Source organism: Pseudoalteromonas sp. SG45-5 (assembly GCF_014164085.1).
GTDB lineage: Bacteria > Pseudomonadota > Gammaproteobacteria > Enterobacterales > Alteromonadaceae > Pseudoalteromonas > Pseudoalteromonas aliena.
In genome coordinates this window covers 1-57,671 of the sequence record NZ_JACJEM010000025.1, presented here as the reverse complement: position 1 = coordinate 57,671, position 57,671 = coordinate 1, and the positions used below count along the sequence as shown (strand labels likewise).

Here is a 57,671-nt window from a genome sequence, read left to right as displayed (position 1 = left end):
ATTATGTTCATTTAGAGCCACTTGCCACTTATGTAGAAGAAGGGCTAACTCTTATTTTAAAAGCTGAAACTGCCGACAAAGCAGGTATTACTTACGAAGGTAAATATAATTTAATTACCCTTAATGTACATTCAAGCTTAGAGGCCGTTGGGCTAACTGCTGCAGTATCTGCAAAGCTCACTGAGCATAATATAAGTGCTAATGTGGTCGCTGCGTTTTATCACGACCATATTTTTGTACAAACAGACAAAGCACAAGCCGCGATGAAAGCGCTTGGAGAGATTGGTTAGGGTTTTTGTAAACTATAGATACTATTTAAAAATATACGGAAAAATATATGGATGTTTCAAATCACGCTAGCAAGTTTAATCAATGGAAAGACACGTATAATTGGGATACATGTAAAACGAATAGAAAAGAATATGGTCAGTTCATAGCCCAGTTTTTAACTTCAGAAAGCCGGGTGCTCAATCTGAATGGTATTTATGGCTCTGGTAAAACAGAATTTATTAGACGCTTGTATGTAGAGCTTGCTCAACGTAACCATCCTGTTGTATACATTGATGTTTGGGAAAGTGACTTTTCAAATAACCCCCTTGCTGTTATTTGCAGCGAGTTATTACAGCAAATTGAGTATGTTTTTAAAGAAAAGGCTCCCAACGGAAAAGTTAAAGACAAGAAAAACGCTAAAGAAAAGTTTAATCATTTAAAGAGCCGTTTAGGAGTTTGTTTAAAATATGCAGAGTCTGCGGTTTTGTTCTCTGGCGATCCTATTACAATTGCAGCGACCAAAGCTGCATCCAAAGCAATTGAAGTGACTCCTAATTTTAATGCCTCAACACAATCACAGATGTACACTGAAACGATTCAAAAAAACCATATAGAATCTATCCAGGCAGTTAAAGATATAAAAGAATATTTAACCTATTTATCTGAACTAATTGAAATCATTTATGCGTTGAATATACCAATAGTTATTTTGATCGATGAACTAGATAGGTGCCGTCCAAATTATGCTATTGAAATTTTGGAGGTTATTAAGCACTTTTTCGAAACTGATGGGTTTACCTTTTTAGTTGCTACCAATACAGAAGTCCTAGAACATTCAGTGAAGTCAATATATGGGATTGACTTTGACGCACAACTTTATTTACGTCGTTTTTTTGACCGAAAAATCACTTTACCTCAATTGTCTATGATGAATTACTTAACTTCGAAAAATTTAGATTTTGATAAATATAAGAATAAGAAAGTACTTCTTTATCCATTTATTGTGATCAAACTATCAATCTAAGTGTGTTTGCGAGCTTATTTGAAAGTAACAAAATTGAGCTAAGGGGTATTGAACAAATATTAAATAGATTTTTTGTAAGCTTAGATTATGCGGTAAATCAACGAAAATCATCGGAAACTTTAATAAACACAGTTGTACTTATGCTTGGGTTAATAGAGCAGCATTTAGACAAAGTAGAACAAGTTGAAAGAACGAATGCAGAAAAAGCTTATTTTTCAGTTACAATTGAGCGCCCTATTAAAGATTTGATTCAGAGTATGTTTAACTGTATAACGATTACTCAAGCTCTTCGATGCCATTCTAAAGGCGGAAGAATTACAGAGTTTGGACACCCGCACACTATGCTTATTGTTTAATCAAGTAACTTTTCAAAAGTGAAGTCAACAAATCATCAGAGCTTAGAATCTACAATTGCAAGAATGATAAGTTATTTTAATGATGATAATTTTAATTACTGGATGTGGGAAGACTATCAAAAAATAATTCTATTATCTGGTCATATAGAATAAAAAAAGTCGTCAGGTTAAACCGATTAGGTGCGGACTGATATAACAACAATCTGAGTAATATTAACATTAGCCCGTCGGGTGGCGCTTCGCTTAACCGACCTACGTATAAAATAAAAGCGTGGTGTAGAGAGGGTTATATAAAAACACCGAGTTTGTTCACTCGGTGTTTTTATTGGTGCCAAATAGCGGGTGCTTGTTCAGCTTGTAAAACTTAAACTACATACCCACTAAAACCTAGGGCTTTAAAATACAGCTTCGGAATGCCAAATTTGCACTCATTTAGCAGTTCGCTAAAGCGCATTCTATCAAGCGGGTAAAACTCATTTTCTAAGTCGTGCCCTGTTTGTGTTTTACCTGTTTCGGTTAAACCCAATTGCGCGCACGTTGTAAGCTGGGCTTCGCGCTCAAATGAAGTTTCGGGGCGCATTAGATCTGCAATATAAAGGTTGGCGTCTTTTTTAAGGCTTCCTTTAATCGCTTTTAGTAACTCTTTTTTATCGCCGTTATCTTGTACAAAATGCATTACCAATAAACATAAAACGGCATCGGCTTTAACCGATAATTTATTAACAGGTCCGTTATGAATATTAACGCGGCTTGTTATGCCTTGTTCATCAAATTGCTGCTGTGCGATAGCAAGCATATCGGCTGATGTATCTTGCGCAGTAAATTGCCATGTAGGGTTTAGTGCAGCCAGTGCAAGTACTTCTTTGCCTGTGCCTGCCCCTACTACCAAAATATGTGCATTATCGCTTAGCGTTGCTTGTAGTTGCGCATTAGTGAGCTGATGTAATAATTCATAACCAGGAACTAAACGGGTTATGCGGCTATCGTATTGTGTTGCTTGCTCGCCTGTAAACGTTGGCATTGTATCTCCTTGTTTTCAGTAATGTTGCTTATAAAACTTCAACTGTGGAATATCCACCTGGCTTTTTGGCTACATGCACTTGAGTGGCTACACGCTCGCTCATTTGTGTTACGTGCGATATAACGCCTACTTTTCTGCCTTGTGCTTGCAAAGAATCCAAAGCGTCCATTGCAATGCTTAGGGTTTCGCTGTCTAACGTACCAAACCCTTCGTCAATAAACAAAGAATTGATTTGTACTTTGTTTGATGAAAGCGATGCTAAACCAAGCGCAAGCGCTAGCGATACTAAAAACGATTCACCGCCTGAGAGTGTATTAACAGAGCGTTGCTCGTCGGCCATGTCGCGGTCGATAATAGCAATGTCGAGCGTTTGCGCTATGGCGGTTAATTCGTAGCGCTTGTTTAGTGTTTTTAAGTGGCTGTTGGCATAGTGCAGTAATATTTTTAACGTTTGTGTTTGTGCTAAGTTACGCATGGTTTTACCCGTTGCATCGCCCAATACTTTATTAAGCAAGTGCCACTGCTCTACCTGTGTTTTAAGCGTAGTTAACTCCGCTTGTTTGCCTTCAAGCGCTTTCGCATTTTGGTTGTGTTGCTCAATAGCGGTATTAGTTGCTAGTAATGAATTTTGCAGCTGCGTTTGTTGCTCATTTAAGCTGCTTAATTGCGTACTTAAAGCCTCTGCACTTTGTGTTGGTTTATCGCTACTGTTGTGTTTTTCAAGTGTAAGTTGCTGCTGTTTTAATGCGGCATTTTCATCTGTTAGCGCTTGAGTTAACTGCTCGTGTTGATTTAAATGCGCTTTAATAGTCTCGCTACTTAGCGTTAGTAAAATTTTGATCTGCTCATGCGTTGCATTGCTAAATTGCGCTTTAAAGTCGCTAAACCACTCGTTATAACGTGTTTCAAGCGTTGCTAGCTCTTGGCTGTTTTCAAGTAAGCGTTGCTCTGCATTTTTAAGCGTTATAGCGTGCTCGTCTCGCTGCTTAATAGCATCATCATGTGCTTTTTGACTGGCTTGAACCAGCGATTGCTTTTGCTCTTGCTCACTGACAAGTTTTGCTTGGTAGTCGTCTGCGCTTATTCGCTCGTTATTAAATAATGCTAAGCGCTCACTTTGCACAGTGCTTAGTATATTTTTAGCTTTTATAAGCTCCTCGTTAAGTGCTTTTAACGATTGCTCGCTTTTACTTACAAGCGGGGTAAGCTGCTTTATTTGCTCACTAGCTGTGTGTTGGCGTTTTTGGCTCTGCTCAAGTTGCGTTTGAGTTTGCTGGTACTGCGTAACCAGCTCATGCAACTGGGTAAGCTCAAGCGTATTGGCTTGTAGTTGTTGCCAAAAATCACTGTTTTCAAATTGACTATTAAGCGTTGTATCCAGCTCACTAATTTGCGCACTTAGTTCGCTATGCTTACTCGTTATTTGGTTTTGCTGATGTGTAAGCTCAAGCTGTTTATTACTCAATTGCTGCTGTACTTGCTGCTCTGCTTTGAGTGCTGCTTGTAGCTCATTTACTTTGGTTTGCAGTGTACGCTGGCGTTTTTGTTGCTCAAAGTATTGCGCTTTTTGCTCCGTTAACTGCTTATAAGTGACTTCAAGCTGGTCGGCCGTTAAGTCGTTAAGCTCGGTACGTGCGCCTTGCATGGTATTTTTAATATCAAGCTGTTTAGCTTTTGCTGTTTCTATTACTTGCTCAAGTTGTCCATGTTCAGCAGTTAATACAGCATGTTGAGTTTGATGCTTATGCAGCTCACTTTGTGCATGCTCAAATTGCTTTTTAGCAGTAGTAAAAGCATTTTCAAAATCAGTAATTAAGTTATTTAATTGCTGATTTTGGTTTACCGCGTACGGGTGCTCAGTGGCGCCACATACTAAGCAAGGTTCATTAGGGCGAAGTTCAGTACGTAAATGCTCTACGTTTTCGCTGGCTCTTAAGCGCGCTTGATTAAGTGCGTATTCGCTACCTTTAAGCGCTTGCTCACTGGTTATTAAATTTTGATTAAGTAAAGCATGAGCTTGCTGGCTTTCATTTAACTGCTGATTAAGTACTTGTTGGCGTTGCGTGCTTTGTTTTAGTTCTGTATTAAATTGCCCATAACGCTCGCGTTGCTCTTTTAAGTAATCAATACTCTTTAGCTGCGCGTCGCAGTACTCTGCATTAAATTCATTAAGCTGAGTATTTAATGCCTGTAAAGTTGATTGCTCACCACTAAGTGCCCCCTCGCACTGCTGTACTTTATTATTTTGCGTATTTAAACGCTCGTTCTGATTTGCAAGCTCGCTATTAAGAGTTTGGCTTTGCGTAGCGTTTGCGGTTAATTGCTGCTGTGCATTTAAGTAGGTATTAAAGCTTTGCTGATAGTAGCTCCAGTCTTTTGCTAAAACATGCAGCTGTGCATGCTCATTAAGCCATTGCTGGCTTTTAGTTGAGTCGGTATTAGCGAGTTCAAGCTCGTTATTGCTTTGTTTAAGCTGTTGTTCGAGCTCATCAAACTGAGATTGCTCTTTGGTTATTTGCGACTCAGTACCTTTTACAGCTTGATCTTGCAAGGCAATGTTACTGTCGAGCTCTCGCGCTTTAGCGATAACGGGCGCTGCATTTTGTTTTTGCTCATTGGCGTTATTAAGCAGCTCGGTATGCTTAGTAAGCGCGGTATTACGCTCGTTAATGACCGCTAAATGATCAACATTTTTAAGCGATGAAATTTGAAGATCCAACGCCGTATTTTGATCGGTTAACAAAGTAAAACGGCTGCGGTTATCTTTTATTTCAAGCGCCTGCTTAGCTTGTTTTGCCTGCTCGCTTTGTGAGGTAATACTTTCAAGCGCTGAGCTTGCTTGTTGCTGGGTTTGCTGTGCTTGCAGTAAGTTTTGCTCAAGCACTGTAGCTTGCTGATACCAGTTAAGTGCTTTTTCGGTTTTGGATAGCTCTTTTTTAGTGTGTTCTGTTTGCACTTTTAAATCGGTTAACTTGCTTTGTCGTAACTCAAGTTCTTCTGGTGTTAGCAAAGTATAGCTTTCAAGGCCTGCTTTAAGCGCTTCAAGCTTTGCTACTTGCTCCTTATGGCGCTCAAAAATACGCACGCCAATACGGCTAAATTTATCAGTGCCTGTTAAGCACTCTAAAAGTTGCGCTCGCTCATCGCCAGTGGCTTTTAAAAATGCAGCAAACTCATGTTGTGCTAAAAGTACGGCACGGGAGAACTGCTCAAAGTTAAGCCCTATTTTGCTCTCTACTTCTTTTATTGTGTGACTTTTGTCAGCTATAAGGGTTTCGTCTGGCAAAGTTACTAAGGTGTGCTCTGCTACTTTAAGTTTGCCTGTTACTTTCTTATGAGTGCGTGAAATTGTATAGCGCGCGCGATACAGCTGTTTATCTTGTCCTAAAAAGTCAACCTCGGCGTAGCCTTCCCAGGTACCTTTGCGTAGTAAATTACGCGCGTCATTGAGCTTTATGCTGTCGCCGTTAAACTCAATTAAATTACCTTTATCGCCACGTAAACGTGCTGTTTTAGTATAAAGCGCTAAACAAATGGCATCTAAGAAGGTACTTTTACCAGCACCTGTATCGCCTGTTATCGCAAATAAGCCTGCATCTTTTAATGGGGCTTGAGTAAAGTCTATTTGAGCATCAACTATTGAAGCTAAATTATGAATACGAACTGCGGTTATTTTCATAGTTGTTCTTGCTCCATAAGCTCGTTGATCACGTCACTTAAAAGTGCTTTTAGTTCATCGGGAACACTTTGCCCTGCCATGTCTTTATCGTTTGCAAATGCTTGTTCTAATAAATTAAGGGGATTGAGCATTTCAACTTCGCTTAAATCTTCAAATACGGTGTCATCTTGATTATTAGCGGATTGCTCACGTACGCGTTCAATACCACAAAATTTAATATGCTTGCCTTCAAGAGCTTGTTCTATTTGTTCTCTGAAGGTGGTGTCGGTATCGCTTGATTTAAGTTTTACCCGTAAATAAGGTGCTATTGTATTTTGTGTCGTGTCGAGCACTTTAATTTGCTCGCATAGTTCGCTTAATGGTACACACTCCCCTTTTGGCAAAATAATTACATCGGCAGAGCGCGGAATGTAAAGGGGGTTTACAGTCGTACTAATATGTTGTTTTTCATCAGTTATAAACTCAATAATATTTACTTGGTGCGTGTAATTACGCTCTGAAAACGACATCGGTATTGGTGTGCCGCTGTAACGAATAACATCACTTTTAGCGACTTGTTGCGCTTTGTGTAAATGGCCAAGGGCGACGTAGTTGGCCTGTTTACCAAATACATTGGCTGAAATAGACTCTTCACCACCTATTACTAAGTTACGCTCAGAATCACTGGAAATATCCCCGCCTTTTGCATGTAAGTGCCCCATAACTATTAATGGTGAGTGTTGCTCATTTATATGAGCGGCATGCTCTAGGGCAAGTTCGTAAGCTTTTGCAACGCCTTGTGCATAGCTAGAACCGTTTTGAGTTTGGCTGATTGAACTTACATCGCTTGCGCGCAAAAAAGGCATAGCGACGATTACAGCACGTTTACCATTGGTATTTATGGTAATAACTGCTTTATTAGGTGTTGCGACATCAAAGTGCCCTACTACGTGAGTATCAAACTGAGCAAGCAATGGTTGCGCGGCCAAAATACGATTTGCAGAGTCATGGTTGCCGGCAATAATAATTACGTGTAATGCTGGGCACTGTTTTTTTGCGTCTTTAATAAATTGGTATAATTGGTTCTCGGCGTTAGCACTGGGTGTTGCTGTATGATAAATGTCGCCAGCAACTAAAAGTAAGTCTATTTGTTGTTCAACAAGAGTGGCTAATAACCATGTAAAAAAAGCTTGATGTTCAACACGGCGGTCGTGTTCATAAAATTGTTGGCCAAGGTGCCAATCTGAGGTGTGGAGGACTTTCATGCTGCGCTCTTAAAAAACCAATAAGAGCGCCAATATACCCAAGGCATTTAAAGATGCAAGCCTAGGGTAGCCTTTAACTTAGGTTAAACTGTACCAAGCGGCAAAAATAACCGGTAATGTTAAAAATGCTACCAGTAATGGAATTTTCAATGTTCTGGTTTGTTTTGTTTGCAATGCTTTTAACGCATTAGTTTCGTTACAAGCCGCTACTTTATCAATGTAGAAATAACCAGAATCAAGATACTCTTTGCAATTGTTCTCATTTGCTGGAATTGCAATTAGTTCTTGTTGTTTTTTTAGGATATAAAAATCCATGAGTCCACCGCATTTATTGCTACTAATCTATATTTATTTGAGGGTAAATGTGACGAATTTATTTGCCTCAAATAAAAGGGTGGGCGATTTTAAATACAAACAGCATTAAAGATCAATAAAAATATTAACTATTTTTAATTTATCGTGTAAATAGCCAATATTATTGAGATTGCAGCAATATTTGCGCCAATAATAATACGTTTCTTATTACTTTTTTGCATGGATGGGAACCTTTTTAGCGCATCTTGTTTATTGCATGCAGATATTACATTTACAAATTTGTAGTTGTTAGCTTGGTAACTTTCAAGGATTAACCTTTGTGCAGGAATTGCTTCGAGTTGCTGCTCTTTTTTTATAATATAAAACTTCATAGCAATCTCCGCTATCTAAAAAGACACACTCACTGTAACGAATAGGGATGAATTAGGCCTGAACTTTTAAGTTGAGGTATTTCTCTTTTTTTGGTTCCACTGAATGTGTTTTGTAAACCCCCTTTACAATTTTTTCTGTGTATTTTAGGTATATTGATAACGATAAAAAAATGATGTGAAAAAATAGTGAATATCAACGTATAAAAGCAGCACTTTATCGCTAATCTATTGAAGCTAAGCTGTTATTTTGTCAAAGTACCATTACTAAAATCTATTAGGACTAACAATGAAAAAAACAGTTCTTACGCTAAGCGCTTTTGTGTTGCCATTGGCAATGTCGAGTGCTGTTATGGCGTCTTCAATTGAACAAACAAAAGGTTCTTACGTTGATAAATTTCGTCAATTAGATGAAGCCCTTCCAACACCCAATGTTTATCGTAGTGCCGCAGGCGAACCTGGGGAAAAATACTGGCAACAGCGCGTTAATTACGATATTGATGTAAAGCTAGATGAAAAAAAGCGCCGTATTACTGGTAGCCAAAGCATTGAATATAAAAATAACTCTCCGCATACACTCAAATATTTATGGTTACAGCTAGATCAAAATATTTTCAAAAGCGATTCTATTGCCGAGACAACTAAAACGTTTAAAAGTACGTTAAAAAGCTTGCCAGCCCAAAAGCCAGCGAAGTTAAGTTTAGGTGACTTACGCCGTCAGCAATTTATGAGCGACAACGAGCTTGGTTATACAATTAATGGTGTTAAAGATGAAGACGGTAAAGAACTACGTGTAACTGTAGTTGATACTTTAATGCGCATTGATTTAAATGAGCCATTAAAACCGGGTAAAGAAGTCGAATTTAGCATGAACTTTGCCTTCAATATTGTAGAAGAAGATGCTGTAGGTGCGCGTTCTGGTTATGAGCACTTTGAAGAAGATGGTAACGACATATTCTTAATTGCGCAGTGGTTTCCTCGTTTAGCGGCCTACACTGATTACGAAGCATGGACAAACAAACCATTTTTAGGATCTGGTGAGTTTACACTTGAGTTTGGTGATTACGACGTTGAGATCACTGTTCCTGCGGATCATATTGTATCGGCAACAGGTAAGCTTGATAACGCGAGCAAAGTACTAACAAGTACTCAGCGTAAACGTTTAAAAGAAGCTGAAACATCAAAACGCCCTGTGTTTATTGTTAACGCAGAAGAAGCGTTAGAAAACGAAAAAGAAGGCACTGACAAAACTAAAACGTGGCACTTTAAAGCGCAAAACGTACGTGACTTTGCTTGGGCGTCGTCTCGTAAATTTATGTGGGATGCAAAAGGCTATCAACAAGGTGGTGATGTTCAACCATTAGTAATGGCTATGTCGTTTTTTCCTAAAGAAGGTGGCGATTTATGGGAAAAATACTCAACTGAATCTGTAGTGCACACTATGGAAGTGTACTCTAAGTACTCTTTTGATTATCCGTATCCAACAGCACAGTCGGTAAACGGTCCTGTTGGTGGTATGGAATACCCAATGATCACGTTTAATGGTCCGCGTACTAAGTTACAAGATGATGGCACGCGAACTTACTCTCAATCAGAAAAACGCTTTTTAATTGGCGTAGTAATTCATGAAGTGGGTCATATTTACTTTCCAATGATTGTAAACTCAGATGAGCGCCAATGGACGTGGATGGATGAAGGTTTAAACAGCTTTTTAGATGGCGTTGCTGGTCGTGAATGGGATCCTACTATTCCTTGGGGCGTAGAGCCTCGCGATATAGTGAGCTACATGAAGTCTGAAAACCAAGTGCCTGTTATGACTCAGTCAGACAGTGTATTACGTTTAGGTCCTAATGCTTATACAAAACCAGCAGCCGCACTTAATATTTTACGTGAAGTTATTTTAGGCCGTGACTTATTCGACTTTGCTTTTAAAGAGTATGCTCAGCGTTGGAAGTACAAGCGCCCTACTCCTGCTGACTTTTTCCGTACAATGGAAGAAGCCTCAGGTGTTGATTTAGATTGGTTTTGGCGTGGCTGGTTTTACACCACAGACCATGTCGATATTTCTTTAGATAAAGTGTATCAGCTGCGTTTAGATACTAAAAACCCTGATATTGATTACAGTCGCTTACGCGATATTGAAGCTGATAAGCCTACATCGTTATTTGTTGAGCGTAACCGCGCAGAAGGTAAAAAAACATGGGTTGAGAAAAACCCTGATGTTACCGACTTTTATGACGAAAACGACCGCTTTACTGTTACCAATAAAGAACGTAACTCGTACAACAAGTTTTTAAAAGGCTTAGAGCCGTGGGAGCGTAAAACGCTTGAACGTGCATTAGAAGAAGATAAAAACTATTACGTTATGGAATTTTCAAACCTTGGTGGTTTGGTAATGCCTATTCTACTTGAGCTAACATATGAAGATGGTACAACCGAAGAGCGTTATATTCCTGCTGAAATTTGGCGTCGTAATTATAAAAATGTTCAAAAGCTAATTGTTACCGATAAAAACAAACCGCTTGTATCAGTTACTGTTGATCCAGGCTGGGAAACAGCTGACGTAGATGTAGAGAATAATAACTACCCTCGTCGTATTATTCCTTCACGTATTGAAGTGTTTAAAAAGGAAAAGAGTAAAGCTAAGGTGAGTCGCGATATCATGCAAGATATCAAAACTGAACTTAAAACTGACGATAAAAAAGACGAAAAGGATGACGGTGAGGAGCAGCAATAATGCGCTTTTTGCTTATTATTGTTTGCTTTTTAGTTGCTGCGCCAAGTATGGCGCATCAACTAAAGTCGTCAGTTACAACCGTGCTTTTTAATAAACGAACGCATAATGTTGAGTTAATGCATCGCTTTTATTTACACGATACCGAACATGCCGTAGGAACATTATTTGAAGGCAAAATCGATATTATTAGTAATAAAGCCGACCAACAGCGTTTTGCTAAGTATGTTGAATCGCATGTTGCTCTACAAACATTAAGTGGTGAGCCTTTAGCGCTTAGCTTTGTAGGGGCACAAGTTGATGGTAAGTTTTTTTGGGTTTACCAAGAAGCACCAATTCCTGCAGAAATTGAAGGAATTAAAATGAGTAATGGCGCACTTCGTGATTTATGGCCATCTCAGGTAAATATGGTAAACGTTGAGGGCAAAGGGAAAATTAAAACCTTAAACTTTGCACAAGATGATACTTGGCTCGAAGCCCGCTTTGAGCAAAATTAATAGTTAAAACTTCCCCAACCGACGCGCACAGCAGTTTATGTGCGCGTATTTCCCTCTATTATTTTAGATACCCTCATAATTGATCTTTACTGTGTAAAGTTACGTAAAATTTGTGAAGTTATATTGTATATTTACTTTATTTTGCGCAATCTATTAGCAGATTTATTATCCAGAGTTCAGGTTACTTAGCATCATTTATCCAAAATATTGAGTATAAGCAGTAGATCATTTATGTTTAAAGTACGTTTAACTAATTATTACCACATCCAAGGAATGATATGATGACTCAGGTAGAGGCTATTAACGGTGTTATTTTTGATTTAGACGGTACGTTAGTATCATCCGAGTTAGATTTTTCACTTATAAAAGCACAAATAGGCTGCCCTTGTGAGCAAGACCTGCTCGACTTTATAGCGCAACTCCCTTCGGCATATATGCGCGAGGAAGCCATGAACATTGTGCATCAGCACGAGTTACTCGATGCCCAGCATGCAACTATATTACCCGGCGTCAGTGAAGCTATTGCACAATTAGATGCAAAAAAAATTCCGATGGCCATAGTAACGCGTAATTTTGACAAGGCTGCTGCAATTAAATTACAAAATAACCCACTGCCAATTAGCACGGTTTTAACCAGAAGTGATGCACCAGCAAAGCCCGATCCAAGTGCATTGAATGCCATTGCAACACTTTGGGATATTTGCCCTGCAAATATACTTTATGTAGGCGATTACTTGTATGACATACAAGCCGCGCATAACGCTAATATGCGTGCATGTTTATATGCTCCAGATATAACACCTGCTTATGCCGACCAAGCCGATTACATATTGCATAATTTTTATGAGTTGGTAGGGCTAGTAGAAAGTTATTCCAAAAAAGTAGCGTTATGTTAAATGGCATGCCATTTAATTTATTCTGAAATAAGTATGTAGTTATAAAAGTTTTTATTAATCAAGTTTTGCCTATTGCGGAGCTAGCCCAATACGTTTTGAATTGGTAAAATACCGCAAAACGTAACGTATTCATTAGGGGCACAAAATGGGCAGAGCATTTGTAGTTCGTCAAAGTTCTATGATCAAAACAGCTAATGCGAAAACGAAAATAAACTCAAAGTATGGTAAAGAGATTTATGTTGCAGCAAAAAATGGCGAACCCGATCCGGAAGTAAATCAAACCTTGCGCCGCCTAATCGAAAAAGCTAAAAAAGACCAAGTTCCAGCGCACGTTATTGAAAAAGCAATTGAGAAAGCAGCCGGTGGGGCAGGGGAAGACTATTCTGTTGCGAGATATGAAGGCTATGGTCCTGGCAATTGCATGGTTATTGTTGATTGCTTGACTGACAACCCAAATCGTACAATTAAAGATGTACGCTTACCATTTACAAAAACTGACTCAAAAATTGGTACACCCGGTTGTGTCGCGCATATGTTTGATCATTATGCGGTACTTGGCTTTGCAGGGGATGACGACGAAGTAGTACTCGACGCGTTAATGATGGCTGATGTTGATGTAAGCGATGTTGAAGCCGAGGACGGTAAAATATCGGTATTTGCGCCGCCAACAGAATACTTTAAAGCTAAAACAGCCCTTGAAAGCGCCTTTGAAGATATTAACTTTGAAGTAGACGAAATTACGTTTATTCCTCAAGTTAATATTGAGATTGAAGACGAAGACGTTATTGCTAATTTTGATAAATTTATAAATATGCTTGAAGATTGTGACGATGTGCAAAATATTTATCACAATGCCATTGTAAAAAATTAAACGTAAACGGCTATAAGCTTTAAAAGCGTGTTTTGTGTATACAAAACACGCTTTTTTACGTTTGAATAAATGTTAGATATTCATGCTCGTTATGTTTATTTGAATATATATTTTTAAAATGTCATAAAAGTGCTGTTATTTTAATTTCAGGCGATAAAAAACCAGCTTAAAAGCTGGTTTAGTACTTAATTTGAACTTTGGTTAAACAGTTAAAGCGTGTTCGTTTTTTGGGCTTTGTATTTTATACGGTAGCTATGCAGTAGTGGCTCTGTGTATCCGCTTGGTTGTGTTACACCTTCTAAAACGAGGGCAACTGCCGCCTGATACGCGATGCTGTTTGTAAGGGCTTCTTCGTTTGTTGCCATTAGCGTGTATGCGCTGTCATGCTCATTTTGACTATCAACCACTTTAGCCATTTTAGCCATGGTTGACTTTATTTGCGACTCTGAACATACACCATGAAGTAACCAATTAGCCATATGTTGGCTTGAAATACGCAGGGTTGCTCTGTCTTCCATTAATCCAATATGGTTAATGTCGGGCACTTTTGAGCAGCCTACACCTTGGTTAATCCAGCGCACAACGTAACCTAAAATACCTTGTGCATTGTTTTCAAGCTCACTTTGAATATCTTCTTTTGAAAGCGTACTCGCATCGACCATCAATGGCGGTGTAAGTAGGTCGCTAAGGCTTGCAATAGCACGTTTAGCAATACTTTGCTGCTCAGTAAAAACGTTTACATCATGATAATGCATTGCATGCAGAGTAGCTGCAGTAGGGGAGGGCACCCATGCCGTATTAGCGCCTGATTTAGGATGCGCTGATTTTTGCTCCATCATTAATGCCATTTTATCTGGCATTGGCCACATGCCTTTACCTATTTGTGCTTTATGACTTAAACCACAGGCAAGGCCAATATCGACATTGCGATCCTCATAAGCTTGTATCCACGGTTGCTGCTTAATCTGTGCTTTTGGAAGTACAACGCCTGCTTGCATTGAGGTATGAATTTCGTCACCTGTTCTGTCTAAAAATCCAGTATTTATAAATACAACACGCTCTTTAGCTGCATGTATACAGGCTTTTAAGTTGACAGATGTGCGGCGCTCTTCATCCATAATTCCCACTTTAAGCGTGTTTTTAGGTAAGCTTAAGGCTTCTTCTACATGGCTAAATAAAGTGTTTGTGAACGCGACTTCTTCGGGGCCATGCATTTTTGGTTTTACTATATTAATACTTTGTGCGCTGGTGTTTTTAATACCGGTTTTTTTATTTATGTCATGCAGAGCAGCAGTTGCTGTAAACATGGCATCCATAATACCTTCAAATACGGGTTGGCCGTGTAAATCAGTAATCGCAGGATTTGTCATAAGGTGGCCAACATTTCGTACAAACATCATGCTGCGACCTTTTAACGTAACAATGCCACCATCGAGTGCAGTATATGTTCTATCATTTTGCAGTGTTCGCTCTATGGTTTTATCACCTTTTTTGAAAGATTCAACTAAATTACCTTGCATCAAACCAAGCCAGTTTTTATAAACTTGTATTTTATCCTCTGCATCTACGGCGGCGACCGAATCTTCACAATCCATAATGGTGGTAAGGGCGGCTTCTAACACAACATCTTTTAAGCCCGCTTTATCTGCTTGGCCAATAATATGATGATGATCTATGTGTAGTTCTATATGTAAGTCATTGTTTTTTAATAAAACCACGGTTGGGTTTTGCGCTTCACCTTGATAGCCAATAAGCTGAGATGGGTTGGCTAGCGTAGTTTGAGAGCTATCGCGTAAAGTGATTGAAAGCGCACCATTGATGACTGAATAGTTAGTACTTTCTATATGCGAGCCATTAGTCAATGGCAATGCCTTATCTAAAAACTGGCGAGCGTAGGCCATTACTTTAAAGCCACGCACAGGATTGTAAGTATTGCCTTTCTCTGCACCATCGTCTTCACTTAGCACATCTGTGCCGTATAAAGCGTCGTATAGCGAGCCCCAACGTGCGTTAGCGGCATTAAGTGCAAAACGTGCGTTGCTAACAGGAACAACCAACTGCGGGCCTGCTGTAAGCGCTATCTCGGGTTCTACATTTTGAGTTTCTATTTCAAAGTTTGCGGGCTCTTTTACTAAGTAGCCAATATCTTGTAAAAAGGCATGATATTTAGCGCTATCCCACGTTTTATTAGCTAGATGATAGCTGTCTATTTTCTGTTGAAGTAGCTCTCGTTTTTCAAGCAGCGTATTATTTATAGGGGTAAGTGTTTGAACTATATCTGCAAAGTTCTGCCAAAATTGCTGTTCATTTAGATGAGTACCAGGTAATAGTTGGTTTTTTACAAAATCAGCGAGTTGAGTATCTACGCTGAGGCCTGAGTGTGTGAGAGTGTGGGTCATAATAGCCTTCCTTAAACGGTCGCAGTGTGCGTTAAGACAACAATAACTCAAAAAAGCTACGTTGAGTGCTTTTTGCTCATTCATTAAATTTATAGCCGCAATAACAACTATAAATTTACTAAATCTAAAAAATGAGCCTAATGTTGATTTAAGCGCTACGGAGCATGAGCTTGGTAGCCACTCTCATAACACTAAATATTACATACCCGTTCGAAGGACTTTATTATGACAACATATCAACGCGAAACAGATACACTTTCTACTCTTTGCCAATCTCAAGGCAGTGCATGGCATGCAATTAACCCTGAATATGCAAGTCGTATGCGTTTGCAAAACCGTTTTCGTACAGGAATTGAAATTGCACAATACACAGCAGACGTAATGCGTGAAGATATGGCAGCATACGATGCAGATACAAGCCAGTACACACAATCTTTAGGGTGTTGGCACGGTTTTACTGCACAGCAAATGATGATGGCAATTAAGCGCCACCAAAAAACGACAAAACGCAGCTATGTCTACTTAAGCGGCTGGATGGTTGCCGCACTTCGCTCTGCATTTGGCCCGCTACCAGATCAAAGCATGCACGAAAAAACATCGGTACCTGCGCTAATTGAAGAAATTTACACATTTTTAAAACAAGCCGATGCACGTGAACTAGACCACTTATTTAACGATTTAGATGACGCCAAAGCAAACGGCGGTGATGTGCAAGCTGTTATTGATAAAATAGACAACTTTGAAACCCATGTTGTGCCAATTATTGCTGATATTGATGCAGGTTTTGGTAACGAGGAAGCCACTTATTTACTGGCTAAAAAAATGATTGAAGCCGGTGCGTGTGCCATTCAAATAGAAAACCAAGTATCTGACGCCAAACAATGTGGTCACCAAGCGGGTAAAGTGACTGTACCGCATGAGGATTTCTTAGCAAAAATTAATGCGGTACGATACGCCTTTTTAGAACTCGGTATTGATAACGGTATTATTGTGGCACGTACCGATTCATTGGGTGCGAGCCTTACGCAAAAGGTACCTGTATCGAAAAAGCCTGGTGATTTAGCAAGCCAATACAATGCATTTTTAGAAACCACACCAATTAACGGTGTTGATGACTTAAATGAAGGCGACACTGCAATGAAAATTAATGGCCAGTTATGTAAACCAACTCGTTTAGATAACGGCTTATTCCAATTCCGCGAAGGCACTGAAAAAGACCGTGTTGTACTAGATTGTATTACTAGCTTGCAGTCTGGTGCTGATTTACTGTGGATTGAAACAGAAAAACCGCATGTTAAACAAATTGCAGAGTTGGTAAATCGTGTTAAAGAGCAGGTGCCAAATGCAAAACTGGTATACAACAATTCACCTTCGTTTAACTGGACGCTTAAGTTTCGTGAGCAAGTTTATCAAGAGTGGGCTGATGAAGGTCGTGACCTTAGTGCTTACCCAAGCCTTGGCGATAATAAAGCTCTTATGGCACCAGAAATGGATGCAACAGAACTTGCACAAGCAGCTGATTTACTAGTACAAAACTTCCAGCGTGATGGCGCACGTGAAGCCGGTATTTTCCATCACTTAATTACTCTGCCTACCTACCATACAGCGGCGCTAAGCACTGATATTTTATCAGAAGGTTACTTTGGCGATATGGGTATGCTAGCTTATGTACGTGATGTTCAGCGTCAAGAAATTCGCCGTGAGCAAGCATCTGTTAAGCACCAAGATTTAGCGGGCTCTAATATGGGCGATACGCACAAAGAATACTTCTCTGGTGATAACGCACTAAAAGCCGGTGGTGAAGATAACACCATGAACCAGTTTTAATTCCTAACTAGATAGTGTTACTCAAGGGCCTTAAGGCCCTTTTTTATTGCTTTAAATAAAGTTAGAACATTGAAGCATAATTACAGATCAGAGTTTAACTAACCAAATTATTTTGGATCACTATTTAACTACCTGAGTGAATGTACGGATCAGAGTTTAACTAACCTCTCATAAAACGGCATTTTTTAAGTGATTTTGCTGTAAATAGCTTTTACAGCGACCTAAAAATGTGGATAAGTGACTGATTTTTGCTTTAATCGGCAAACTTAGCGAATTCACAAACCGATTTTTTACTAACTTCTCGTTGCTATAAAACAAAATTTTACTAACTGAGAGGTTATAAACAGTGACCCAAACCGATTTTTTACCAACTCAAGTAATAAAAAATGCTATAAACCGAAATTTTACTAACTGAAGTTTTAGCTAAGTCCGATATTTAATTGTCATAGAAGTGTAAAGGGGGTTTACAGTTTGAATACTACCGCAGTAAATACAAAAGCCACTTGTTTGAAGTGACTTTTATTTAAGCTATAAATTTATTATCCAGAGTTTATTTAGTGTGTTTATCAAACCACCATTGAATATAAGCAACCTTAGTCATTAAATTAGATGGACGAGCTGTAATACCATGTGAAGCATTAGGAATGCGCACCATTGCGGTATCAACGCCTTGTAGTTTTAGTGCTTGATAAAACTGTTCAGTTTCTGAAATTGGTGTACGGTAGTCAGATTCACCAGTGAGCAGCATAGTAGGAGTTTTAACGTTTCCAACATAGCTAATCGGTGAGCGTTTCATGTAGCGCTCAATGTGATCCCACGGTTTACCCGGAAACCAGTAATCAGCAAAAAACGGGTAAAAATCGGCAGTTAGTACAAAGCTGATCCAATTAATAACAGGCTTAGCAACTACAGCTGCAGCAAAGCGATCGGTATGACCTACAATCCATGCAGTTAATACACCGCCGCCAGAGCCACCGGTTACAAACAATTTAGACTCGTCAATAAAGCCTTTCGCTATTACTGCATCAACGCCAGTCATTAAGTCATCAAAATCGTTACTTGGGTAATTATGATGAATGGTTTGTGCAAATTCTTTTCCGTATGAATTACTACCACGTGGGTTCATATATAAAACGACATTTCCTTTTGCTGCAAAAAGTTGAATCTCGGTGCTAAAGTGTGGACCGTAATTAGCAACTGGGCCGCCGTGAATTTCTAGTATTAGCGGGTATTTTTTGCTGCTATCAAACTCTGGCGGGTAGGCAATCCAACCTTGAATTGGCAGCTCATCGTGACTTGATTTAATCCAAATTTCTTCCACTTTAGCCAAAGCTTTGTTGCTCAATGCATCTTTATTAAGGGTTGTTAAGCGCTGCGCTTTACCACGTTTAATTGTTGCTATATCTGAAGGGCGCTGGGTATCGGCAAGGGTAAAGGCGACTTCACCGTCTTCGCTCACATCAAAGTCGCCGCCAGAATAAGGGCGGCCAAAGGCAACGCTGCCAATTTGCTCTGTAATTATTTTACGTTTACCGTTGCGTGGTTGATAGGCAAGCGCCGTTTGACCCTTATCGTTGTAACTAAAGTAAAGACCTTTTGAATTTGCACTCCATTTTATTTGACCTACGCTGCGATCAAAATCAGGCGTTAAGCTTGTTGTGTTAGCTGTTTTTAAATCGCGAATATAAAGCTGAGTGTTTTCGTAGTTAGTGCGTTTATCATCGTAACCTGTGTACGCTAAGTAACGACCATCGGGCGATACTTTAGGCTGTTCGTCAGGGCCATTGCGGTCGGTAATTGAGGTTATATTTTGTGAGGCTAAATCAAGTTGATAAATTTCACTGTTCGTGGGTTTTAGCTGGTAGTTTTCATGTCTATTTGCAGAAAAATAAAGCGACTTGCCGTCTTTACTAAAACTTACATCACTGGCGTTATTAAATTCATCATGGGTGAGTTGTTTAGCGTTACCGCCGTTAGCGTCTATGGTAAATAGCTGATTAAAACCCTTTTGTGTATAACCGCCACCGTCTGAACGATAATAAACATCATCAATAAACTTGGCGGGCTCTGCCCACGTTGCTCCTTTTGGTTTGCTTGGTAAGCTTACTGGCGCAGAAGTAGCGCTTGGAACAAACATGCTAAATATTAATTGGTTAGAATTAGGGCTCCAAGTTATTGCACGCGGGCTGCTGGTTAAGTTGCTAATTTTTGCCATAGCACCTGTTTTAAGCCATTTAATATATATTTGGCTGCTACCATCGCGGGTTGATATAAACGCAAGCCTTTCACCATCAGGTGACAGTACTGGCGAATAATCCATATGAATGCCAGAAGTTAATGGCTGCATTTGTTTTGTTTTATAATCAACGGACCAAATATTACCTACTTTACGATCTGTTTTTATGTCCATGCGATTACGTACAAAGTAAACAGTTTTACCATCTTCGGTTATGTCTATTTGATTGGCGTACTCTAAATTGAATACATCTTGTAATTGTAGTGTGTTTGTTTCAGCGTAGGCTAAGTTGCTACAGCCTAAAACGAGGCTAAGTGTTAAAAGTTTTTTCATTTTTATCCCTGTTGTGATTTTACTTTTGTTAATACAGTTATATGTTAGGTAAACAAGGATTAATAGAAGGATGCGATGAAACTCTAAATTTTATCTGTGAGTTAAAGCTGTAAAGGGGGTTTACAGCTTATAATTTAAGGTTGTGTGAAAAGCCTAATTGGCTGAGTTACAAAGCGCTTTAATCTCTTTTATAAGTGCGATGCCATCGGCATTATCGCCATGCACACATAAGCTATGTGCATTAAGCATTAATTTTTTTCCTGTTCGTGTTGTCACGCTACCATCGGATAAAAGTTGAGTAACTTGTTTTAGTAATGCAGCTTTGTTGTGAACGCTGCCCTCAAGCTTTCGTGAAACTAGCTGCCCGTCATCGTTATATTGCCTGTCGGCAAATGCTTCGAGTATTAGCTCAACGTCTACGTCTTTAGCTATTTGAGTATGCTTATTGGCATTTTCAGTGGCTAAAATCATTAATTTTAAATTGCTAGGGTAATTAGCAATAGCACTTATAACGGTTTGTAATATTTCCTCGTTATTCATCATATCGTTATAAAGCGCGCCATGTGGTTTTACGTAGCTAAGAGTTAAACCTTGTATTTTTGCCATGCCTTCAAGGGCAGCAATTTGGTAGTGTAGGCAATTTGTAAGCTCTTTTTCGCTAAGCACCATTGAACGTCTACCAAAGCCCTGCAAATCTGGGTAGCTTGGGTGAGCGCCAATTTGTACATTATGCTGTTTGGAAAGCGCCAACGTATTTGCCATTACATCGGCATCGCCGGCATGAAAACCACAGGCAATGTTAGCCATATCAATATGTGGCATTACGTCATCATCAAGGCCCATTTTCCATGCACCAAAACTTTCTCCTAAATCACAGTTAAGTTTCATATTAGTGCGCTTCTTGCGGTTTTATCGTGACAGGTAATAAGCCGTTAGCAGGCGATTTCCCTAATAGTACTTTCGCAAGCGCTGTAAAAGCAGGGCCCGCTACCATATCGTCTTTATCTACATCAATATTGTATGCATATGATACGAGCACAGCATTGGCATAATCGCCAAATTCGGCAATATCGTAAGGCGCTCTGAGGCTTATAAATACAGTGTTTTTATGTTTAGTTTTAGCAAAGTTGAGTAATGATTTAAGGGCTTTTGGTTGCTCTGCATTATTAAGTGCAAAATTAGGATCGTCTTTTAAATCGTCCATACCGCCAATTTCTACCGCACTTTGATTGGGCGTGGCATTACCAGCAATGATCACGTCGGCAGTAGTAATATCTGCATGTGCTTGTTGTGGATTAAATCCTTGGAGACTACTACAGGTATAGTTGAGCTTTTTATCACTTATAGCTTCAATCGCTTGCTGCATTGCCATGCATTTACGTGTGTCAGGCATAATAATATGCACATGCTGACCCGATTTAAGATTAAGCGGTAATGTGTTTTGTTTATTTTTAACTTGCGTTATTGCCTCTACAGCAAGCTGCGCTTCTATGTCACGATGTGCTGCACTGCCAATTGTTTGCTTTGCATTTATGAGTGCGTTGATAGGGTCAAAATGAGTACTTAACTCAAATTTGTTTTTAAGTGAAACGATACGCTGAGCCGATTGTGATATTTCCTGCTCATTTAGTTGTTTTGCTTTGACTGCGTCAACAAGCCTTTTAATCAATTCATCTAATTTTATAAAATCGTCTGGTGTTCTAATTTCAATAGGCATCAGAGCTATATCAACACCTGCTAAAAATGTATTGATCACCGCTTGAGTGGGTGTGAAAAAGTGGCTAATACCTGCCATATCAAGTGCATCCGTTACTACAACACCTTGATAATTAAGCTCGCCTCGTAAAATATCAGTAATGATTTTACGTGACATAGTCGCGGGCTTTATCATCGTTTTACCATCAACACTTACAAACGTGGTGCTATCAAGGGCTGGGTATTGAATATGCGCCGTCATTATCATACCTGGGTTTTGTTTGGCGATAATGTGTTTAAACGGTGCTAAATCTTGCTCATAAATAATCTCTTTAGAATGGTTTACTTTGGGTAAACCTGTATGGCTATCTACGTTTGTATCGCCGTGCCCAGGGAAGTGTTTTAACGAGGTGATAACACCGTTGTTTTCAAAGCCTGCAACCTGCGCAGCGCCAAGTTCAGCTACTATTGCAGGGTTCCCTCCGAATGAACGTACGTTTATAACGGGGTTGTCAGGGTTCATGTTTACATCAACAGTCGGGGCGTAATTTACGTTTATACCTAAAGTACTCAGCTCTTTAGCAATGACAGTGGCTGTTTTAGTCGCAAAGCTTACTCCGTGTTTTTTATATGTAGCACCAATCGACATATTACCTGTAAATGAGGTGGCGACATCACGTGGTAGTCTAGCGACACGTCCGCCTTCTTGATCTATTGATATGAATAACGGCAGTTTACTACTGGATTGGCTTGCTGCAGCTTGCAATTGGTTATTAAGGGTAATTATTTGTTCAACTGATTGGGCATTTTCAGAAAATAAAATAACACCACCAATATTATGCTTTGTAATTGCCTGTGCAAGCTCGTTTGGTAATTGAGTTAAAGGTGTTCTGCATTGTTTACTGCTGCCTTGCTCACAAAAATAGCGAAGATCAACCATAAGTTTTTGGCCAAGTTGTTGCTCAAGAGAAAGTACAGGTTTAGCAAACGAAGATTGTAATGGCATTAAGCACCCAGATAAAAAAACGATAGACGATACAACATACTTATTTAGCAAAACTTACTCCAAGGCTAAATAAAATAGATAAGTATATGCAGCTTATCTACTTTTTGATGCAACTGCAAAGCCATACAGAAGGCGTTTTTATAAACCTTGTTTTTAACAACTAATTTGTATATGTGGAAGCATATTTGGCACGCTGTTATTGAGCTGAGCGTTAATATTATAAACGTGCTTCAGTCGCTCTGCGGTTAACACTTCCTCAGGAGGGCCCGTTGCTTCAATTACACCGTTATTAATCATGTAAATTCTATCGGCAAAACTTGCCGCTAATGATAGGTCATGGATCACTGCCACAACACCGGCACCTTGTTGTGCAATATTTTTGGCTTGAGCCATTACATCGTACTGATGAAAAATATCTAAGCTTGATGTTGGCTCGTCGATGAGTAAGTAGGCCGGTTTATTTGTTTTTAAAGTAGGTTGAATTTGGCACAGCACGCGGGCTAGCTGAACTCGTTGCTTTTCTCCGCCTGAGAGTTGCGTAAAAGTATGATCTTTTAAATGCGTAATGCCAAGCGCCTCTGTGGCTTGGTTTGAAAATTCCTTCAAAGTTTGTCGGCTATATTGCATTTGATGAGCAAAGTGAGACATATCAACAACTTCACTTACGGTGAATGGAAAATCGAGTTCATAATTTTGAGTTAATACGGCGCGGCGCGTAGCTAAATCTTCAACTGTGTATGTATGCAATGGTTGCTCGTTAAGCAAAATACTGCCTTGTGTCAGTTTAATGTCGCCACAAAGCGCTTTTAATAACGACGATTTACCAGCGCCATTAGGACCAATAATGACGATGACTTCTTTTGGTTTTACGTAAAAATCAACATTATTCAGTAAGCATTTTGAGCCGATTTGTGCAGAAATATTGTTAGCACACAGCATTAGTGACTCCGTTTTTTGTATGTTTTTAATAGCATTAGTAAAAAGAATGGACCACCGATTGCGCTAGTTATTAAACCAATTGGAAGCTCAGCGGGTAGCATCACAGTACGTGCAAATAAATCGGCAAAGCTTAGTAATAATGCCCCACCTAATATACTTGCGGGCATTAAGTAACGGTGATCGGGTCCTAATATTAATCTCACAATATGAGGCACTATAAAGCCTACAAAGCCAATTATGCCAGTAATTGATACCGCAGCACCTGTGCAAAGGGCAGTGCAAATAAAGACCTGTTTTTTGAGACGTGTAACATTTATGCCTAAATGTTTAGCTTGTGCTTCGCCAAGTAAATATAAGTTGAGTGGTTTAGCTAAGCGCATTAACAGCGAAATACTAATGACAATAATACAAAGGGATGGCAGCATCATTGCAAAATGGTTGCCAGCAAGCGAGCCCATACTCCAAAACGTAAGGTCCCGAAGTTGCTGCTCGTTACTAATTAAAGTGAGCCCGCCAATAAATGAACCAACTATTGCATTTACGGCTATTCCTGCAAGCAATAAGCTAATAATAGTAAACTGGCCACTGTGCGCACTTAATCTATAAATAAACGCACATACAGCAATACAGCCTAAAAAAGCGCCTATAGGCACAGCGTAAACGCCAAAAGTGTTACTAAAATTAGTAAATAGACTGGTGCCCAATACTATGGTTGCTACCGCGCCAAGTGCAGCACCACTGGATACGCCAATTAAACCAGGATCGGCTAATGGATTTCTAAAAATAGCTTGCATAGCAGCGCCACACGCAGCCAAGCCTGCACCTACCACCATTGCTAATACAATACGTGGTAAACGAATTTGCCAAATAATTGCATTTTTTAAACTATCACTTTCAAGATTGTTAATAATGGCGATTATTTCACTAAAACTTAAGTTAACCCCACCTTGACTAAGCGCCGTAAAAAACATTAAAACACAGGCTATGAGTAAACACGGGATCGCCATTTTGCGCTGTTTATGCCCTGTGAGCATGGTACTGCCTAATGCAAGCATGTTGATTACTCGCTTAATTCAGTTGTTGTCTGAGAGGTTTTAGCAAAGCGAAACTTATAACCAGTAGGCAGTTGAGTACTGGGGTGTAATACGCTGGCAAGTTCAACTACGGCCTGTGGAGTACGTGGACCCATACCCAATAAGTAACTGCCATCAAAACTATATACTTGTTTATTTTTTGCTGCGTTAGAGAACTTAAAATGAGCTAATTTGGCTATGTCGGTAAGAGGGTCATCACCATGACGGCCCATCGTTATAATTGCATCGGGGTTAAATGCTAATGCAGCTTCGCTAGAAAGTGGTTTCCAGTTATCTAAGTGCTTTTCAGCTATATTAATGCCGCCAGCAGCATTAATTAACTCATTTGCAGAGGTATGCGCCCCAGCAACAATAGGCTGCCCACTGCGAACGCTTAAAACAAAGAGCACGCGAGGTTTATAGTCAGATTGTGATAAAACATAGCGTAGTGCATCTCTATCGGCTTTTAGGCTGTTTGCTAAAGTGCGGCCTTTAGCAGGTACATTAAGCAATTTTGCAATATGATTAATTTTATTCTCTATGGTTAAAAAGTTATCTTCCTCTGAGAGAATAACCATATTTACGCCCGTACTTTGTAGTTGCGAGACGACTTTTTTTGGCCCAGTGTCGGCTTCCCCTAAAACAAGATCGGGCATTAAAGAGAGTATGCCTTCAGTGCTTATCTTTCGTACGTAACCTATCTGCGGTTTTAGTGTTGCAGCAATAGGAAACACGCTAGTGCTGTCGACTCCTACAATGCGATCTTGTTCTTCAAGTGCATAAATTATTTCGGTTATTGAACCACCAGATACTACGACTCTTTGCGGGGTAGGTTCTAATGCTTGAGATATGTGCGTAGTGATTAAAAAGCTAGCGATGACTAAATATGTAAATAGGGGTTTCATAACAAATCCGATATTGATACCATTGGTTAATGCAAATAATAACAGTTATCATTTATATTTAAAAGATATGAGATTTACTATTTTTATCATTCTATCTGGGTTTTTCCACTTTATTGGTTTGTTTATTCAACCCGAGACGCACACCCCGATTACGTTTTTACAGGGGCAAAGAGCCGATAAAGTCTCAATTAATCTGATTAATTCACAAGTCGCGATAAGCAAAAGCCTCTTGGTAAAAGCAAGCGAGCAGCCCCAAGCTGTAATTGAGCCTACAGCGAGTACAATGTTTTCAGGTCAAAGGCGGCACGTTAGTAAAACAACAAAGCCAGATAGCAAAATTATAAGCAAATCGGTTATAAATAAGCCGCCTCGTAAAATAAAACCACAACCAAAGAAAACAGTTAATCAGCAAACAGTCGCCAAAAAGAAACCTGTGCAGCGGAAACCTTCAAAAACAGCAGCAAGCGTTAAGGCTGACTCTTTAAAAACGCCGACACAGATGGCTTCTGCAGCTGAGTTAAGTAAACAAAATTCAGCGACCAGTGAACTAGTGAACATTGCAAAGCTACCTTTATTTAAAGCCCCAAAACCTACTTTATCTTATCCATTACGTGCAAAGAAAAGAGGTTATGAAGGTGTCGCCATGTTGCAAATAGAACTAAATAAAAATGGAGAAATAGCAAAGCTTACGCTGATCAAAAGCAGTGGTTTTGTAGAGCTCGATCAGGCTGCACTTAATAATGTGGCGCAATGGCAGTTTTACCCTGTATTAAAAAATAGCCATCCAGTAAAAGCATTGTTTAGTGTGCCAATTAAATTTTCGTTAAACGTATAATTAAGAGTGATCGTATGAAATTTGTATTTAATGCCATTGGCATAATGGCTTGGCCGTTATTATGTTTATCGATAATTGCACTGGCTATTGTACTTGAGCGCAGTTTCGTAATGCTCGTTGCTAAGCTGCAGTTACAGCAACATAAAGCTGGGCACAGTCAATTTGCAAAGGCGCTTAAGAGTAAACAACAACAACCAAGCGAACAGCGTCTGCAGTGGTGCCAGTTGTACTTACAAGATTGTCTAGTTAACTGGCGTAAGCGTTTAAATATACTTAGTTTACTTGCTTCTTTAAGCCCATTAATGGGCTTATTAGGAACTGTGTGGGGATTAGTCCTTATGTTTAAAAATATAGCGCAAACAAATCAAGCTGTTACCCCTGCATTACTCGCCGATGGACTATGGGAGGCGATGTATTCGACTATGGCTGGATTAGTTATTGCTATTCCATGCTTATTAGCAAGTGGCTTATTAAATGGCATGTTGGATGCTCTACAAAATGAATTTACACGTGTTATTAACCATCTAAATTATACCTTTACATTTAATGAACGCCCGCATGCTTGAGCTGCCCAAAAATAATTTAACCCCCCCTTTATTACCTGATTTAACAGCCTTATTAGATGTGCTGTTTATTTTGTTGGTATTTTTGCTACTCACCGCAGCAGTAAAATTAAATATGCTTGATGTAACACTCCCTGATACAGGAAAAAATACCAGTACGCCGGTACAGCAATCTGATGTGCAAGTGTTGAGTGTGCGTATTCATAATAAAAAAACACAATATGGATTTGACCATCAACTCTATGACTCGTTAAGTAGCGCTATAACAGCATTAAAAGTAGAAAAGCAAGATACCCCACTTTATTTAGCCGTTGATGAGCAAGTACCAAGTGGTGATCTTGTTGTGCTATTAGCCGCTTTATCGAGAGAGAAATACCAAGTTGCAAATATTTTAGTTAAAAGCGATTGATAATGATTATCATTTGAGTTTTATTTTGTTATAGTGCAGCGGCTTGAGACTACTAGGGCCTGTTGACCTTTCAGGATTAAAATTTGTTCAATCTAGGGGCGATTTAATCGCGGCGTGAGGTTTGTAACCTATGGGCTAAGTAAAAACCGAGCAACAAAGAGTAAATTGCCCCTAGAAAGAACCCAAAGGGCAGCGCATGTTTGGCATTTATGCTGCGTTATCGCCTATTTATGGGGAGTAACCACACACCATAGGCTCTGCCTTGCCTAAATACCAAACAGACTGCTGCAAATTTAACCTCGAAAGATAAACAGGCCCTAGGGGCTATGTCTTAAGCATAAAGTAATAAAATATGGCCGACCAGCCGTGTTTAAACACAATAAAACTATTATACGGAGTAAATTATGCGCCTTTCAAAACTGGCTTTATGTATTGCCAGCGTTTCAATGCCTCTTATGGCTGCTGAGATAAAAGTAATAGACAGCTCAGACAATCAAATCCCAATCACCACTCTTGATGCAGTAACCGTTACGGCAACGCGTACCGCCAAATCAGCCTTAAACTCAGCTCAAGCCGTTAACGTAATTACACAGCAGCAAATAGCGCGGGTACTTGCAAGTACTGTGTTTGATAGCCTTATTAATGTGCCAAATGTTACGTCAACGGGTGGCCCAAGAAGCGGAGGCCAAAAGTTTAGTGTGCGCGGTTTTAGTGATGCAGAAGATGTATTAATAAGTGTTGATGGTGCAATTCAAACATTTGAAAAATATCGAATGGGGAGCTTTTTTTCTGATCCCGAACTTTACCGCTCAGTAAGCATAAAGCGCGGACCAAGCACAGTGCTACATGGTGGTGGCGCTTTAGGTGGTGTAGTAGAAATGGAGCTTAAAGATGCAAGTGACTTTTTAGCACCTAACGAAAAAGCGGGCGCTAAAATTAAGCTTGGCCACCATGGAAATAATAACGAAAAGAATGGTGCTGTATACGCCTACGCAAGACCTACAGAATCGCTTGATGTCGTTGCAGCCTATGTAAAACGAAGCAGTGATGATTTTGAATTATCTAACGGGAAAACATTGGATAACTCAGCAATTGAAGCTGAATCGCTACTATTAAAAGGCGAATACTATTTAAATGAAGACTCGTTAATTGGGCTTTCATACACAAAAAGTGAAGACAGCCAACGGACTGAATTTAATACCACTGATCCTGGTGCATGGGGCACAGTTTATAGAACGATAGAGCAATCAGTTACTAATTTAAGTTATGAGCTAAACCCTGCACATAATCCTTATGTAAATTTAAATGCCCGTTTTGGGTATAGTCAAAGTCAAGTAACAGAAAGCGATGGCTTGGGTACGTTAAAAGATTTTATTGGCATTGCCTCTAATTATGAATACAACATAGCAACATTAGATATTGCAAATACCTCTGTTTTTAATAAGCATGCATTAACGTATGGGATTCAGTATTCAGATAAAGAGCGAATTGGTACAAAGCTCAGTTATCCTTGCCTTAATCTAAATAGGCAAACGTATCAGTGTGTTGAATACGCGAATAACGCGGTACAAGCTGAAATTACTTCTCAGCCAGGAGGCACTCAAAAACGCTTAGGTGTGTATATTCAAGATGAATTTACGTGGCAAGATCTGACGCTTACTGGGGGTCTTCGTTTTGAGAAATATAAGACAACAGCAACCAGCGGTTTTAACCAAATATTTAATAATCTAGATACTCAAGCCGAACACTCTCAAGTTGTCCCCGCTGTTACGGCTAACTATCAAATAAACAAAATGTTCGCTATTTTTGCAAGTTACCAAGAAGGCTTTAGAGCGCCGCTAATTGACGAGCTATACGACCAATACAGCGGTCGTAATCCTGCTTTAGGTTTAGAAATAGAAAATAGCACGAATAAAGAAGTTGGCATGAGCTACCAAACAACGAATGTATTGACTAGTAGAGACGCACTAACTGCTCGCTTCATTTATTTTGATATAGATGTAAATGATGAAATTCAATCAAACACGAATAGCGCTACAAACCCTGCACCAGCGCCACGCTATAGCAATATTGGCGACAATCAACGTGATGGCATTGAGTTTGAGGTTAATTATGCGCATACCCTTGGTTATGCCAACTTTTCTTATAGCCGTATTTCTGGTGAAAACGAAAACAATGAACCTTTATGGTATTTACCTGCCGACAAGCTTGCACTAAGTGTTGGTTTACACTTTTTTGACGATACCATTAAAACCGGTTTGAGAATTCAAAATGTAGACAAACGAACAGTGCTCATTAATGGCGTAGAGCAGCAACACAAAGACTATACGCTAATAGGTATGAACGCGAGTTGGGATATAAACAAAAGCTGGAGCGCACGAGTTGCAATTGATAATTTATTCGATAAAGAATATCAGGTAATTGCAGGTACAGGTGGTGGAATTGGTGAGTACGGTATTGGTCGTAACATTAAAACACAAATTAGCTTTAAATTTTAAGCTGCTGCAGCAGCATGTAAATGTTGCTGCATTTTTAGGAGCACATAATGAACACATTATTTAATCAATACCAAGCTTTAAAAGCAGAGCAGCCTACTATTAGAGCTGTTGACGCTGCTTTAAAGCTAAATACCACCGAAGCACAATTAGTTGCAGCTCAAGTTGGTACTAATGCAATTAAACTCGACATAAATCATATTGAAAGCATTCTCAAAGGCTTAAAAAAGCTTGAGCATGTTATGGCAATGACCCGAAACGAACTGGTGATTAATGAAATTAAAGGGTGTTACGAGAAATTATATACATCAGAACGTAATGAGCAAAAAATGGCAATAGCCATAAACCCTGGCGGAATTGACTTAAGATTATTTTTGTATAAATGGGCGAGTGTATTCGCCGTTAAGCTAAGTAATATGGTGAGTATTCAATGCTTTGATAAATATGGGCAAGCCGTTCATAAGGTTTTTAGCACTGAGCAAACAAACCTAGCAGCATACGAAGCATTAATTAATAAATACAGTGATTGCGAACAAAGTAATGTGTTAGCAATAGAGCCTAAAATTGTACAGGCTTTAACATTTAAGTCTCAAGAAAATATTGATGCGGCAGGATTTTTAGACGCATGGGAAAACCTGCAAGATGTACATCATTTCCCCGCATTATTAACTAAATTTGATGTATGTAGAACACAGGCCCTTGAAATAGCTCAACCTCATTGGGCACAAGAAATACTCCCAATAAGCCTGCCTTATATATTTGAAACGTTAAAAAAACAGCAAAATGAGGTAATGATTTTTGTTAATAATGATGCCGCAGTGCAAATATATTCAGGCACACTAAATAATTTAAAGCAAGTTGGCCCATGGTATAACGTGCTTGATGAGGGCTTTAATTTACATGTGAGGAGTGATGATTTTGCTCGTGCATTTGTTGTAAAAAAACCAACCGATAATGGTGACGTTGTTGTTCATTCTATCGAGTTTTTTGACAGCTTAGGTAACACAGTACTGACATTGTTTGGCCGCAGAACCGAAGGTAACAAGCAATCAAATAAATGGGTTAATTTGTGTGAGCAGCTTTGGCAACAGCGCTTAGTCGCCTGAACTAGACAAAGTTAAACAATAAATCTAGGGCTGTTCATATTAAGGTTCAATTAATAGCAGTGTACTTAGTTGCTGAGCAAGGCCACGCTTATATCGTGTGGCTACTTTCTATAAATAGACGACCAACAGTGCATAAAAGTTAAACTTTGAGTTCGTTCTAGAGGTTTTTTGAGTTTAGTAATTAGATTATAGGGCATTAAGCAGTTATAATTGTTGGTATAATATACAAAAAGGTACACGCATAATTGTTTGTACTGTGGGCGATACGCATTTGTTATACAAATTACTACCTGCTTTAAACCTTAGGTTTCTTATTTTATTGTTAGCACTTACTGCTTCTGTAAGCACACTTGTAAGTAGTTTTTATTCTACCTATCAGGTGCAAAAAGAGCAGCTAATGAGCTACACATTAAAAAGTAACTACGCTTATGCTAACAAGCTAGCATCTGCAACCGATAACTTTTTAGAGGCGGCAATGCAGCAATTAGCTTATTCAGCTAAAAAAATAGAGCTGGGTATAAATAATGATGCGCTTTTGCAAGAAGAAGTAACAAGATTAAATTTACAAACAAATAGCTTTAACTCTGTGGTTATTAATAAGCGCGGTATTATTGCTGCCACCTCACCTGATTTACCTCAAATTATCGATAAGCCAATTTATTCAACAGGGGCCTTACAGGCCTTGGAGCAAAAAAAACCATTAATTAGTGAGCCCTATATGTCGGCTGCGGGAAATTTGATTATTTCTATTTCATACCCGCTATTTAATTTACAAGGCGATTATTTGGGTTATGTAGGCGGAACTCTTTATTTAAAAGAGCGCAACATCTTAAATAGCCTACTTGAGCAGCACTATTATAAAGGAGGCACCTATATTTATGTGGTTGATGTAAATAAACGCTTACTTTATCACCCAGATCACGATCGTATTGGTACTTATATTGCCAATAATGCCATTATAGATAAGGTAGTTGCAGGAGAAAGGGGCACTGCTATGGCTTTAAATAGTCAGGGTAATGAAATGCTTGCTGGTTTCGCGCCTGTTGCACAAACGCAGTGGGGAATTGTTGCTCAGCGACCAGTTAAGGCCACACTTGCATCGCTTGATTTATTAATAGTTGAGGTTATAAAACGTACGTTACCTATGGCTATTATTACGTTTATTTTAATTGGATTATTTGCTCACTTTATTTCAAGGCCTTTAAAACAACTTGCTGAAGGCGCCACTACACTGGATGATCCAGATAGTCTTGCAAAGTTGAAAAGTATTAAATCATGGTATTTTGAAAGCCAAAGGTTAAAACTTGCCATGCTCAAAGGAGTGAATATTTTGCAAATGCAAATAGGGCAGCTTCGTCACGATGCGCAAACAGATCCCTTAACCGAAACTCATAATCGTAGAAGTTTAAATGGTTTGCTCAACCAGCTTATGCTTAAACAAACACCCTTTGCAATATTAGAAATAGACATCGATTTTTTTAAACGTGTAAATGACACCTTTGGGCATGATAAAGGTGACGAAGCGCTTAAAGCACTTACTAACATCATAAAAAAGTTATCTCGAAAAGACGATATTGTAGCGCGTATTGGTGGTGAAGAGTTTGTGCTCGTATTACCGAATGAAAATAGTGAAAGCGCGCTTAATATAGCAGAGCGATTACGAACTACAGTTGAATCCACAAGTATGGAAACCATTGGATTTATAACTATATCTATAGGTATTGCAACTTGGCCTGAGCATAGCAACGACATAGATCAAGTGTATAAATGTGCCGACAAAGCGCTATACCATGCAAAAGAACATGGTCGAAACCAGTGCGTTGTTGCACAAATAAGTTGAGCTACCTGATCACAAAGCCTCTGAATTAATACAGAGGCTTTTTATTTTTATTAAAATTACCTTTCTTAAGTTTTCTTTAAGTTTCGCTCGCTAAATTCTAAACATACACTTTATATGAGCGATGTTTATGCAATTAGCACAATTACCTTCATTACCCGATTTCATAGAAAATAATTCACGCGTTGTTAGTGCAGGGCTCAACGATGAGCACCGTAAAGCGCTAGAAGATACCGTTAAAGAAGGTTTTTTAGTTGCTTATAACGCAACGCTCACATCTTTTATGCCACTACTTAGCCAGTACACTACATGCGAAGGGAAATGCACTTTAGGATTAAGACAAGCCATGGAACCTTTATTTATAGAGCAGTATTTAGCTGAGCCTATTGAACACTTTTTACCAGAGCATACACTGCGCGATAAGGTATTTGAGCTTGGCAACTTGTGCTCAACACACCGAAAAGCCACTCTTGGGCATTTTATTGTTGTTAATGAAGCGCTGCAAAGTGTGGGGGCCAAGTATTTAGTATTTTGTGCTACTAAAAAAGTGCGCGCATTACTGCGTTTGCTCGGTGTTAATTGCACTGAAATTGCAGTCGCGAATAGTTTTGTTGTTGAGCATCCATTAAATTGGGGAAGTTATTACGCTAACCAACCAACAGTATGTGTTGTGAGTTTAGAGCAAGCGCATCAGCAAGTACTAAATACACCTATGCTTTATAGTTTAATGCAGCAAAATCACACTGAAATTAACTCGCTTGTGAATGCATTGGTGAATGTATGAGCATTTACAATACGCAAACAAACACGCCTATTATTGTTGCTCATCGTAGTAATAAAACACAAAGTATTAGCGGCGTTGAGTTTGACCAACAAGTAAAAGAGTTAGCGAATTCGTTACATGATTTTAGCGGTAAGGTTGTTGCATATAAATTAGATAACACACCAGCCTGGTTAGCTTTAGATGCTGCGACAACATTTGCTAACAAAATGGCCGTGCCTATTGCTCACTTTTTTAGCGAGCAACAAACGCATTATGTATTGTCGCAATGCGGTGCTAATTTATTTATTAGTGACACTGCAAACCTCTCTTTGGGTGAGCCCACCACATCTATTACTGTATTTGAATTTTATACGTTATATATTTATGAAATAGCTGCTGTAAAACCAGTCAGTTACTTTGCCGGAACACAAAAAGTAACCTTTACATCAGGTTCTACTGGGCAGCCTAAGGGAGTCTGTTTATCGGCAAATAGTCAAATTCAGGTAGCTCAATCGCTTTGCGATAAGATTAATCTTAAAAACCCTGTTCATTTATGCCTATTACCGCTTGCTGTATTACTTGAAAATATAGCGGGTGTGTATGCCCCTTTAAAAAGTGGTGGCACTGTTCACGTAATGCCACTTAATAAGCTTGGCTTTGTTGGGTCGGCATTAAAAAAACCAGCCCAGCTTATTGCAGCTATTGATAACGTTCAGCCAAGTACGCTGATCTTAGTGCCTGAGCTATTAACATGTTTGGTTGCTTTTGCTGAGCAAGGTTGGCAGCCACCAAGTTCATTACAATTTATAGCCGTTGGTGGTGCGCTTGTTAGTGAAATGTTAATCGAAAAAGCGCGTCGTTTAAATTTACCGGTATACCAAGGGTATGGTCTATCTGAAGCCGCATCGGTTGTCAGCTTAAACACGCCAACAAACGATAATCTTCACAGTGCAGGAACAGTGCTTCCACACCTTCAAACCAAAATTGAAGACGGCCAGCTGTTCATAAAAGGTGAGATATTTTTAGGTTATTTGAATCACCCACCGCATGATAAAAACCACTGGTATGCCACCGGTGATCTAGTCGAACAACGTGACAATACTTTATTTATTAAAGGCCGCCTAAAAAACCTAATTATTACTAGCATGGGGCGTAATATCAGTGCCGAATGGCCTGAGTCACTATTACTAAGCCAAAGTGGCATATTACAAGCCGTTGTGTTTGGTGAAGGGAGGCCTTTTTTAACCGCCATTATGTATGTATTAGATAAGGTGAGTAATAAACAACTAACTCAATATATTAACGCTGTGAACCAACAACTACCCGATTATGCACGCATTCAAAAATGGCATCGTTTAGCGGTTCCGTTGAGTGTGCAACAAGGGTTATTAACTACAAATAATCGCCCAAAACGAATGGCAATTAGTCTGCATTATCATGACGTTTTTAAGCAATTTTATCAATTTGGAGAAGTAATTAATGAGTGATTTTTTTAACATCCTTAAAGAGCAAACGAAGCAAGATCAAGATTACTTACTCGCAGCGCCTATTATTCAGCGAGTTTTTAAAGGTGAAGCATCACTGGAAGAGTATGCCTCGTTTTTAGCACAAGCGTATCACCACGTTAAACACACCGTGCCGTTAATGATGTCTTTAGGAGCACGATTAACCGACGATAAAGAATGGCTGCGCGAAGCAGTTGCAGAATACATTGAAGAAGAGATAGGTCATCAAGAGTGGGTACTTAACGATATTGCAGCCTGCGGTTTTGATAAAGAAACCGTACGGTGTAGTCAGCCACAATTTGCCACTGAAATGATGGTGTCTTATGCGTACGACTCTATTGCTCGTAAAAACCCATTGAGCTTTTTTGGTATGGTACATGTGCTTGAAGGGACGTCCATTGCACTTGCAGATGGTGCCGCTTCAAATATTGCAAACGCTGTGGGCTTACCTCAAAAAGCATTTAGTTATTTAACGTCCCATGGTGCGCTTGATATAGAGCACGTAAAGTTTTTTGAAAACCTAATGAATCAAATAACAGACGAGGCAGATCAACAAGCCATACTCCATGGGGCAAAGCGCTTTTATCGTTTATATGGTGATATATTTCGTGGTTTGGATGATGAGCCTTTTTTTAAAGCCAATATACAAGGCAAATGGGCATGAGCAGCTCTTTATGTGTATTAACTGGCGCCACCGGCGGAATAGGGCAAGCGATTGCTAAAGCCCTATACGCTAAAGGGTGGAAATTACTCCTTGTTGGGCGAAATGCTCAAGCTCTTGAAAAACTCAGTGCTGCATGCTCAGACAGTGAAATATTTATTGGCGATTTAACCGACGATACAACACGCATTAATTTAGCTGTAAAAGCAAAGCAACTCGGCGGCGTTAAATTGCTAATTAACAATGCCGGTGTTAATGCAATGCAAAGTCTTGAGCACACAAGCTCTGAGCAAATAGACAATATGCTAAGTACCAATTTGTCGGTGCCTATTAAATTATGTCAGCTATTTTTAGGGCAGTTAGAGTATACCAAAGGCACCATTGTTAACGTGGGATCATCGTTTGGCAGTATTGGCTACCCGTTTCAAACACTTTATTGCGCGAGTAAATTTGGTTTGCGTGGTTTTACAGAGGCGCTTTCGCGCGAACTATACGGTTCGGGTGTTAAAGTCGCTTACCTAGCACCAAGAGCCACTGACACCACCATTAATAACAGCAAAACCCGTGCGTTGAATAAAGAGCTCGGTAATAAAATGGACTCGCCAGAATTAGTTGCCAGAGAGTTACTTGCGCTTCTTGATTCTAATCAGACACGGCGTTTTATCGGCTTTCCTGAAAAATTATTTGTACGCATTAATGGTGCTTTTCCACGTATTGTAGATAACGCCATTGCAAAACAACTACCTAAAATAAAACGTTTTTTAAGTTAAAAATAGATGAACAACGAGGATAAAATTATGTATAAAATGACCTTAGCATTATATTTAGTATTCACGAGTGTATTTACTGTATCGGCCTATGCTGATGAATCGCAAGATTTAGTCGCTATTCAACAAAAGTGGGCAATTGCTAATTATGAACTTAAAGATGACGCGCAAATAGATGCGTTCACGAAATTAAGTGAGCAAAGCGCGTTATTTGTTAAAAACTACCCAAATTTGGCACAAACGCATATTTGGAATGGTATTGTGTTAGCTAGTTTTGCTGGTGCAAAAGGCGGGTTGGGAGCACTTGGTTTAGCAAAAGAGGCAAAAACGTCACTTGAAAATGCACTCTCGATTGATGGCACTGCACTCGGTGGCTCAGCTTACGCAAGCCTTGCAACGCTTTATAGCAAAGTACCTAGCTGGCCAATTGGTTTTGGTGATGATGACAAAGCTGAAAAATTATTTAAACAAGCACTCGCTTTTAATCTCGAAGGCATTGATACTAATTACTTATATGGTGAATACTTGTATGATGAAGGCGATTACAAAGAAGCGAAAGCGCGTTTGCTGGTAGCACAAGCTGCGGGTATCCGTGATACTCGTGCAAAAGCAGATGAGTACCGCCAACAAGCAATAAGCCAGCTATTGGCAAAAGTAAACAAAAAACTTAAAAGATAAACGACACAATGCATTTATTACTCGTTGAAGACGATCATTTAGTGGCGCAAGGGCTTATTCGCTCTTTGCGCCAAGAGGGCTATAGCGTAGAGCATAGTGGCACAGTAAAACACGCCCTAGAATGCCTTTCTAGTGGTGAAATTGAACTCGTTATTCTCGATTTAGGGTTGCCAGATGGTGACGGTTCACTGGTTTTAAAGCATATTAAAGCACAAAAAAAAGTAATTCCTGTGGTCATTTTAACCGCTCGCGGCAGTATAGACGACAAAGTGCAAGGTCTTGATATGGGCGCTGATGATTACCTTGCAAAGCCGTTCGACCCCGCAGAGTTATTTGCGCGACTACGTGTGGCAAGTCGACGTGTTAATCAAACTCAATCGAGTTTACTGCAATGCGGGGAGGTGGTCATAGACAGCTCTGCTCATACGGTGACAGTCAATGGAGAGTCACTGACATTACCGCGTAAAGAATACATGCTTTTAAAAGCGTTAATGGAAAACCAAGGTCGTGTGCAGTCAAAACAACAACTCGAAAACAAACTTTACCAATGGGGTGAAGAAGTCGGCTCTAACGCGATAGAAGTACACATTCACCACCTTAGAAAAAAATTCCCTAGCGACTTTATTAAAACCTTACGTGGCATTGGCTACGTGGTTGGCAAGCGTTAGAGCGTGTTTATCTTTCGAGGTTGAAAATGTCTATTCGTAAACGTCTGACCTTAATTTTACTGTCTATGATGGTGCTTACGTGTTTTTTAGCATTAGTAAAAGGCTATCAAAAAAGTATGCATCATGGTGAAAACTTGCTTGATGATGAGCTTAAAATAGTTGCAGGGGTTTTAATTGAACAGCCATTAGCAATAACCACAAGTGCAGTGCAAGTAAGTAATAACAGCGCTCAATTGTTGTATCAAATTTGGCAAGGTACGACATTGCTTAGCGGCTCGATGAGTTTAACGAATAACCAAACCAGTTTTAACGAAGGTTTTCAAACTGCCAACATAGCAGGGCAACGCATGAGGGTATTTGTATTAAATAAACATGCACGTAAAGTGATTGTGGCCGAGCCAATGGCAAAACGATTTGAGCTTGCTGAAGCAGTTATTTTATCGGCAATGTTACCTATGTTGTTGGCAGTCCCTTTACTTGCTATTTTTATCAGCTTTTTTGTTAAATATGCCCTTGCACCACTTACTCGACTCTCGAAGCAATTGGCCCTTCGTCAAGCGAATGATTTTACGCCAATTAACTGGCAAGTGACTGATGAAGAAATTAAGCCCGTTATCAATCGCTTAAATGACTTATTTAAACGGGTAGAAACCGCCTATTTAAGAGAGCGTTTTTTTGCCTCAGATGCAGCGCACGAATTGCGCACACCGCTTAGTAGCTTAAAAATAAATGTGCATAATTTGGCAAACAAACAAAACATGCTGCAAAGTAATGAAGAGCTACAAGCGATGTCGCAAGGTATTAATCGCTTGAGTAATATTGTAGAGCAAATGCTGATTTTAGGACGTACTCAACCAGAGCAGTGGCAAAAACAGTTCAGTGAGCAATCCTTACTAGCGATTACACAACAGGCTGTGTCGGAGCAATACGACAAAATAGATGCTAAAAATCAAACTATTAGTCTCGAAGGTGAGGACTTTATAATTAATGGTGATGAATTTACTCTCACTACGCTTATCTCTAATTTACTCAGCAATGCTATAAAGTACACGCCTGATAATGGTCAAATTATTATTAAATTAGCATCAAGTAGCACAGGCTTTAGTTGGCAAATAGATGATTCGGGATCAGGCATGACTGAGGAGCAAAAAGAGCGAGTATTCAATCGTTTTTACCGAGTGGGTGGCGATCAGCACCCCTCAGGCGAGCAAGGTGCAGGTTTAGGCATGGCAATCGTGCAGCACATCATTGCTATTTATGATGCAAAAATAAAATTAAAAGATAGCCCTCTGGGTGGATTGAGAGTGAACGTTACTTTTACAGGGGCTCAATGTGACTAAACGCTTACTTAATCAATGCATGTTCCTTTTATTGTTGTTGTCGCTTAATGCTAAAAGTAAAGAGTATCTTATTGTTTTAAAAGATCACTTGTTTTATCCCTCGCAAATTATTATTCCGGTGAATAAAAAAGTAAAATTATTAATAGAAAATCAAGATAGTACGCCAGAAGAGTTTGATAGTTTTGATCTAAATAGAGAAAAAGTACTCTATCCAAACCGTAAAAGCGTGATTTATATAGGGCCGTTGAGTAAAGGACATTACGAATTTTTTGGTGAGTTTTCGCCAAATACAGCAAGAGGCGTTGTTATCGTTAGCGATGAGGAGACGCAGCATGCTGATAACTAGTTTAGTAATGAGCCTCAATCAATTACTACCTGTGGCTATTTTATTAGTATTACTCCAAGTAGTAGCAAAACAAAGTAGGGCGCAGGTGTGGTTTGCTTTAGTAATTGCTGCAGTAATGTCATTTTTGTATATGCAAAGTGCGTCGTGGGTGAGTCAGTGGTTTGAACATCAAGGCTTAGAATATTCACAAATAGGGCTTTGTGTTAGTGCATTTGTTGCTGCACTCGTATTTGCTATAAAGCAAAAAACAGCCGCATTTTATGTCGCAGTGATAAGTACAACAACATTATATCTAAGCCATTATATTATTTATCTCACCAGTTTTTGGCAAAACAGCGATGTGGGCCAAAGCTTGTTTATTGGCACTTTATTAGGCGTTGGAATTTGTTTGAGCTTTAGCGTTTTACTGTATTTTTTTATGAATGCAATTAAGCAGCGATTTGGTATTTACCCGCTGTTAGTGTTACTTGCTTTAAATAGTGCCGCTAAGTTATTAGTAGCGTTGGATTTAGCAAGCCAAATAGATTTAATAACAAACACTGCAACAGTGTGGGATTTACGTGACATATTAAGCGAAAACTCAGAACTGGGCCGTGTTCTGCGTGCTCTTGTGGGTTACGAGGCAACGCCTGATTTTATAAGCGTACTTATTTATAGTATGAGCAGCGCATTATTTTTATCACTTTGTTACTTTATTCCGGCATCAATAACTAAGGAACGTGTATGAAAGCAATCAACCTATATTTAGCACTTATTTTTACTGCTTTTTGTTTGTTGTTATTGCCATATAAAGCAAATGCAGATGGTATTGTTGTTGATAAGGTATACCACCCGTATGTGTTACCTTTTGAGCGTGAGTTTGAGTGGCGATTAGTGTCGCATCAAACAGATAGTGGCAACATGTTAGCGCAACGCGTAGGTATGGGGCGGGCTATTAACGATACAATGGCGCTTGAGGGATATTTAGTTGGTGAACGAGATGATAATGGTGACTTTGGTCTTGAGGCCTACGAGCTTGAACTACGCTGGCAATTAATTGAACAAGGTAGGCTATGGGCCGATTGGGGCGCGCTATTTGAACTTGAGAAAAAGCACAACGAAGATATATACGAAGCCACATCGGGTTTTGTAATCGAAAAAGAATTTGGTAAAACGAGTGTTACCATGAATGCCTTTTTGGTCTATGAGTGGGGGCAAGATATAAAAAATGAATGGGAAACGGAGTTTAGAGCGCAGTATCGTTATCGTTATCGCTCTGCCTTTCAGCCCGCGCTTGAACTATATGTGGGGGAAGATTTTGTTGGCATTGGCCCAGGGTTTATAGGGTTGCATAGGTTTGCAGGCCAAAAACAATTAAAATGGGAAGCCGGTTTTATTTCTGAAATAAGCCAATCAGAAAAGAACCATAGCTTTAGGCTCGCGCTAGAGTTTGAATTTTAAGAATAAAAAAGTAATAAATGTTTATTATTCAGTAGTGGATAAGTGCTTGACATATTTTTCGAAATCTATATAGTGGGCTGCAGCTAGAAAGAAAGCATGTAAGCTATAAATCTCCATTTCGATGTTGTATAAGTAATACTTGTAGTACCGTCCTGAAGTTTTTAAAGTACCATCTCATTTTTTGCTACACCCGCTCATATGAGCATATTTTTTATTTTATATCAGGATATTACAATGTCTAACATCGTATCAGGTACAGTTAAGTGGTTTAACGAGTCTAAAGGTTTTGGTTTTATCGAGCAAGAAAATGGCCCAGACGTTTTCGCACATTTCTCAGCAATCAAAAGCGAAGGTTTTAAAACTCTTGCTGAAGGCCAACGTGTAGAGTTTACTCTTTCACAAGGTCAAAAAGGTCCTCAAGCTGATAACATCACAGCTGTATAATTTTACTTTTTAAGTAAAATGAAAAAAAGCGCTTAAGGCGCTTTTTTTGTGCCTGAAATTTGAGTAAAACCAAGTAATACCTATTATTAATGTAAATTAATTAAGTGGTATTGTCATTATCAAATCCTTCCTTATTTTATCCTTATAAATCAGTGCTAAAACATACCATGAAACGGTTTAGTCTAGAGTATGAAAAACTCAAAGATGATTTTATAGCGATAAACACCTTAACTCTGATTATACCAATTGCTCCCTGCATTGATCTGCATTCATGCAGTCGACTATAAATAATTTTTAACGCAGTTAGTGAGTTGTTTAATGCGATAGAATGAGCATGTTTTTTAATAAAATAGGTATAATACCAAACTGCATAAATCTTTGATCAATTTAACGAATTAAATTGCACTATAGCGTCGTTAAAAATTTTTTATTTAGAACAATTAGATACAAAAATTTTTGCCTAGTTCTAGCGTAATTTTCTTAACGTTAAATAGACCCCATACATAAGCAGATTGGTATAAGTTTATTTGTCGTATGGTAGCCCTTTATTTTTCTTTATCTTTAAGAATGCGGTTTGTAGAGCTTCAATTAAATGTATATCCGTTTTTTTGTTTGCAGCTAAGTAGGCATCGATTGCTAGTTCATCTATTTTGTAAACAAACTTTAAGTGCGTAGGTTCTAGCTTTAAATAATCACTGATTTGTTGCATGTACAAAGGATCATCTACTACTAAATCGACTTTTTTAGTTAACAATAAAGAGTATGACTTTTGAATGTCAGAGGTCAAAACAACTTCAAAGCCAAGTTTGGCAAGTGTTTGTGTTGAAAAGTCATTGCGTTGCATTGCTATTTTATAGTTTTTTGCTTGTTCGATACTATTTATAACAATATCATTTCGCACTGATAAGCTAATAAAGCCTAGCTCAAAGCGTCCAACTGGCCCAATCCAATAAAATTTATCTTCTCGCTCCACAGTGCGAGCTAAGCTGTATATGAAAGTGTTTTTTAACTCATTAGCCACTTTGTAAGCGCGCGCCCATGGATACATTTGGATGTTAGGTGTTAGTTTAGCCTCAGCGAATATATCTCTAATAAATTGGGTGCCTTTTCCTGAGACCTCACCGTCAACCAATACTTGGTTTGGTGGTGCTAACTCTGTAACAACAAGCAGTGTTTCTGTCGCTTGCACAAACATAGAGCAAAGTAGGAAGAGAAAATAGAGGATGTATTTCACAGTAATAAATCGTTATTTGATTAAATATGATGTTCTTAGTGTGGCTTAAAATATTGAAAATACAAAAATTAATCATAAAAATTAGTGACTAATATATTGGTTTATTTAAATTTGAGTGTAAATATAAAGTTGTGTGCTGAGTTATGTTTTCACGTTGTACCAATCAGCTTAGGGTGCTGTGTAACGACGTTCTAAAATGATTTAATCCGCATGATTTTTATGCCAATTGAGTTTGCTATGAAGTGTTAAATGGTTAATAAATCGAATTATAAAGCCCTAAAACGATAAAAGGGCCTTGCGGCCCTTGGTGAAGTATCGTTCAAATCAGATAGTGCTTTAACCCCTTAAAGCGCTATCCTATTGTTTTGCAACACCGGTTATTTGTCTCTATCAGTTTCTAAGCTAGCGAGAGGAAAAAACCAGCAATTGCTGCGCTCATAAGGTTAGCCATAGATCCTGCTAACACTGCTCTGAGCCCTAAGCGTGCGATATCCTTCCGCCTGCTAGGCGCCATACCGCCTAACCCACCTAGTAAAATGGCTATCGATGATAAATTAGCAAACCCACATAGTGCGAATGTAACAATCGCTTGTGTGTGTGCGCTTAACGTATCGCGATAATTTATAAAGTCTAAGTAAGCAACAAATTCATTTACTACTATCTTTTGACCAATAAAACTGCCGGCTATAATTGCTTCATCCCATGGCACACCAAGTAACCATGCAACTGGGGCAAATACATAACCTAAAATTTCTTGTAGTGTTAATGTTGGATAATCAAACCATCCACCAATACCACCTAATAAACCGTTTAGTAACGCAATTAATGCGACAAAGGCAAGTAACATTGCACCAACATTAAGTGCTAAGTGCATACCGTTTGCTGCACCAGATGCCGCAGCATCAATTACATTTACAGGTTTATCTTCATCATCTAAATCTAAATCGGCCAAGTTATCCTTAGGCGTTTCAGTTTCTGGTACGATCATCTTGGCCATTAAAAAGCCGCCAGGTGCTGCCATAAAACTTGCTGCTATTAAATACTTAAGCTCAATACCAATAATAACGTAACCGGCCATTACAGAGCCTGCTACTGTGGCTAGGCCACCAACCATAACTGCAAACAATTCTGATTTTGTCATCGTTGCAATAAATGGTTTAACAATAAGTGGTGCTTCAGTTTGGCCAACAAAAATATTGGCGGTTGCTGAAAGTGATTCTGTACGTGAGGTTTTCAATAATTTTTGTAAACCACCGCCCAAAATCTTAATGATCCAGTCCATAATGCCAAGGTGATATAACACAGCAACCAATGCTGAGAAAAACACGATAACGGGCAAAACCTGAATCGCAAAAATAAAACCGAGTGTGTCTTGTGAAGCAAGCGGGCCAAATAAAAACCCAATACCGTCGTTAGCATAACCAATAACTGATGAAACGGCTGCTGACATGCTCGTTAATACATTTTTTCCTGCTTCAAAAAATAATACAAAACCGCCAATAACAACTTGCATAGCAAATGCTATACCAACGGTTCTTAAATTAATTGCCTTGCGATTAGTCGAAGCTGCAAAAGCAATGCTCAGTAGCACACACATGCCTACTAAGCTCATAAATGTTGTCATACAAATGTTTCCCGTTGTTATTCTTGTAGTAAATATTTTATCTTGCTTTTAATAATATCAATCGCAACACGATTCATACCGCCTCGAGTCACAACTAAATCGGCGTTATGCTTCGAAGGCTCAATAAATTGATAAAACATCGGTCTAACAGTTGCTTGATATTGCTCAACAACGGATTGTAATGTTCTGCCTCGTTGCTCCATATCACGTTGCATACGGCGCATTAAACAAATATCTAAAGGTGTGTCTATAAACACCTTAATATCAAATTCTTTATTAAGTGCTTTATCACTCAATAATAAAATACCTTCTACAATTAATATTTTTGCAGCGGGGACACGTCGTGTTTTTTCACTGCGTGTATGCTGCGCATAATCATAACTAGGTACTTCAACTGAGTTGCCACTGCGAAGTTGCGTTAAATGCTCTAACATTAACGCGTGCTCAAATGCATCAGGATGATCGTAATTCGTTTGCGTACGATGAGCCATCGGCAAATGCGACTGATCCTTGTAATAAGCATCTTCTTCAATAATGGCGATAGCGCCTGGTTCAAGCTCATTAACCAATTCATTATAAATTGTTTGGCTAAAAAGGGATTTGCCCGACGCCGATGCGCCTGCAATAGCTATAATAGTAGTTCGTGTCACTAAAGTTCTCACCCACACAGAAGGATATATTGTTGGTAGATCACAATAGCAAAAAAGACACGATTAATCTCTTTTGCTTCGCTCAGAACGTAAATTTATAATGTTTAGGTTTTATGAAACAGGACTTTTGTCCTGTACGGAAAATTCCAAGAGCAGATAAAGTAACCACCTAGAAACAAAGTGAGGTCAAAATGACAAGAGCAATTATCTTAATGGCAGATAGCCTAGGAATCGGTGCAGCACCAGATGCAGATAAATTTGGTGATCTTGGCGCAAATACATTCGCTCACTTACTAAAAGCATATTATGACGAAACAGGTACTGCGTTGTCACTTCCTAATTTATCTAAACTAGGATTAGTTGATGCGTGTGAAGCTGCCGGTGGCGAACCGTGTTTAATTTCAAATCGCCAAGCACCACAAGGTGCATGGGGTTACGCTAAAGAGATATCAAGCGGTAAAGACACACCATCGGGTCATTGGGAAATGGCGGGCGTTCCTGTGTTATTTGATTGGGGGTATTTCCCAAAAACACAGCCTAGTTTTCCGCAAGAGTTTATAGACGAGTTTATTGCTCGTACGGGTATTCCTGGCATTTTAGGCAATTGCCATGCATCAGGAACGACCATTTTAGAACAGCTAGGTGAAGAGCACGTAAAAACAGGTAAACCAATCTGTTACACCTCAGCTGATAGCGTGTTTCAAATAGCCGCGCATGAAGAGTCATTCGGCCTAGAGAAGCTTTATCAAGTTTGCGAAATCGCACGGGCGCTACTTGATGAAATGAATATAGGGCGAGTGATTGCGCGGCCATTTTTGGGTTCAAATAGTCAAGACTTTGCTCGAACGGGTAATCGTCGTGACTATTCAGTACTACCGCCAGCGCCTACGTTGCTAGATGTATTAGCAAAGGACGGCGGCGAAGTAATTAGTATTGGTAAAATTTCAGACATTTACGCGCATCAAGGCATAACCCAAAAGCATAAAGCACCAGGGCTTATGAACTTGCTAGAAAAAACCAGCGAAGTAATTAAAAGTGCGCCAGATCGCAGCCTGATTTTTACTAACCTAGTTGATTTTGATGAAAAATTTGGTCATCGACGTAACCCAGTAGGTTACGCAAAAGCATTAAAAGAATTTGATGACTATTTACCCACTATACTAAATCAGTTAAACGCAGATGACGTGTTAATGATCACTGCAGATCACGGCTGTGACCCTACCTTTCCAGGTTCTGAGCACACCCGTGAATACGTACCCGTTATTGCATATCAACCGGGTATGAGTAATACACCATTAGGTGAACGCAACAGCTTTGCAGATATAGGTCAAACACTGGCACAGTGGTTTAACTTATCTGCGCTTGATTACGGCGACAGCTTTTTAAATGAGCTAACAACGCCAAATAAAAAGGAAAACAATTAATGAGTACTCCGCATATCAGTGCAAACGTTGGTGATTTCGCCGAAACAGTATTAATGCCAGGCGATCCGCTACGTGCGCAATATATTGCTGAAAACTTTTTAGATGATGCAGTACAAGTGACAGGCGTACGTAACATGTACGGTTTTACTGGTACTTATAAAGGTAAGCCAGTAAGCATTATGGGTTCAGGCATGGGTATTCCATCTATGTCTATTTATGCGCGTGAGCTAATTGTAAGCTTTGGCGTTAAAAATATTATTCGTATTGGTACGTGTGGTGGTATTGGTACAGATATAAAAATCCGCGACGTAATTTTTGCACAAGGTGCAAGTACTGATTCAAACGTAAACCGTGCTCGTGTTCGTGGCTACGACTTTTCTGCAATCGCTAATTTTGACCTGCTTTTAAACGGCGTAAACGCTGCAAAAGAGCTAGGTATTAAAGCTAAAGTAGGTAACGTATTTACAACCGACACTTTCTACCAAGCAGACGACTCTTTTTATAAAGATTTAGACAAGTTAGGCATGCTAGCTGTAGATATGGAAACAGCCGGTTTATACGGCGTTGCGGCTGAATACGGCGCAAACGCAATGGCATTATTTACAGTAAGTGATCACGTGATCACTGGCGAAGCAACACCTGCTGATGAGCGTCAAAGTACGTTTAACGAAATGGTTAAAATTGCATTAGAGTCAATAGCTTAAATAATACATAACAGTTCCTTGGTAACGTATTCACTAAGTTTTGGAGACACGCCCAAAGTGAAGTGAGACTAAACCTCCAAAGCCGCATTTTATGCGGCTTTTTTTATGTCTTTATTTTTGTTATTTATGCAACTTTGATGCAGAGAAACCTAAGCTCAGTAACATTAATTAAAATTTTGTAATTATTTGTATTTATTAAATCATTTTTCTATTTTAACACTAATAACTTATTACTATTTTGTATATATTTAGTACTTAAGTGGCGACTTTTAATTGGTTTTGAGGTAATTTGTTATACTATATGTGAAATTAGTATTAGGTTGTTCGGTAAATGTTAATAGTAGACAGTGGACGTTCAAAAAACTTAATTTTTCCTGAAGAATGTTTTGAATACGATATAGCTAGTTATCATTTCCATTTTCAGCCTATTTATTGCTTAAAAACGGGAAAAATTAAGCTATACGAAGCGTTATTACGTAACAGCGAATCGACTACCAATATTGAAAAAACTGTAATGGCATTAATTTCACAAGGAAAAGAGGATTTATTAACATTGCACACGCTTAGTGCAGTAAAGCCGTTTTTTTCAGATAAGATAAAAAGCCCGCTTAGTTTTTCTCTAAACTTTGAGCCCGCACAAATTGCTTCCTCTCGATTTCCTGCACTCGTAAAATACTTTTTTAATCGTTTTAATATACCCAAGCAAAATGTAATGCTGGAGATTACTGAACGCGCCTGCTCTACAAAAATGTACCAATCAATGATTAAAAATATAGAAAAGTTAATTGCCGAAGGATTTGCTTTTGCAATGGATGATTTTGGTACTGGCATGTCTAATTTTGAGTTGTTATCGCAGCTAAATATAAAACTAATTAAAATTGATGGCTGTTTTATTAATCGCGCATTTGATAATAACTACTCTAAAAGTATTATCGAAATGGCAGCCACCTTTAAAGAAAAATTTAATTGCTCAGTGTGTATAGAGGGTCTTGAAACTCAAGAGCATATTGATTTTGTTAAAAAACTGAACTTTTGTTTTGGTCAAGGCTATGCACTTGCAAGACCAGCACCGCTTAGCCCTATTTTTGCGTAAATAAAAGATCACCTCGCTCTAATTTCCCCTGTAAGTTCACTTAGCTTAGTGCTAATGTTTACCTTATAAAGCTTACTTTTGCAGTGAGTAATGTTTAAATTACATATTAACTCGCTTAATTAAGTGAGCTATTTTGAGGTAAGAAAATCGTGTCGATAACAAGGCAAAAATTTCGTTATTTATTCTATATCAGAAGTTTTTAACGCAGTTAACGTCAGGTTTAATCCCTCAAATTGATTAAGTATTTTTGCGGATTGGTATTATTGATAGTTAAACTCTGGAGTCAAATATGTCGAACTGGGTTGATGCAAGCGTAAAAAAAGTAACGTGGTGGAACGAAACGCTTTTTAGTTTAACGTTAAACGCCGATGTTGAGCCATTTAAAGCAGGGCAATTTACAAAACTTTCAGTAATGGATAACGACAAACGCATCGTGCGTGCATATTCATATGTAAACTCTCCCGAAAATAACGATTTAGAATTTTACCTCATTAACGTAGCCAATGGTTTACTATCGCCACGCTTAGCCAAGTTGCAGCCAGGTGATACCGTTTTAATTGAGCGTCGTGCAACAGGCTTTTTTACCTTAGATGAAATACCACAAAGCGAGCAACTTTGGATGCTTAGCACTGGCACTGCTATCGGCCCATTTTTATCAATGCTACAACAATCTGAAATATGGCAAAAATATCAATACATCAATTTAGTACATGGCGTACGTTATAATAACGATTTGAGCTATCAAGAGCTTATTAATGAGTTGCTAAAACAGTACCCTGAACAGCTTAACTATATCCCCGTTGTTAGCCGTGAGAAGCCATTACAGGGGCTAAATGGTCGTATTACCAAAGCTATCGCTAATAAAACCTTATTTGAACACGTAAAACTAAGCCCAACTGCAAATAATGCTCAGTTTATGATTTGTGGAAACCCGCAAATGGTTAAAGACACAACCGAGCTACTTATAGGGCAAAACTTTAAGCGAAACCGCCGCAGAGAGCCTGGCCAAATAACGGTTGAACAGTACTGGTAAAGAGGGTGTTAGCAGCATGCGCACACTGCAAGTACATAATAACTACCCGAAAACTCTAAAATTTGCTATGTTGCGTGACTAACAACGTTTAGTGTTCATATTAGGAAAACTATGAAATCGTTATCTATTATTTTTGCTTCATTAATTACCTGTTTGGCGTTGAGTAGTTATGTTGCTGCTCAGCAATCTGAATCAGATGAAACTAAAAAAGCAAATACAGAACAAACGACAAACGATAAAATCAACACGCTAGAATATTCAGCGCCTGTGCTAAAAAAACCAATTATAAACAATACTAAAGTTGATGACTCTAAAGTATTGGGTAGTGAAGCTGCGCAACCAGTTACAAAACTTAAAAGTAAAATAGAAAAAGCAGCGGCTGTAGCGCAAGCTGAAAAAGTAGTGGCGCAAGCAAAAGAAGCACTAACAGCCAAACAACAAAGTAAAGCAAAGCAGTCGCGCGAATCACTTGCTGTGGTTGAGCAATTAATTAAAGCCTATAATGCACGAAACATAGAAGAATTTATTCGTGTATATGCTGAAGATGTAGAGTTTTATATTTTCCCTAATGAGCTATTATTTAAAGGAAAAGAAAAACTAATAGCACGTTATGGGCTAATGTTTAAAAAGCTAAAGTGTATCCACTCATCGCCTATTAAACGTATAGTGCATGGGGATATAGTGATTGACCATGAGTTATCAGAAACTTGCTCAACCGACGAAAACGTCGTAGATAAACGTTCAGAGCTTGTATCTAGTTATCAAATTAAAGACGGAAAAATAATCCGCGTATTATTCTTTCGTTAAAGGATCATTATGCAAATAAGTGAAGAAAAAAAAGTCCGTTTAATGTATCGAGTTGAGCCAGGTTGCTTAGGACCTGATGGTGCAAACCATATAGAAGATTTTTGTCGCTTTGCGAATAAGCATATTAAGTCGCCGTATTATGGTCAATTTGTATTTTTACCACGTTACGATAAGCAAGTCGGTGAGCGTCAATATAGCGTAAACAGCCGAAATTTATCTCAAGCGCAGGCTAAAGCATATTTAAATCACTTTGAAATAGAAATTGAGCATTTTGAAGAGCAGCTTGATGAATTGCTTACTAAAGCGATTGATTTATACTTTAAACGCTAACATTTTTACAAAGCGTAGCGGCGTATTCTATGTAGGCGTAGAGCTTGCTCACGCGAGAAGCGCAGCTTCTAATTACTGAGTCATTTAAAAACTGTGTTTTTATACGCCAGCAAGCTGCGCGTCTACAAGTTAGAGCAAATAATGAGGCCGAGTTTAAACATTTTAATGTAGGCGTAGAGCTTGCTCACGCGAGAAGCGGGAGCTTCTAATTATTAAATGCTACACAAAAAGGGCATACGCCCTTTTTTATCAGCTTAATTAAACTGGCTCACCGGCCACAATGGTATTAAAGCTTTCGTTATCATGCAGGCTTGCAAATGCGCTTTCATGTAATAACTCGTTTCGTAAATTAGGTGAATAATCTAATGCCATTTTTATATCAGCCAAGGCATCTGCGTGTTTATGTGTAAGCGCATAAGCACAGGCGCGTTGCCAGTAAGCGTAGCCATAATCGCTATCAATATCAATGGCTTGATTGCATAGCTCAATTGCTTGTGCAGTTTCGTTAATCTCTAATAATGCATCGGCTTTATAAGCAATTGCTTCTACATCTTCGGGTTTACGTTTTAAAATTTCGTCAAATATTTCAATTTTATTGGCAAAATCACTTTCTAAATTTGCGCGCATCCACAGAGAATGAACCTCATTGGTGACCGATATGCGTTCTTGGTTACTCAGTATTTCTTCAGAGCGCACACGTAATTTTTCTTCTAGAATTTTTAATCTATCCTCGTATTCATCGGTAATAACACTTACGCGTGTATTTACAATATCTTCTACTTTGTTTTTAACATCGCGTAGCGAATTCCAGCCAACCAATACTAAAATTGATGCTGTTGCGGTAATAATAAAAAATACATTATTAATCGTATCGGTGGTGTAAGTTATTGCACGATCGGCGGTATCAAGTTGTGCGTGAGTAACTTGTTTAGTGACATCTTCACGTAGCTTTTGTTGATCTTGACGTACGGCTTTTAATTCATCTAAAACGTAGCGCTCCAAAAGCGGTTTATACATTGGCTCTTTTAATCGATTTAATTCTTGCTGTTGTTCTTGTGCTGTGAGCACATTAGCTTTTTGTTCTGCTGCGTTCACTGTGGCCGACAAAAGTGTAAAGCAAACAAATAGTAATGATATGTAATAACGCATTGGTACGCCTAGTTAAATTAATTGCGAGTGTAACTTTAACACGCACAGCTAAAAGGCACAAAGCTAGTCAAGCCAAAAATTTTGCAAAAAAAGGCCAGTTCAAGGAGAACCGGCCGAAACTGCTTAAACAACAAAAAGTTGTAGGGAATCACAGGAGAATAAATTACATACTAACTACACCTAACTGAACTATAACTTAATTTAATTCAATTAGTTAAAAACTAAATAAAAGTAGAAAGTAAAGGTGTATTGGGCTTATGTAATACACCTTTATCATAACTACAATTTCATGGTGAAGGGGGGTGTTCCAATGTGCGCTTGAGTAAACTAAAGCCACTTTCAAACCCTTCACATACCATTACGGCAAAATATTTCGATTCGATCACCACTATTATAAAAAGATTAAATAGTTGAGTTCTAATACCCATCAAAATTATAAATCGGTGCAATCGTTTTAAACTGTGAGCCAGCGCTGGTATAGCATAATTTATACGCCTATATTAAGGATACGTAAGTTTTAGGTAGGCACACTGAGTGATACGTAAGGCAATTAAATAAAAATAGCCGTTACTTTATTAAGCACAACATTAAGCATAAGCGATGAAATTGATTAAGTATTTTTACTTTCCACAATAAGGATTTCAGAATGAGCAACTCTAAAGCGGGCCAATGCCCGGTCATGCATGGTAGTAATACCAAAGCGTCTAATACCAATACAGATTGGTGGCCAAATGCCCTCAACCTCGACATACTTCATCAACACGATACAAAAACAACCCCATACGATAGCGATTTTAGCTACGCCGATGCATTTAAAACGCTTGATTTAGAAGCTTTAAAAACAGATTTAAAAAACTTAATGACGCAAAGCCAAGAATGGTGGCCAGCTGATTGGGGGCATTACGGCGGGTTGATGATCCGTATGGCGTGGCATTCAGCGGGTTCATACCGACTCGCCGACGGGCGCGGTGGCGGTGGTACAGCTAACCAACGTTTTGCCCCACTAAATTCATGGCCAGATAATGGTAACTTAGACAAAGCGCGTCGTTTACTTTGGCCAATCAAAAAAAAATATGGCAATAAACTCTCGTGGGCCGATTTAATCATTTTGGCAGGTAACATGGCTTATGAATCTATGGGGTTAAAAACCTTTGGCTTTGCAGGCGGTCGTGAAGATATTTGGCATCCTGAAAAAGACGTTTACTGGGGAGCTGAAAAAGAATGGCTAGCACCAAGTGACGGGCGCTACGCAAATGTAGACAAACCCGACACAATGGAAAACCCATTAGCGGCAGTACAAATGGGCTTAATTTATGTTAATCCTGAGGGCGTTAATGGCAAGCCTGATCCACTTAAAACCGCAGAGCAAGTACGTGAAACGTTTGCACGTATGGCAATGGATGACGAAGAAACGGCTGCATTAACGGTCGGTGGTCACACGGTAGGTAAAACACACGGGAACGGTAAAGCCGAAAACCTAGGCCCAGAGCCAGAAGCTGCCGATATACACGAGCAAGGCCTTGGTTGGAATAACATCACCACACGCGGAATTGGTCGCGATACCGTAACTTCTGGTATTGAAGGTGCATGGACCACACACCCAACTAAATGGGATAACGACTATTGTAAACTTCTGTTAACTTACGAATGGCAGTTAACAAAAAGCCCTGCAGGCGCTCATCAGTGGGAGCCCGTTAATATTAAAGAAGAAGACAAGCCTGTTGATGTAGAAGATCCATCAATTCGCTTAAACCCAATAATGACAGATGCCGATATGGCCATGAAAATGGATCCCGCGTATCGCAAAATTATTGAGCGTTTTTATAACGACTTTGATTACTTCTCAGACGTATTTGCTCGCGCTTGGTTTAAATTAACTCACCGCGATTTAGGTCCTAAATCACGTTATTTAGGTGCGGATGTACCAAGTGAGGATCTAATTTGGCAAGATCCCGTGCCAACCGTTAACTACACACTAACTGACGCCGAAATTAGTGATTTAAAAACAACCTTACTTAATAGCGGTATTAGTGCTGCTGATTTAATTAGCACTGCATGGGATAGTGCCCGCACGTATCGTGGTTCTGATCACCGTGGTGGCGCAAATGGCGCACGTATTCGCTTAGCACCGCAAAAAGATTGGCAAGGTAATGAGCCAGCGCGTTTAGCAACAGTACTAAGTGCACTTGAAAAAGTACAAGCAGGTTTGAGTAAGCCTATTAGTATTGCCGACTTAATTGTTTTAGGCGGTACTGCTGCTGTAGAGCAAGCTGCTAAAAATGCCGGCGTTGATGTACTAGTACCGTTTGCACAAGGGCGCGGTGATGCCACAGACGACATGACCGATGCAGAATCGTTTGACGTACTTGAACCGATTCATGATGGTTTTAGAAACTGGCTGAAAAAAGACTATGTTGTATCTGCCGAAGAACTCTTGTTAGAACGTAGTCAGTTGATGGGGCTAAGCGCACCAGAAATGTCAGTGTTACTTGGGGGCATGCGCGTATTAGGGACTAACCATAATGACAGTCAGCACGGTGTATTTACAAGTAATGTCGGCACCCTAAGTAATGACTTTTTTGTAAACTTAACCGATATGGCATACCGCTGGGAGCCCGCAGATAAAGGCTTATACAATATTGTAGAGCGTACAAGCGGCGAAACTAAATGGACTGCAACACGTGTTGATTTAGTATTTGGTTCAAACTCCATTTTACGCGCGCTTGCTGAATTTTATGCACAAGACGATAACAAAGAACGTTTTGTACACGACTTCGTAAATGCGTGGGTAAAAGTAATGAACACCGACAGGTTTGATATCAAATAATCTGTGCGTTATATATTTGTAGGCGTAGAGCTTGCTCACGGCAGAAGCGTAGCTTCTAATTGCTTAACTATTTAAACACTGCGTTTTTATACGCAAGCAAGCTGCGCGTCTACAAATTAGAGCAATCTATGCGGTGGGTTTATGCATTTATTATTCATCACCCATAAAAAACGGCGCTAAATTTAGCACCGTTTTTGTAAGCAATTAGAAAAAGCGTTTACGCTTTTTTCTCTTCACAACTTGAAAGGTATTCGTCAAACGTACCTTGGAAGTCTATTACTTCTTTATCTTTTATATCAATAATACGTGTCGCTAATGATGATACAAACTCGCGGTCATGGCTTACAAAAATAAGCGTACCTTCAAAGTCTTTAAGCGCATTGTTAAGCGCTTCAATCGCTTCCATATCCATGTGGTTAGTTGGTTCGTCCATGACAAGTACGTTAACGTCTTGCATCATTAACTTACCAAATAACAGGCGGTTTTTTTCACCACCAGAGCAGTTGCGGGCTTTTTTGTTTGAATCGTCTGCGGTAAACAACAAGCGGCCTAACATGCCACGAACCATTAAATCGTTGTGCTTAGCAGTGCGCCATTGCGACATCCAATCAAACAAGGTTAAATCGTTATCAAAATCTTTAGTGCTGTCTTGTGGGCAATAACCAAAGGTCGCATTTTCAGACCATTTAATTTCGCCCTCTAAACTTTTTAGCTCATCTACTAAACAGCGTAAAAAGGTGGTTTTACCCACACCATTTTCGCCAATAACCGCAAGCTTAGCGCCGGCTTCTAGTAATAAGTCGCCACCAGTAAATAACGTTTCGCCATCAAAACCATGGCCAAGTTTATTAACTTCAAGCGCTTGACGGTACATTTTTTTACCTTCGTCAAACGAAAGTGATGGGCTCATACGGCTTGACGATTTAACTTCATCAAGCTTAATTTTATCCATTTTTTTAGCGCGTGAACTTGCTTGTTTAGCTTTTGACGCGTTAGCACCAAAACGGTTAACAAAGTCTTGTAGCTCGTCAATTTCTGCACTCTTTTTAGCGTTTTCAGCTAAAAGTTGCTCGCGTTGTAGGCCCGCAGCTTCTAAAAATTTCTCGTAGTTACCAGGGTAAATACGCAGCTCGCCGTAATCAATATCGGCCATGTGTGTACATACCGAGTTTAAAAAGTGACGGTCATGGGAAATAATAATCATCGTACATTTACGTTTATTAAGCTCGTTTGCAAGCCACGTAATAGTATGAATATCCAAGTTATTGGTAGGCTCATCGAGTAGCAAAATATCAGGGTTTGCAAACAACGCTTGTGCTAAAAGCACACGTAGTTTCCAACCTGGCGCTACGTTTGCCATTAAACCGTAATGAAATTCTTTATCGATACCCGCTTCAAGCAAAATTTCTTCTGCGCGGCTTTCTGCTGTATAGCCGTCCATTTCAGCAAATACGCTTTCAAGATCGGCTACTTTCATGCCGTCTTCTTCGCTCATTTCTGGTAACGAGTAAATACGTTCGCGTTCTTGCTTTACTTTCCAAAGCTCCACGTCACCCATAATTACTGCGTCTACAACGCTGTATTGCTCAAAAGCAAACTGGTCTTGGCTTAGGTTACCTACTTTTAACCCTGGAGTAATAGAGACATTACCCGCACTTGGTACAAGCGCACCGCTTAAAATTTTCATGAAAGTCGACTTGCCGCAGCCGTTAGCGCCAATTAAACCGTAACGGTTACCGTTACCAAATTTAGCTGAAATGTTTTCAAACAACGGCTCTGCGCCAAACTGCATCGTAATATTTGCGGTGGAGATCAAAAAAGGTAATCCTAGAATTAGTACTGACAGGAGTACGCTGCAGCAACACGCCACAAACAAGAACCAGACAATAGGGTAAATTAGCTGGCGAATTATACAGATCAGCCAAGAGGAAGGAAAGGTAAAAGGTTAGTTTTACAGCCATGAAGCTGTTTTCGGCGCATCTTATAATTTAATAACGCTTTAGCTTGCCAATAAGTGCCCAAAGCGTATTAAGTTTTAGAATGTATTTAATCGCGGCGCAATTTTAAAACTGCTTTATGTAAAGTACTGCTACTTAAATAACGCATCAAGCGCTGCTTTGTTGCTTTTTATATGTTGGCTTATTACGGCGACTTCTTCAGCCGAAACCGTTTTTTTGCTCAGCATTAAATGTATTGGGTCTTTATTTACAAACTTAATGTCGTCGACTAACTGCAAGTTAGCACTGCGCTTACTAAAAAACGCGCCAACGAGCGAGTCTTCAATTGCAAAATCAATGCGCTTTTTATTAAGTAGTTCAAAGCGCTTACTGGCCGAGCTGGTATATTCAATTTGTTTTTTATACCTTTTTTTATATTGCTCAAACTCTTTACCATAATAGCTTCCAAAGTTAGCACCTACAGTAAGGCCTTGTTCAAAAATATCGGCTAGGTTTTTAATGTTATGTGGATTGCTTTTATTTTCGTACAAGCGCATAACCTCAGTTCGGTAGCTATCGGTAAAATAAACATACTCAGCGCGTGCATCGGTATAGCTAGCAGCCCAGCCTATATCTATTCGGCCATGTTTTAATTCGGTAAAAGCGCGTTTTGAGTTAGGCAACAGCTCCACTTTAAAACAAAAAGGGGAGTCTTTAAAAATAATATTTAATGCCTCTACTTCAGTGCCTTTAAATATATCACTCATTCCCATGACATATGGCGGCCAAAAGGCATCGTGGGAGGCAATAGTAAATGTTCTGTCGCAAGCAAAAGCGCTGTGTGATGCGGTGCAAAGTAAATAGAATAAAAGGGTGTTTAGTCTCTTCATTACAGCTCTGTTTTAATTATTATTTGTTTATTATTAATACAGTATAAACCAGCTTGAGTATTTTAGTGAAAAAAGGGATGTGTAAAAATATAAATGCGAGGCAATTTACAAAACGAGCACGGGGGCCGAGCACTTAATTACACATTGACTTATATTATAAATTTAACAAATTATATTGTTGGTAACTTTAGCTATCGGTACACTAAGCTAAATTTATATATAGCAGAGCACGTTATGTCGCCAACAAAAATACGCAACGATGTTATAAAACTGAGTGCATTAAGCGCTAAAAAACCAAATTGAATCGCCCCGTGTTTGCCAGAGACTCAATAACTTGAGAAACTGGAACTATGAAAAAATCAAATCGCTATACATCAGAATTTCGTGAACGTGCAATTAGGCTTGTTACCACACAACAGCATGA

At 39.1% G+C, this 57,671-nt stretch carries 49 protein-coding genes and 1 pseudogene (1 of these 50 running past the window's edge); 32 read left to right on the top strand and 18 right to left on the bottom strand.

Going from position 1 to position 57,671, the window contains the following annotated elements:
- The 3 genes and pseudogenes from H5119_RS10070 to H5119_RS20475 form a co-directional block, all read left to right on the top strand.
- Positions 1-290 (top strand): annotated as a pseudogene (locus H5119_RS10070) (ACT domain-containing protein) (it extends 99 nt beyond the left edge of the window).
- 47 nt (positions 291-337) lie between these two features.
- Positions 338-1,294, top strand: a complete 957-nt coding sequence (locus H5119_RS10065; RefSeq protein WP_259399048.1) for a KAP family NTPase — start codon at positions 338-340, stop codon at positions 1,292-1,294.
- Positions 1,295-1,434: 140 nt separating this feature from the next.
- Complete coding sequence (locus H5119_RS20475) at positions 1,435-1,650, top strand: hypothetical protein (RefSeq protein ID WP_259399049.1); 216 nt, start codon at positions 1,435-1,437, stop codon at positions 1,648-1,650.
- Positions 1,651-2,014: 364 nt separating this feature from the next.
- Here the strand turns inward: H5119_RS20475 and H5119_RS10060 are convergent, their stop codons facing one another.
- The 5 genes from H5119_RS10060 to H5119_RS10040 all read right to left on the bottom strand — a co-directional run bounded on the left by H5119_RS10060 (position 2,015) and on the right by H5119_RS10040 (position 8,280).
- Positions 2,015-2,671 (bottom strand): class I SAM-dependent methyltransferase, encoded by a 657-nt coding sequence (locus tag H5119_RS10060; protein WP_182702135.1) that lies wholly within the window; start codon positions 2,669-2,671, stop codon positions 2,015-2,017.
- A gap of 28 nt (positions 2,672-2,699) precedes the next feature.
- The gene (locus H5119_RS10055; protein WP_182702134.1) at positions 2,700-6,350 is read right to left on the bottom strand and encodes an AAA family ATPase; all 3,651 of its coding nucleotides are present in this window, start codon (positions 6,348-6,350) and stop codon (positions 2,700-2,702) included.
- Positions 6,347-7,594 carry an exonuclease SbcCD subunit D C-terminal domain-containing protein gene (locus tag H5119_RS10050; RefSeq protein ID WP_182702133.1) on the bottom strand — a complete coding sequence of 416 codons (1,248 nt, stop codon included), beginning with the start codon at positions 7,592-7,594 and terminating at the stop codon, positions 6,347-6,349. Before H5119_RS10050 ends, H5119_RS10055 begins: the two co-directional genes overlap by 4 nt.
- Positions 7,595-7,672: 78 nt before the next feature.
- Positions 7,673-7,909, bottom strand: a complete 237-nt coding sequence (locus H5119_RS10045) for a hypothetical protein (protein WP_077535400.1) — start codon at positions 7,907-7,909, stop codon at positions 7,673-7,675.
- A gap of 134 nt (positions 7,910-8,043) precedes the next feature.
- Positions 8,044-8,280 carry a hypothetical protein gene (locus H5119_RS10040; protein ID WP_182702132.1) on the bottom strand — a complete coding sequence of 79 codons (237 nt, stop codon included), beginning with the start codon at positions 8,278-8,280 and terminating at the stop codon, positions 8,044-8,046.
- Positions 8,281-8,566: 286 nt separating this feature from the next.
- On the opposite strand from H5119_RS10040, the gene H5119_RS10035 reads away from it, so the two are divergent.
- The 4 genes from H5119_RS10035 (at position 8,567) to H5119_RS10020 (ending at position 13,275) form a co-directional block, all read left to right on the top strand.
- Positions 8,567-11,014 carry a M1 family metallopeptidase gene (locus H5119_RS10035; protein ID WP_182702131.1) on the top strand — a complete coding sequence of 816 codons (2,448 nt, stop codon included), beginning with the start codon at positions 8,567-8,569 and terminating at the stop codon, positions 11,012-11,014.
- A complete protein-coding gene (locus H5119_RS10030; RefSeq protein ID WP_182702130.1) occupies positions 11,014-11,508 on the top strand; it encodes a DUF6702 family protein in 495 nt (164 codons plus the stop codon). The genes H5119_RS10035 and H5119_RS10030 overlap by 1 nt, the downstream gene beginning before the upstream one ends.
- Positions 11,509-11,786: 278 nt before the next feature.
- Positions 11,787-12,404, top strand: a complete 618-nt coding sequence (locus H5119_RS10025) for an HAD family hydrolase (protein ID WP_182702129.1) — start codon at positions 11,787-11,789, stop codon at positions 12,402-12,404.
- Positions 12,405-12,549: 145 nt separating this feature from the next.
- The gene (locus tag H5119_RS10020) at positions 12,550-13,275 is read left to right on the top strand and encodes a YebC/PmpR family DNA-binding transcriptional regulator (protein ID WP_182702128.1); all 726 of its coding nucleotides are present in this window, start codon (positions 12,550-12,552) and stop codon (positions 13,273-13,275) included.
- Positions 13,276-13,484: 209 nt separating this feature from the next.
- Here H5119_RS10020 and H5119_RS10015 read toward each other — a convergent pair whose 3' ends face one another.
- Positions 13,485-15,674 carry a malate synthase G gene (locus H5119_RS10015; protein ID WP_182702127.1) on the bottom strand — a complete coding sequence of 730 codons (2,190 nt, stop codon included), beginning with the start codon at positions 15,672-15,674 and terminating at the stop codon, positions 13,485-13,487.
- Positions 15,675-15,899: 225 nt separating this feature from the next.
- Here H5119_RS10015 and H5119_RS10010 point away from each other — a divergent pair, with 225 nt between their 5' ends.
- Complete coding sequence (locus H5119_RS10010) at positions 15,900-17,501, top strand: isocitrate lyase (protein WP_182702126.1); 1,602 nt, start codon at positions 15,900-15,902, stop codon at positions 17,499-17,501.
- A gap of 550 nt (positions 17,502-18,051) precedes the next feature.
- Here H5119_RS10010 and H5119_RS10005 read toward each other — a convergent pair.
- From H5119_RS10005 to H5119_RS09980, 6 genes are all read right to left on the bottom strand, one after another.
- Positions 18,052-20,070, bottom strand: a complete 2,019-nt coding sequence (locus H5119_RS10005; RefSeq protein ID WP_182702125.1) for a S9 family peptidase — start codon at positions 20,068-20,070, stop codon at positions 18,052-18,054.
- 153 nt (positions 20,071-20,223) lie between these two features.
- Positions 20,224-20,958, bottom strand: coding sequence for a 5-oxoprolinase subunit PxpA (locus tag H5119_RS10000; protein ID WP_182702124.1), 735 nt, complete (start codon positions 20,956-20,958; stop codon positions 20,224-20,226).
- A 1-nt stretch (position 20,959) separates the two neighbouring features.
- A complete protein-coding gene (locus H5119_RS09995) occupies positions 20,960-22,771 on the bottom strand; it encodes a glycoside hydrolase family 3 protein (protein ID WP_182702123.1) in 1,812 nt (603 codons plus the stop codon).
- A 153-nt stretch (positions 22,772-22,924) separates the two neighbouring features.
- Entirely contained in the window at positions 22,925-23,710 is a 786-nt protein-coding gene (locus H5119_RS09990) for a heme ABC transporter ATP-binding protein (protein WP_182702122.1), read from the bottom strand.
- Positions 23,710-24,765 (bottom strand): iron ABC transporter permease, encoded by a 1,056-nt coding sequence (locus H5119_RS09985; protein WP_077535411.1) that lies wholly within the window; start codon positions 24,763-24,765, stop codon positions 23,710-23,712. Before H5119_RS09985 ends, H5119_RS09990 begins: the two co-directional genes overlap by 1 nt.
- Before the next feature lie 5 nt (positions 24,766-24,770).
- Positions 24,771-25,688, bottom strand: a complete 918-nt coding sequence (locus tag H5119_RS09980) for a hemin ABC transporter substrate-binding protein (protein WP_182702121.1) — start codon at positions 25,686-25,688, stop codon at positions 24,771-24,773.
- A 67-nt stretch (positions 25,689-25,755) separates the two neighbouring features.
- Between H5119_RS09980 and H5119_RS09975 the strand changes: the two genes are divergently transcribed.
- From H5119_RS09975 to H5119_RS09895, 17 genes are all read left to right on the top strand, one after another.
- The gene (locus H5119_RS09975; protein WP_182702120.1) at positions 25,756-26,523 is read left to right on the top strand and encodes an energy transducer TonB; all 768 of its coding nucleotides are present in this window, start codon (positions 25,756-25,758) and stop codon (positions 26,521-26,523) included.
- Between the two features lie 14 nt (positions 26,524-26,537).
- Complete coding sequence (locus H5119_RS09970) at positions 26,538-27,089, top strand: MotA/TolQ/ExbB proton channel family protein (RefSeq protein WP_182702119.1); 552 nt, start codon at positions 26,538-26,540, stop codon at positions 27,087-27,089.
- Positions 27,082-27,495 carry a biopolymer transporter ExbD gene (locus H5119_RS09965; protein ID WP_182702118.1) on the top strand — a complete coding sequence of 138 codons (414 nt, stop codon included), beginning with the start codon at positions 27,082-27,084 and terminating at the stop codon, positions 27,493-27,495. The genes H5119_RS09970 and H5119_RS09965 overlap by 8 nt, the downstream gene beginning before the upstream one ends.
- 404 nt (positions 27,496-27,899) lie before the next feature.
- Positions 27,900-29,993, top strand: coding sequence for a TonB-dependent receptor domain-containing protein (locus tag H5119_RS09960; RefSeq protein WP_182702117.1), 2,094 nt, complete (start codon positions 27,900-27,902; stop codon positions 29,991-29,993).
- Between the two features lie 47 nt (positions 29,994-30,040).
- Positions 30,041-31,096: a hemin-degrading factor gene (locus H5119_RS09955; protein ID WP_182702116.1), complete on the top strand. Its 1,056-nt coding sequence runs from the start codon at positions 30,041-30,043 to the stop codon at positions 31,094-31,096.
- A 397-nt stretch (positions 31,097-31,493) separates the two neighbouring features.
- Positions 31,494-32,936 (top strand): sensor domain-containing diguanylate cyclase, encoded by a 1,443-nt coding sequence (locus tag H5119_RS09950; RefSeq protein ID WP_182702115.1) that lies wholly within the window; start codon positions 31,494-31,496, stop codon positions 32,934-32,936.
- 127 nt (positions 32,937-33,063) lie between these two features.
- The gene (locus H5119_RS09945) at positions 33,064-33,717 is read left to right on the top strand and encodes a thermostable hemolysin (protein ID WP_182702114.1); all 654 of its coding nucleotides are present in this window, start codon (positions 33,064-33,066) and stop codon (positions 33,715-33,717) included.
- A complete protein-coding gene (locus H5119_RS09940; protein WP_182702113.1) occupies positions 33,714-35,183 on the top strand; it encodes an AMP-binding protein in 1,470 nt (489 codons plus the stop codon). Before H5119_RS09945 ends, H5119_RS09940 begins: the two co-directional genes overlap by 4 nt.
- Entirely contained in the window at positions 35,176-35,865 is a 690-nt protein-coding gene (locus H5119_RS09935; protein ID WP_182702112.1) for a TenA family transcriptional regulator, read from the top strand. The genes H5119_RS09940 and H5119_RS09935 overlap by 8 nt, the downstream gene beginning before the upstream one ends.
- On the top strand, positions 35,862-36,632 hold the full coding sequence (locus H5119_RS09930) for an SDR family oxidoreductase (protein ID WP_182702111.1): 771 nt from the start codon (positions 35,862-35,864) through the stop codon (positions 36,630-36,632). Before H5119_RS09935 ends, H5119_RS09930 begins: the two co-directional genes overlap by 4 nt.
- A gap of 27 nt (positions 36,633-36,659) precedes the next feature.
- Positions 36,660-37,307, top strand: a complete 648-nt coding sequence (locus H5119_RS09925) for a hypothetical protein (protein ID WP_182702110.1) — start codon at positions 36,660-36,662, stop codon at positions 37,305-37,307.
- Between the two features lie 8 nt (positions 37,308-37,315).
- A complete protein-coding gene (locus tag H5119_RS09920) occupies positions 37,316-37,975 on the top strand; it encodes a response regulator transcription factor (protein ID WP_182702109.1) in 660 nt (219 codons plus the stop codon).
- Between the two features lie 26 nt (positions 37,976-38,001).
- Positions 38,002-39,315 (top strand): ATP-binding protein, encoded by a 1,314-nt coding sequence (locus tag H5119_RS09915; RefSeq protein ID WP_182702108.1) that lies wholly within the window; start codon positions 38,002-38,004, stop codon positions 39,313-39,315.
- Positions 39,308-39,661, top strand: a complete 354-nt coding sequence (locus H5119_RS09910) for a cupredoxin domain-containing protein (protein WP_182702107.1) — start codon at positions 39,308-39,310, stop codon at positions 39,659-39,661. The genes H5119_RS09915 and H5119_RS09910 overlap by 8 nt, the downstream gene beginning before the upstream one ends.
- Complete coding sequence (locus H5119_RS09905) at positions 39,648-40,388, top strand: iron transporter (RefSeq protein WP_182702106.1); 741 nt, start codon at positions 39,648-39,650, stop codon at positions 40,386-40,388. Before H5119_RS09910 ends, H5119_RS09905 begins: the two co-directional genes overlap by 14 nt.
- Positions 40,385-41,101, top strand: coding sequence for a hypothetical protein (locus tag H5119_RS09900; RefSeq protein WP_182702105.1), 717 nt, complete (start codon positions 40,385-40,387; stop codon positions 41,099-41,101). The genes H5119_RS09905 and H5119_RS09900 overlap by 4 nt, the downstream gene beginning before the upstream one ends.
- Positions 41,102-41,335: 234 nt before the next feature.
- Positions 41,336-41,545 carry a cold-shock protein gene (locus tag H5119_RS09895; protein ID WP_002959120.1) on the top strand — a complete coding sequence of 70 codons (210 nt, stop codon included), beginning with the start codon at positions 41,336-41,338 and terminating at the stop codon, positions 41,543-41,545.
- Between the two features lie 523 nt (positions 41,546-42,068).
- Here the strand turns inward: H5119_RS09895 and H5119_RS09890 are convergent.
- From H5119_RS09890 to udk, 3 genes are all read right to left on the bottom strand, one after another.
- Entirely contained in the window at positions 42,069-42,740 is a 672-nt protein-coding gene (locus tag H5119_RS09890; protein ID WP_077535427.1) for an ABC transporter substrate-binding protein, read from the bottom strand.
- Between the two features lie 436 nt (positions 42,741-43,176).
- Positions 43,177-44,403: a NupC/NupG family nucleoside CNT transporter gene (locus H5119_RS09885; RefSeq protein ID WP_077535428.1), complete on the bottom strand. Its 1,227-nt coding sequence runs from the start codon at positions 44,401-44,403 to the stop codon at positions 43,177-43,179.
- Between the two features lie 17 nt (positions 44,404-44,420).
- A complete protein-coding gene (udk, locus tag H5119_RS09880; protein WP_077535429.1) occupies positions 44,421-45,053 on the bottom strand; it encodes a uridine kinase in 633 nt (210 codons plus the stop codon).
- Between the two features lie 191 nt (positions 45,054-45,244).
- Between udk and H5119_RS09875 the strand changes: the two genes are divergently transcribed.
- The 6 genes from H5119_RS09875 (at position 45,245) to H5119_RS09850 (ending at position 50,444) form a co-directional block, all read left to right on the top strand.
- Positions 45,245-46,477: a phosphopentomutase gene (locus H5119_RS09875; RefSeq protein WP_182702104.1), complete on the top strand. Its 1,233-nt coding sequence runs from the start codon at positions 45,245-45,247 to the stop codon at positions 46,475-46,477.
- Complete coding sequence (deoD, locus tag H5119_RS09870) at positions 46,477-47,181, top strand: purine-nucleoside phosphorylase (protein ID WP_182702103.1); 705 nt, start codon at positions 46,477-46,479, stop codon at positions 47,179-47,181. Before H5119_RS09875 ends, deoD begins: the two co-directional genes overlap by 1 nt.
- A gap of 331 nt (positions 47,182-47,512) precedes the next feature.
- Positions 47,513-48,274 (top strand): EAL domain-containing protein, encoded by a 762-nt coding sequence (locus tag H5119_RS09865; RefSeq protein WP_182702102.1) that lies wholly within the window; start codon positions 47,513-47,515, stop codon positions 48,272-48,274.
- 289 nt (positions 48,275-48,563) lie between these two features.
- Positions 48,564-49,307: a ferredoxin--NADP reductase gene (locus H5119_RS09860; RefSeq protein WP_182702101.1), complete on the top strand. Its 744-nt coding sequence runs from the start codon at positions 48,564-48,566 to the stop codon at positions 49,305-49,307.
- Positions 49,308-49,418: 111 nt separating this feature from the next.
- Positions 49,419-50,114, top strand: a complete 696-nt coding sequence (locus H5119_RS09855; RefSeq protein ID WP_182702100.1) for a nuclear transport factor 2 family protein — start codon at positions 49,419-49,421, stop codon at positions 50,112-50,114.
- A gap of 9 nt (positions 50,115-50,123) precedes the next feature.
- Positions 50,124-50,444: a hypothetical protein gene (locus H5119_RS09850; RefSeq protein ID WP_138585581.1), complete on the top strand. Its 321-nt coding sequence runs from the start codon at positions 50,124-50,126 to the stop codon at positions 50,442-50,444.
- 258 nt (positions 50,445-50,702) lie between these two features.
- Here the strand turns inward: H5119_RS09850 and H5119_RS09845 are convergent, their stop codons facing one another.
- The gene (locus tag H5119_RS09845; protein ID WP_182702099.1) at positions 50,703-51,593 is read right to left on the bottom strand and encodes a TPR end-of-group domain-containing protein; all 891 of its coding nucleotides are present in this window, start codon (positions 51,591-51,593) and stop codon (positions 50,703-50,705) included.
- 646 nt (positions 51,594-52,239) lie between these two features.
- On the opposite strand from H5119_RS09845, the gene katG reads away from it, so the two are divergent.
- Complete coding sequence (katG, locus tag H5119_RS09840; protein ID WP_182702098.1) at positions 52,240-54,420, top strand: catalase/peroxidase HPI; 2,181 nt, start codon at positions 52,240-52,242, stop codon at positions 54,418-54,420.
- Positions 54,421-54,637: 217 nt separating this feature from the next.
- Here the strand turns inward: katG and H5119_RS09835 are convergent, their stop codons facing one another.
- Together H5119_RS09835 and H5119_RS09830 are read right to left on the bottom strand one after the other, a co-directional pair.
- Positions 54,638-56,236: an ABC-F family ATPase gene (locus H5119_RS09835; protein WP_077535440.1), complete on the bottom strand. Its 1,599-nt coding sequence runs from the start codon at positions 56,234-56,236 to the stop codon at positions 54,638-54,640.
- A 273-nt stretch (positions 56,237-56,509) separates the two neighbouring features.
- Positions 56,510-57,247, bottom strand: a complete 738-nt coding sequence (locus H5119_RS09830; protein WP_182702097.1) for an ABC transporter substrate-binding protein — start codon at positions 57,245-57,247, stop codon at positions 56,510-56,512.
- Positions 57,248-57,671: the final 424 nt, after the last annotated feature.

What these genes read in the sequence shown, in the direction of transcription:
- H5119_RS10065 (WP_259399048.1), top strand. Translation starts at nt 338, where the DNA reads ATGGATGTTTCAAATCACGCTAGCAAGTTTAATCAATGGAAAGACACG.
- H5119_RS20475 (WP_259399049.1), top strand. Translation starts at nt 1,435, where the DNA reads ATGCTTGGGTTAATAGAGCAGCATTTAGACAAAGTAGAACAAGTTGAA.
- H5119_RS10060 (WP_182702135.1), bottom strand. Translation starts at nt 2,671, where the DNA reads ATGCCAACGTTTACAGGCGAGCAAGCAACACAATACGATAGCCGCATA.
- H5119_RS10055 (WP_182702134.1), bottom strand. Translation starts at nt 6,350, where the DNA reads ATGAAAATAACCGCAGTTCGTATTCATAATTTAGCTTCAATAGTTGAT.
- H5119_RS10050 (WP_182702133.1), bottom strand. Translation starts at nt 7,594, where the DNA reads ATGAAAGTCCTCCACACCTCAGATTGGCACCTTGGCCAACAATTTTAT.
- H5119_RS10045 (WP_077535400.1), bottom strand. Translation starts at nt 7,909, where the DNA reads ATGGATTTTTATATCCTAAAAAAACAACAAGAACTAATTGCAATTCCA.
- H5119_RS10040 (WP_182702132.1), bottom strand. Translation starts at nt 8,280, where the DNA reads ATGAAGTTTTATATTATAAAAAAAGAGCAGCAACTCGAAGCAATTCCT.
- H5119_RS10035 (WP_182702131.1), top strand. Translation starts at nt 8,567, where the DNA reads ATGAAAAAAACAGTTCTTACGCTAAGCGCTTTTGTGTTGCCATTGGCA.
- H5119_RS10030 (WP_182702130.1), top strand. Translation starts at nt 11,014, where the DNA reads ATGCGCTTTTTGCTTATTATTGTTTGCTTTTTAGTTGCTGCGCCAAGT.
- H5119_RS10025 (WP_182702129.1), top strand. Translation starts at nt 11,787, where the DNA reads ATGATGACTCAGGTAGAGGCTATTAACGGTGTTATTTTTGATTTAGAC.
- H5119_RS10020 (WP_182702128.1), top strand. Translation starts at nt 12,550, where the DNA reads ATGGGCAGAGCATTTGTAGTTCGTCAAAGTTCTATGATCAAAACAGCT.
- H5119_RS10015 (WP_182702127.1), bottom strand. Translation starts at nt 15,674, where the DNA reads ATGACCCACACTCTCACACACTCAGGCCTCAGCGTAGATACTCAACTC.
- H5119_RS10010 (WP_182702126.1), top strand. Translation starts at nt 15,900, where the DNA reads ATGACAACATATCAACGCGAAACAGATACACTTTCTACTCTTTGCCAA.
- H5119_RS10005 (WP_182702125.1), bottom strand. Translation starts at nt 20,070, where the DNA reads ATGAAAAAACTTTTAACACTTAGCCTCGTTTTAGGCTGTAGCAACTTA.
- H5119_RS10000 (WP_182702124.1), bottom strand. Translation starts at nt 20,958, where the DNA reads ATGAAACTTAACTGTGATTTAGGAGAAAGTTTTGGTGCATGGAAAATG.
- H5119_RS09995 (WP_182702123.1), bottom strand. Translation starts at nt 22,771, where the DNA reads ATGCCATTACAATCTTCGTTTGCTAAACCTGTACTTTCTCTTGAGCAA.
- H5119_RS09990 (WP_182702122.1), bottom strand. Translation starts at nt 23,710, where the DNA reads ATGCTGTGTGCTAACAATATTTCTGCACAAATCGGCTCAAAATGCTTA.
- H5119_RS09985 (WP_077535411.1), bottom strand. Translation starts at nt 24,765, where the DNA reads ATGCTTGCATTAGGCAGTACCATGCTCACAGGGCATAAACAGCGCAAA.
- H5119_RS09980 (WP_182702121.1), bottom strand. Translation starts at nt 25,688, where the DNA reads ATGAAACCCCTATTTACATATTTAGTCATCGCTAGCTTTTTAATCACT.
- H5119_RS09975 (WP_182702120.1), top strand. Translation starts at nt 25,756, where the DNA reads ATGAGATTTACTATTTTTATCATTCTATCTGGGTTTTTCCACTTTATT.
- H5119_RS09970 (WP_182702119.1), top strand. Translation starts at nt 26,538, where the DNA reads ATGAAATTTGTATTTAATGCCATTGGCATAATGGCTTGGCCGTTATTA.
- H5119_RS09965 (WP_182702118.1), top strand. Translation starts at nt 27,082, where the DNA reads ATGCTTGAGCTGCCCAAAAATAATTTAACCCCCCCTTTATTACCTGAT.
- H5119_RS09960 (WP_182702117.1), top strand. Translation starts at nt 27,900, where the DNA reads ATGCGCCTTTCAAAACTGGCTTTATGTATTGCCAGCGTTTCAATGCCT.
- H5119_RS09955 (WP_182702116.1), top strand. Translation starts at nt 30,041, where the DNA reads ATGAACACATTATTTAATCAATACCAAGCTTTAAAAGCAGAGCAGCCT.
- H5119_RS09950 (WP_182702115.1), top strand. Translation starts at nt 31,494, where the DNA reads ATGAGCTACACATTAAAAAGTAACTACGCTTATGCTAACAAGCTAGCA.
- H5119_RS09945 (WP_182702114.1), top strand. Translation starts at nt 33,064, where the DNA reads ATGCAATTAGCACAATTACCTTCATTACCCGATTTCATAGAAAATAAT.
- H5119_RS09940 (WP_182702113.1), top strand. Translation starts at nt 33,714, where the DNA reads ATGAGCATTTACAATACGCAAACAAACACGCCTATTATTGTTGCTCAT.
- H5119_RS09935 (WP_182702112.1), top strand. Translation starts at nt 35,176, where the DNA reads ATGAGTGATTTTTTTAACATCCTTAAAGAGCAAACGAAGCAAGATCAA.
- H5119_RS09930 (WP_182702111.1), top strand. Translation starts at nt 35,862, where the DNA reads ATGAGCAGCTCTTTATGTGTATTAACTGGCGCCACCGGCGGAATAGGG.
- H5119_RS09925 (WP_182702110.1), top strand. Translation starts at nt 36,660, where the DNA reads ATGTATAAAATGACCTTAGCATTATATTTAGTATTCACGAGTGTATTT.
- H5119_RS09920 (WP_182702109.1), top strand. Translation starts at nt 37,316, where the DNA reads ATGCATTTATTACTCGTTGAAGACGATCATTTAGTGGCGCAAGGGCTT.
- H5119_RS09915 (WP_182702108.1), top strand. Translation starts at nt 38,002, where the DNA reads ATGTCTATTCGTAAACGTCTGACCTTAATTTTACTGTCTATGATGGTG.
- H5119_RS09905 (WP_182702106.1), top strand. Translation starts at nt 39,648, where the DNA reads ATGCTGATAACTAGTTTAGTAATGAGCCTCAATCAATTACTACCTGTG.
- H5119_RS09900 (WP_182702105.1), top strand. Translation starts at nt 40,385, where the DNA reads ATGAAAGCAATCAACCTATATTTAGCACTTATTTTTACTGCTTTTTGT.
- H5119_RS09895 (WP_002959120.1), top strand. Translation starts at nt 41,336, where the DNA reads ATGTCTAACATCGTATCAGGTACAGTTAAGTGGTTTAACGAGTCTAAA.
- H5119_RS09890 (WP_077535427.1), bottom strand. Translation starts at nt 42,740, where the DNA reads ATGTTTGTGCAAGCGACAGAAACACTGCTTGTTGTTACAGAGTTAGCA.
- H5119_RS09885 (WP_077535428.1), bottom strand. Translation starts at nt 44,403, where the DNA reads ATGACAACATTTATGAGCTTAGTAGGCATGTGTGTGCTACTGAGCATT.
- H5119_RS09875 (WP_182702104.1), top strand. Translation starts at nt 45,245, where the DNA reads ATGACAAGAGCAATTATCTTAATGGCAGATAGCCTAGGAATCGGTGCA.
- deoD (WP_182702103.1), top strand. Translation starts at nt 46,477, where the DNA reads ATGAGTACTCCGCATATCAGTGCAAACGTTGGTGATTTCGCCGAAACA.
- H5119_RS09865 (WP_182702102.1), top strand. Translation starts at nt 47,513, where the DNA reads ATGTTAATAGTAGACAGTGGACGTTCAAAAAACTTAATTTTTCCTGAA.
- H5119_RS09860 (WP_182702101.1), top strand. Translation starts at nt 48,564, where the DNA reads ATGTCGAACTGGGTTGATGCAAGCGTAAAAAAAGTAACGTGGTGGAAC.
- H5119_RS09855 (WP_182702100.1), top strand. Translation starts at nt 49,419, where the DNA reads ATGAAATCGTTATCTATTATTTTTGCTTCATTAATTACCTGTTTGGCG.
- H5119_RS09850 (WP_138585581.1), top strand. Translation starts at nt 50,124, where the DNA reads ATGCAAATAAGTGAAGAAAAAAAAGTCCGTTTAATGTATCGAGTTGAG.
- H5119_RS09845 (WP_182702099.1), bottom strand. Translation starts at nt 51,593, where the DNA reads ATGCGTTATTACATATCATTACTATTTGTTTGCTTTACACTTTTGTCG.
- katG (WP_182702098.1), top strand. Translation starts at nt 52,240, where the DNA reads ATGAGCAACTCTAAAGCGGGCCAATGCCCGGTCATGCATGGTAGTAAT.
- H5119_RS09830 (WP_182702097.1), bottom strand. Translation starts at nt 57,247, where the DNA reads ATGAAGAGACTAAACACCCTTTTATTCTATTTACTTTGCACCGCATCA.